The sequence below is a fragment of the Sphingobacterium litopenaei genome (genome assembly GCF_014692495.1).
GTDB lineage: Bacteria > Bacteroidota > Bacteroidia > Sphingobacteriales > Sphingobacteriaceae > Sphingobacterium > Sphingobacterium litopenaei.
This window is the reverse complement of record NZ_JACOIJ010000027.1, coordinates 1-46,080: the sequence shown is the minus strand read 5'-3', so window position 1 is coordinate 46,080 and position 46,080 is coordinate 1. Positions and strand designations below refer to the sequence as shown.

General features: G+C 35.6%; 46 protein-coding genes. 20 read left to right on the top strand and 26 right to left on the bottom strand.

Annotated features, from left to right (window positions below; all coding sequences use genetic code 11):
• Nucleotides 1-154: 154 nt before the first annotated feature.
• Nucleotides 155-1,861 (bottom strand): lysine--tRNA ligase, encoded by a 1,707-nt coding sequence (lysS, locus tag H8B04_RS12955; RefSeq protein WP_206366890.1) that lies wholly within the window; start codon nucleotides 1,859-1,861, stop codon nucleotides 155-157.
• A gap of 226 nt (nucleotides 1,862-2,087) precedes the next feature.
• On the opposite strand from lysS, the gene H8B04_RS12950 reads away from it, so the two are divergent.
• The 6 genes from H8B04_RS12950 (at nucleotide 2,088) to H8B04_RS12925 (ending at nucleotide 7,015) form a co-directional block, all read left to right on the top strand.
• Nucleotides 2,088-2,336 (top strand): type B 50S ribosomal protein L31, encoded by a 249-nt coding sequence (locus tag H8B04_RS12950; RefSeq protein WP_090973296.1) that lies wholly within the window; start codon nucleotides 2,088-2,090, stop codon nucleotides 2,334-2,336.
• 70 nt (nucleotides 2,337-2,406) lie between these two features.
• Nucleotides 2,407-3,594, top strand: a complete 1,188-nt coding sequence (locus tag H8B04_RS12945; protein ID WP_165291812.1) for a putative sugar nucleotidyl transferase — start codon at nucleotides 2,407-2,409, stop codon at nucleotides 3,592-3,594.
• A gap of 21 nt (nucleotides 3,595-3,615) precedes the next feature.
• The gene (gene tpiA / locus H8B04_RS12940; protein ID WP_165291811.1) at nucleotides 3,616-4,383 is read left to right on the top strand and encodes a triose-phosphate isomerase; all 768 of its coding nucleotides are present in this window, start codon (nucleotides 3,616-3,618) and stop codon (nucleotides 4,381-4,383) included.
• A gap of 8 nt (nucleotides 4,384-4,391) precedes the next feature.
• Nucleotides 4,392-5,231 carry a 50S ribosomal protein L11 methyltransferase gene (prmA, locus tag H8B04_RS12935; RefSeq protein ID WP_165291810.1) on the top strand — a complete coding sequence of 280 codons (840 nt, stop codon included), beginning with the start codon at nucleotides 4,392-4,394 and terminating at the stop codon, nucleotides 5,229-5,231.
• Nucleotides 5,232-5,237: 6 nt separating this feature from the next.
• Nucleotides 5,238-6,623 (top strand): Mur ligase domain-containing protein, encoded by a 1,386-nt coding sequence (locus tag H8B04_RS12930; protein ID WP_190302615.1) that lies wholly within the window; start codon nucleotides 5,238-5,240, stop codon nucleotides 6,621-6,623.
• A gap of 62 nt (nucleotides 6,624-6,685) precedes the next feature.
• Complete coding sequence (locus tag H8B04_RS12925) at nucleotides 6,686-7,015, top strand: helix-turn-helix domain-containing protein (protein ID WP_165291808.1); 330 nt, start codon at nucleotides 6,686-6,688, stop codon at nucleotides 7,013-7,015.
• Between the two features lie 74 nt (nucleotides 7,016-7,089).
• On the opposite strand, the gene H8B04_RS12920 is transcribed toward H8B04_RS12925, so the two are convergent.
• The 6 genes from H8B04_RS12920 to H8B04_RS12895 form a co-directional block, all read right to left on the bottom strand.
• Entirely contained in the window at nucleotides 7,090-7,251 is a 162-nt protein-coding gene (locus tag H8B04_RS12920) for a hypothetical protein (protein ID WP_165291781.1), read from the bottom strand.
• Nucleotides 7,252-7,384: 133 nt separating this feature from the next.
• Nucleotides 7,385-7,945, bottom strand: a complete 561-nt coding sequence (gene scpB / locus H8B04_RS12915; RefSeq protein WP_190302614.1) for an SMC-Scp complex subunit ScpB — start codon at nucleotides 7,943-7,945, stop codon at nucleotides 7,385-7,387.
• Entirely contained in the window at nucleotides 7,946-9,070 is a 1,125-nt protein-coding gene (mqnC, locus tag H8B04_RS12910) for a cyclic dehypoxanthinyl futalosine synthase (protein WP_165291806.1), read from the bottom strand.
• Nucleotides 9,071-9,400: 330 nt separating this feature from the next.
• Entirely contained in the window at nucleotides 9,401-10,600 is a 1,200-nt protein-coding gene (locus H8B04_RS12905) for a pyridoxal phosphate-dependent aminotransferase (RefSeq protein ID WP_165291805.1), read from the bottom strand.
• Nucleotides 10,601-10,696: 96 nt separating this feature from the next.
• A complete protein-coding gene (locus H8B04_RS12900; protein WP_165291804.1) occupies nucleotides 10,697-11,068 on the bottom strand; it encodes a DUF1573 domain-containing protein in 372 nt (123 codons plus the stop codon).
• Between the two features lie 139 nt (nucleotides 11,069-11,207).
• Entirely contained in the window at nucleotides 11,208-12,173 is a 966-nt protein-coding gene (locus H8B04_RS12895) for a KpsF/GutQ family sugar-phosphate isomerase (protein WP_165291803.1), read from the bottom strand.
• Nucleotides 12,174-12,269: 96 nt separating this feature from the next.
• On the opposite strand from H8B04_RS12895, the gene recQ reads away from it, so the two are divergent.
• From recQ to H8B04_RS12870, 5 genes are all read left to right on the top strand, one after another.
• Nucleotides 12,270-14,459: a DNA helicase RecQ gene (gene recQ / locus H8B04_RS12890; RefSeq protein ID WP_165291802.1), complete on the top strand. Its 2,190-nt coding sequence runs from the start codon at nucleotides 12,270-12,272 to the stop codon at nucleotides 14,457-14,459.
• 8 nt (nucleotides 14,460-14,467) lie between these two features.
• Nucleotides 14,468-15,283, top strand: a complete 816-nt coding sequence (kdsA, locus tag H8B04_RS12885) for a 3-deoxy-8-phosphooctulonate synthase (RefSeq protein ID WP_165291801.1) — start codon at nucleotides 14,468-14,470, stop codon at nucleotides 15,281-15,283.
• A gap of 194 nt (nucleotides 15,284-15,477) precedes the next feature.
• A complete protein-coding gene (locus tag H8B04_RS12880) occupies nucleotides 15,478-16,962 on the top strand; it encodes an alanine/glycine:cation symporter family protein (RefSeq protein ID WP_165291800.1) in 1,485 nt (494 codons plus the stop codon).
• Nucleotides 16,963-16,984: 22 nt separating this feature from the next.
• Nucleotides 16,985-18,307, top strand: a complete 1,323-nt coding sequence (locus H8B04_RS12875) for a Na+/H+ antiporter NhaC family protein (RefSeq protein ID WP_165291799.1) — start codon at nucleotides 16,985-16,987, stop codon at nucleotides 18,305-18,307.
• A 14-nt stretch (nucleotides 18,308-18,321) separates the two neighbouring features.
• Nucleotides 18,322-19,251 carry a ketopantoate reductase family protein gene (locus H8B04_RS12870; protein WP_165291798.1) on the top strand — a complete coding sequence of 310 codons (930 nt, stop codon included), beginning with the start codon at nucleotides 18,322-18,324 and terminating at the stop codon, nucleotides 19,249-19,251.
• Nucleotides 19,252-19,501: 250 nt separating this feature from the next.
• Here H8B04_RS12870 and H8B04_RS12865 read toward each other — a convergent pair whose 3' ends face one another.
• Both H8B04_RS12865 and H8B04_RS12860 read right to left on the bottom strand, forming a co-directional pair.
• Nucleotides 19,502-20,578 (bottom strand): Gfo/Idh/MocA family protein, encoded by a 1,077-nt coding sequence (locus H8B04_RS12865; RefSeq protein ID WP_223815420.1) that lies wholly within the window; start codon nucleotides 20,576-20,578, stop codon nucleotides 19,502-19,504.
• Between the two features lie 131 nt (nucleotides 20,579-20,709).
• The gene (locus tag H8B04_RS12860; RefSeq protein WP_165291796.1) at nucleotides 20,710-21,642 is read right to left on the bottom strand and encodes a DUF389 domain-containing protein; all 933 of its coding nucleotides are present in this window, start codon (nucleotides 21,640-21,642) and stop codon (nucleotides 20,710-20,712) included.
• Between the two features lie 90 nt (nucleotides 21,643-21,732).
• On the opposite strand from H8B04_RS12860, the gene H8B04_RS12855 reads away from it, so the two are divergent.
• A complete protein-coding gene (locus tag H8B04_RS12855) occupies nucleotides 21,733-21,972 on the top strand; it encodes a hypothetical protein (protein WP_165291795.1) in 240 nt (79 codons plus the stop codon).
• A gap of 244 nt (nucleotides 21,973-22,216) precedes the next feature.
• On the opposite strand, the gene H8B04_RS12850 is transcribed toward H8B04_RS12855, so the two are convergent.
• The 8 genes from H8B04_RS12850 to H8B04_RS12815 form a co-directional block, all read right to left on the bottom strand.
• Nucleotides 22,217-22,669, bottom strand: coding sequence for a carboxymuconolactone decarboxylase family protein (locus tag H8B04_RS12850; protein ID WP_165291794.1), 453 nt, complete (start codon nucleotides 22,667-22,669; stop codon nucleotides 22,217-22,219).
• Nucleotides 22,670-22,735: 66 nt separating this feature from the next.
• Nucleotides 22,736-23,311, bottom strand: a complete 576-nt coding sequence (locus H8B04_RS12845; protein ID WP_165291793.1) for a Crp/Fnr family transcriptional regulator — start codon at nucleotides 23,309-23,311, stop codon at nucleotides 22,736-22,738.
• 142 nt (nucleotides 23,312-23,453) lie between these two features.
• On the bottom strand, nucleotides 23,454-24,980 hold the full coding sequence (gene purH, locus H8B04_RS12840) for a bifunctional phosphoribosylaminoimidazolecarboxamide formyltransferase/IMP cyclohydrolase (RefSeq protein ID WP_190302612.1): 1,527 nt from the start codon (nucleotides 24,978-24,980) through the stop codon (nucleotides 23,454-23,456).
• 483 nt (nucleotides 24,981-25,463) lie between these two features.
• Nucleotides 25,464-26,039 (bottom strand): phosphoribosylglycinamide formyltransferase, encoded by a 576-nt coding sequence (purN, locus tag H8B04_RS12835; RefSeq protein WP_190302611.1) that lies wholly within the window; start codon nucleotides 26,037-26,039, stop codon nucleotides 25,464-25,466.
• 78 nt (nucleotides 26,040-26,117) lie between these two features.
• Entirely contained in the window at nucleotides 26,118-27,551 is a 1,434-nt protein-coding gene (locus H8B04_RS12830) for a serine hydrolase domain-containing protein (protein ID WP_190302610.1), read from the bottom strand.
• A 24-nt stretch (nucleotides 27,552-27,575) separates the two neighbouring features.
• Nucleotides 27,576-28,313 carry a LytR/AlgR family response regulator transcription factor gene (locus H8B04_RS12825; RefSeq protein WP_165291789.1) on the bottom strand — a complete coding sequence of 246 codons (738 nt, stop codon included), beginning with the start codon at nucleotides 28,311-28,313 and terminating at the stop codon, nucleotides 27,576-27,578.
• Nucleotides 28,306-28,968 (bottom strand): sensor histidine kinase, encoded by a 663-nt coding sequence (locus H8B04_RS17140; protein ID WP_223815419.1) that lies wholly within the window; start codon nucleotides 28,966-28,968, stop codon nucleotides 28,306-28,308. The genes H8B04_RS12825 and H8B04_RS17140 overlap by 8 nt, the downstream gene beginning before the upstream one ends.
• Nucleotides 28,969-29,354: 386 nt before the next feature.
• Nucleotides 29,355-30,218 carry a LiaF transmembrane domain-containing protein gene (locus H8B04_RS12815; RefSeq protein ID WP_165291787.1) on the bottom strand — a complete coding sequence of 288 codons (864 nt, stop codon included), beginning with the start codon at nucleotides 30,216-30,218 and terminating at the stop codon, nucleotides 29,355-29,357.
• 247 nt (nucleotides 30,219-30,465) lie between these two features.
• Here H8B04_RS12815 and H8B04_RS12810 point away from each other — a divergent pair, with 247 nt between their 5' ends.
• From H8B04_RS12810 to rseP, 6 genes are all read left to right on the top strand, one after another.
• On the top strand, nucleotides 30,466-30,804 hold the full coding sequence (locus tag H8B04_RS12810) for a DUF3276 family protein (protein WP_190302609.1): 339 nt from the start codon (nucleotides 30,466-30,468) through the stop codon (nucleotides 30,802-30,804).
• A 129-nt stretch (nucleotides 30,805-30,933) separates the two neighbouring features.
• Nucleotides 30,934-33,078, top strand: a complete 2,145-nt coding sequence (locus H8B04_RS12805; protein WP_190302608.1) for a S9 family peptidase — start codon at nucleotides 30,934-30,936, stop codon at nucleotides 33,076-33,078.
• Nucleotides 33,079-33,632: 554 nt separating this feature from the next.
• Nucleotides 33,633-34,940, top strand: coding sequence for a group II intron reverse transcriptase/maturase (gene ltrA, locus H8B04_RS12800; protein WP_223815418.1), 1,308 nt, complete (start codon nucleotides 33,633-33,635; stop codon nucleotides 34,938-34,940).
• 196 nt (nucleotides 34,941-35,136) lie between these two features.
• Nucleotides 35,137-35,928 carry a hypothetical protein gene (locus H8B04_RS12795; protein ID WP_190302607.1) on the top strand — a complete coding sequence of 264 codons (792 nt, stop codon included), beginning with the start codon at nucleotides 35,137-35,139 and terminating at the stop codon, nucleotides 35,926-35,928.
• A gap of 17 nt (nucleotides 35,929-35,945) precedes the next feature.
• The gene (locus H8B04_RS12790) at nucleotides 35,946-37,115 is read left to right on the top strand and encodes a 1-deoxy-D-xylulose-5-phosphate reductoisomerase (RefSeq protein WP_190302606.1); all 1,170 of its coding nucleotides are present in this window, start codon (nucleotides 35,946-35,948) and stop codon (nucleotides 37,113-37,115) included.
• Between the two features lie 10 nt (nucleotides 37,116-37,125).
• Entirely contained in the window at nucleotides 37,126-38,430 is a 1,305-nt protein-coding gene (rseP, locus tag H8B04_RS12785) for an RIP metalloprotease RseP (RefSeq protein ID WP_190302605.1), read from the top strand.
• A 67-nt stretch (nucleotides 38,431-38,497) separates the two neighbouring features.
• On the opposite strand, the gene H8B04_RS12780 is transcribed toward rseP, so the two are convergent.
• From H8B04_RS12780 to H8B04_RS12760, 5 genes are all read right to left on the bottom strand, one after another.
• Nucleotides 38,498-38,842 (bottom strand): DUF4180 domain-containing protein, encoded by a 345-nt coding sequence (locus H8B04_RS12780; RefSeq protein WP_190302604.1) that lies wholly within the window; start codon nucleotides 38,840-38,842, stop codon nucleotides 38,498-38,500.
• A 6-nt stretch (nucleotides 38,843-38,848) separates the two neighbouring features.
• Nucleotides 38,849-39,358 (bottom strand): SRPBCC family protein, encoded by a 510-nt coding sequence (locus H8B04_RS12775; RefSeq protein WP_190302603.1) that lies wholly within the window; start codon nucleotides 39,356-39,358, stop codon nucleotides 38,849-38,851.
• A gap of 73 nt (nucleotides 39,359-39,431) precedes the next feature.
• Nucleotides 39,432-39,980, bottom strand: coding sequence for a dihydrofolate reductase family protein (locus tag H8B04_RS12770; RefSeq protein ID WP_190302602.1), 549 nt, complete (start codon nucleotides 39,978-39,980; stop codon nucleotides 39,432-39,434).
• Nucleotides 39,956-40,333 carry an MmcQ/YjbR family DNA-binding protein gene (locus tag H8B04_RS12765; RefSeq protein WP_190302601.1) on the bottom strand — a complete coding sequence of 126 codons (378 nt, stop codon included), beginning with the start codon at nucleotides 40,331-40,333 and terminating at the stop codon, nucleotides 39,956-39,958. The genes H8B04_RS12770 and H8B04_RS12765 overlap by 25 nt, the downstream gene beginning before the upstream one ends.
• A 2-nt stretch (nucleotides 40,334-40,335) precedes the next feature.
• Nucleotides 40,336-40,731, bottom strand: a complete 396-nt coding sequence (locus tag H8B04_RS12760; RefSeq protein ID WP_190302600.1) for a DUF1801 domain-containing protein — start codon at nucleotides 40,729-40,731, stop codon at nucleotides 40,336-40,338.
• 199 nt (nucleotides 40,732-40,930) lie between these two features.
• On the opposite strand from H8B04_RS12760, the gene H8B04_RS12755 reads away from it, so the two are divergent.
• Both H8B04_RS12755 and H8B04_RS12750 read left to right on the top strand, forming a co-directional pair.
• Nucleotides 40,931-41,368, top strand: coding sequence for a MarR family winged helix-turn-helix transcriptional regulator (locus H8B04_RS12755; RefSeq protein WP_190302599.1), 438 nt, complete (start codon nucleotides 40,931-40,933; stop codon nucleotides 41,366-41,368).
• Between the two features lie 13 nt (nucleotides 41,369-41,381).
• Nucleotides 41,382-41,861, top strand: a complete 480-nt coding sequence (locus H8B04_RS12750; RefSeq protein ID WP_190302598.1) for a DUF2798 domain-containing protein — start codon at nucleotides 41,382-41,384, stop codon at nucleotides 41,859-41,861.
• Nucleotides 41,862-41,924: 63 nt separating this feature from the next.
• Here the strand turns inward: H8B04_RS12750 and H8B04_RS12745 are convergent, their stop codons facing one another.
• From H8B04_RS12745 to arr, 4 genes are all read right to left on the bottom strand, one after another.
• Nucleotides 41,925-42,797 (bottom strand): hypothetical protein, encoded by an 873-nt coding sequence (locus tag H8B04_RS12745; protein WP_190302597.1) that lies wholly within the window; start codon nucleotides 42,795-42,797, stop codon nucleotides 41,925-41,927.
• A 12-nt stretch (nucleotides 42,798-42,809) separates the two neighbouring features.
• Nucleotides 42,810-44,762 carry a caspase family protein gene (locus H8B04_RS12740; RefSeq protein WP_190302596.1) on the bottom strand — a complete coding sequence of 651 codons (1,953 nt, stop codon included), beginning with the start codon at nucleotides 44,760-44,762 and terminating at the stop codon, nucleotides 42,810-42,812.
• Nucleotides 44,763-44,979: 217 nt separating this feature from the next.
• Nucleotides 44,980-45,426, bottom strand: coding sequence for a DinB family protein (locus H8B04_RS12735; protein ID WP_190302595.1), 447 nt, complete (start codon nucleotides 45,424-45,426; stop codon nucleotides 44,980-44,982).
• A 24-nt stretch (nucleotides 45,427-45,450) separates the two neighbouring features.
• On the bottom strand, nucleotides 45,451-45,906 hold the full coding sequence (arr, locus tag H8B04_RS12730; protein ID WP_190302594.1) for an NAD(+)--rifampin ADP-ribosyltransferase: 456 nt from the start codon (nucleotides 45,904-45,906) through the stop codon (nucleotides 45,451-45,453).
• Nucleotides 45,907-46,080: the final 174 nt, after the last annotated feature.

Genomic DNA, 46,080 nt, shown 5'->3' with positions numbered 1-46,080 from the left:
AACTTACAATAAGGACAACTAATAAACAATCTTCCAGAAATCCCTAAAACAAAAATGACTGAGTAAGCTTAATACTATACTCAGTCATTTTTTTAAGTCTCTTAAAAAAATAGAAACTTTTTCAGTGTCCTCGTTTTAAACCAACCCTTTCTTTTTATTTAGTTGTGATGAATTTGTTGTCACCATCTACTGTTATATTTATCAAATCTTTCTGACGTAAGCCTTTTGTTGCTGTATCCCATTTTTTACCCGATAAACCTGATTTTTCTTTAGCCTCTGCTAAAGTTTGGTTTTCTTCTGACAAGATACTTAATACTGTTTTCTCATCTTCTGAAAGTTCAATTATTTGCTCATTTTTCTCAGGGCGCATTTGCGGGAAGAATAATACTTCTTGAATAGAGGCATTGTTCGTCAAGAACATAATTAATCTGTCCATACCAATACCTAAACCAGAAGTAGGAGGCATACCATATTCCAAAGCTCTCAAGAAATCTTGGTCAATGAACATTGCTTCGTCATCGCCCTTTTCCGAAAGTTTTAATTGGTCTTCGAAACGCTCACGTTGGTCAATAGGGTCGTTCAACTCCGAATAAGCATTTGCAATCTCCTTACCACATACCATTAATTCAAAACGCTCTGTCAATTCGGGATTGTCGCGGTGTTTTTTAGTCAATGGGGACATTTCAATAGGGTAATCTGTAATGAAAGTCGGTTGAATGAAGTTTCCTTCACATTTCTCCCCAAAGATTTCATCGATCAATTTACCTTTACCCATAGTATCGTTCACTTCGATACCCATTCCTTTAGCTGCTTCGCGAATTTCAGCTTCTGATTTTCCTGTGATATCAAAACCTGTGAATTGCTTGATTGCGTCAGCCATAGTAACACGAGGGTAAGGTGCTTTAAAGTCAATATCATGTTCACCAAAAGTAGCTTTCGTCGTACCGTTTACAGCAAGGGCACAATGTTCTAATAAGCGTTCAGTGAAGTCCATCATCCAGTTGTAGTCTTTATAAGCTACATAAATTTCCATTGCTGTAAATTCTGGATTATGTGTACGATCCATGCCTTCATTACGGAAGTTTTTCGAAAACTCATATACACCATCAAAACCACCTACGATAAGGCGTTTTAGATAAAGCTCATTTGCAATACGTAAGTACAACGGAATATCTAATGCGTTGTGGTGTGTGATGAAAGGACGTGCCGCTGCACCACCTGGAATGGCTTGCAATACTGGTGTTTCTACTTCCATATAGCCTGCATCATTGAAGAATTGACGCATTGCGTTGAACAATTTTGTACGCTTTACGAAAATATCTCTGTTTTGAGTATTCACGATTAAATCAACATAGCGCATTCTATATCTTTGCTCAGGATCCGTGAAGGCATCAAAAGTCTTTCCTTCAGCTTCTTTTACTACAGGAAGAGGACGTAAAGATTTAGTTAGAACAGTTAATTTTTGAGTATGAATTGAGATTTCACCAGTTTGTGTAGTGAAAACATACCCTTCAATCCCAATAATATCACCGATATCCAATAATTTTTTGAATACTGTATTGTAAAATGTTTTATCTTCTGTAGGACAAAGATCATCACGTTTTACATATGCCTGGATACGACCTGTAGAATCTTGAAGCTCAATAAAAGAAGCATTACCCATGATTCTGCGGCTCATAATGCGACCTGCAATACGGATATTCTTATAGTTGATTTTATCTCTTTCGTAATTTTCTAGTATATCTGCCGCAGTTACATTAACCTTGTACTCATCAGCAGGATAAGGATTTATGCCTAGGTCGATGATACCTTGTAGGTTTTGTCTACGTTGTAGTTCCTGTTCGGATAGTGAAATACTCATGTTTTTATCTTTTTTCAAATAATGAGCAAAAGTAAGAAAAAGTGAAGATAAATTAGATTTTAATATGTATTATATGCTAAAATAAAGTAACTTTGTCCATTATTTCATTTCGTGCTCTGACACGAAAAATAATGAGGAATGTTGATAAATATTATTTTGGAATTCATTTTAAAATAAGTTATCTTTGCACCTCAAATGTTAGCATATATAGTAATCATAAGATAAAATGAAAAAAGATTTACATCCATCAAACTACAGATTAGTTGTATTCAAAGATATGTCAAATGACTATGCTTTCTTAACTAAATCATGTGTAGATACAAAAGAAACAATTACTTGGGAAGATGGTAACGAATATCCATTAGTGAAATTAGAGATTTCTCACACTTCACACCCATTCTATACAGGTAAAATGAAATTGGTTGATACTGCAGGTCGTATCGATAAATTCCGTAGCCGTTACAACAAGAAGTAATTATAATTTAACGATTATATATTCCAAAAATCCCGATAAGTATTTATCGGGATTTTTGTATTTTTAGCGAATGAGTATTTCCCTTGTCTTATTCGATCGGTTTGAGGGCAGAAACCATTTGTTGCCATTGGTAGCCACTCGACCTATTGGAAATCTGCGTGTAGGTGCTTTTACATTAGATCAGAAATGGTCCCATATTTTCGAAACAGAGGATGTATCTTATTTGACAGAAGATTATCTTTCTTCGAAATTTCCCTTAAATAATTCTTCTGAATTTGTCCTTCTCATAAAAGCTTCTGTATTGCCCAATAGCGGGCTGGTGCGAGCTTTGAAAAATCTTAAAGCCAATGAGAAGTTGGTGGATGCGAATGGAGAATGGATTGCTTTATTGACACAAACTCGGTCAAAAGAAGAACTTTTATTGAACTTACATTCTTCGGGAAATAAAATTGTAAGTTATTTAGATTCTTATGATGCCTTACTATATGTAGAAGATATTTTTACCTATAATGCCTCTCAAATTGAGTATGATGCTCAATTTATTTTTCAAGAGAAAAATGGAAATACCCTAGAGAACCATTTATATATTGCCGATTCAGCGCAAGTAGCTCCCGATGTTGTATTGAATACCAGTAGAGGTCCCATTCTGATTTTGGATAATGCGGTCCTTGAGTCTCATAATGTCATCCATGGACCTACAATAATCGGAAAGAATGTTCGTGTTAAATCTGGTACTATTATCTATCCTAATGTAACTGTAGGAGATAATTCAACAGTATGTGGAGAGTTAAATAATGTGGTTATTTGGGGAAATTCGGCGAAAGGACATTACGGGTATTTAGGGTGCGCAGTGATAGGTGATGGATGTAATTTAGGTGCTGGAACGTTAAATTCGAATCTCAAAAATGATTGGAGTGAAATCAAAGTATATGACTATGTAGGCAATAATTTCCGGAATACGGGGTTATTAAAATGTGGTGTCTTTATTGGAGATCACAGTATGTTGGCTATTTCTTCCAAATTAAATACAGGAACTATAATTGGAGTAGGCGCACAGGTCGCAATGTCAAATTTTATTCCCAAATTTGTGCCTGATTTTTCATGGCTGACGGATGACAAGTCGGAAAGTTATATCTTTACACGATTTATGGATATGCTATCACGTAAAGCGGAGATTAAGAAAGAGGCTATTACAAACAAGGATAAGGAAATATTAGAGTATATTTACAAGCAAACAAAACAAATTAGAAATTATTAATCAACCTTAATATATAAAACTATGCGAAAAAAGATTGTTGCAGGAAACTGGAAAATGAATTTGAATTATGAAGAAGGGGTAAGCCTTTTTTCAGAAATTGTAAACATGGCAAAAGACGAAGTGGTGGGTAACCAAGAGGTTATCGTATGTACTCCGTTTATCCATTTGTCTACTGTAGCTAAATTATCAGAAAACGTTAAAAATGTAAATATCGGTTCTCAGAATATTCATCAAGCTGAATCCGGAGCTTATACGGGTGAGGTGTCTGCGTCTCAGGTGAAGTCTGTAGGTGTAGAATATGTTATTTTAGGTCACTCTGAACGCAGAGCTTATTTCGGAGAAACGGATGCATTATTAGCTGAAAAAACAAATGCTGCATTAAAACATGATTTGAAACCTATTTTCTGTATAGGTGAAACGAAAGAAGAGCGCGAATCAGGTAAATTCTTTGATATAATCAAAACTCAATTGGTAGATGGAGTGTTTCATTTGGGTAAAGAAGAGTTCGCAAAAGTTGTTTTAGCGTATGAGCCAGTTTGGGCTATCGGTACAGGTTTGACTGCAAGTCCTGAGCAAGCTCAAGAAGTACACGCTTTTATCCGTGAAACTATTGCTAATCAATATGATGCTGAAACGGCAGAAAATACTACTATTCTTTATGGTGGTAGCTGTAATCCTTCAAATGCACCAACTTTATTCTCTCAAAAGGATATTGATGGCGGTTTGATCGGTGGTGCTTCTTTGAAATCAAGAGATTTCTTGGAAATTGTAAAAGTATTTAATGCATAATTATAATAATGAAATATACTGCGGTTAACTTTGTGAGTACGGATATTCAAGATTGGCAGAAGGATTTGTTAATAGCTGAATTGGCCGATATTGGTTTTGATACATTTGAAGATACAGAAGAAGGGTTTGCGGGCTATGTTCCAAGTGCTAACTTTGATATTCAAGCTTTAGAAACATTACTTCTTTCTCAAGTAATAGATTATCATTTGGATTATCAAATCAATGATGTCAAAGAAGAAAATTGGAATGCGTTGTGGGAAAGTAATTTTAATGCTATTGTCGTTGACGAAACTTGTTATGTACGTGCAACCTTTCATGATAGTAAACCTTCGTATATATATGAAATAGTTATAGATCCTAAGATGTCGTTTGGTACGGGGCATCACCAGACGACATCTATGATGTTATCCTACATTTTGGAAAATAATTTTCAAGATAAAAAAGTGCTTGATATGGGCTGTGGGACAGGTATTTTGGCTATTTTAGCTTCTAAAAAAGGAGCAAAGTCAATCTTGGCCGTAGACTATGATAATATTTGTGTTGATAGTGTCAAAGAAAATTCCGATATTAATGGTATCACTAACATATTATCTTTATTAGGTTCTAAGGAGGTAATTACGGGGCAGAAGTTTGATACCATATTAGCCAATATAAATAGAAACATTTTACTGGATCAAATGTCCACTTACGCAAATAGTTTGAATGCAGACGGCGAACTGTATTTAAGTGGGTTTTACGAACAGGAAGACCTCCCCATTATAAGGAAATGTTGTGAAGATCTATCTCTAACTTATGTGAATCACAAAGTTACGGATAAGTGGTGTGCAGCAAAGTTTATCAAAAAGTAATACAATATGCGCATTCACTTTATAGCGATAGGAGGTAGCGTCATGCATAATCTTGCAATAAGTTTAGCAAGATTAGGCCATCAGGTATCTGGTTCTGATGATCAGATCGTGGAGCCTTCTAAATCTAATCTTCGTGAAGCAGGATTGTACCCAAGTAAAATTGGATGGAATCCAGATAATATTACAGAAGAGTTGGATGCAATAATACTAGGGAAACACGCTGAAGCGGATAATTCCGAGTTATTGAAAGCGCAAGAGTTAGGAATTAAGATTTATTCTTTTCCGGAATTTGTTTACGAGCAATCGAAAAATAAGATTCGTGTCGTAATAGCAGGCACTTTTGGCAAGACTACTATTGTAAGTATGATCATGCATGTGCTTAAACATCTAGGAAAAGAATTTGATTACGTAGTGGGGGCACAACTAGAAGGGTTTGAGTCTTTAATAAAGCTTACTTCTTCTGCTCCAATTGTGTTAATAGAAGGTGATGAATATTATGCCTCTTCGATTGATGAGCATTCAAAATTTCATTACTATCATCCCAATATCGCATTGATAAGTAATGTAGTATGGGATGAATATAAAACTGAAGTGTCTGAAGAGGTTTATTTTCAGCAATTCAAAGAGTTCATTGATACTATAGTTTCAAAAGGTACATTGGTATATAATAAAGAAGATGCTAATGTCGTAAAGATTGTAGGGGATACGAAAGATTGTAAAATTAATAGGCATGGTTACAAGATGCCAAATTATACTATTAATAAAGGAATTACTTATATAGAGGTAGGTGATGAGCAAATTCCCTTACAAATTATTGGTAAGCAAAATCTTTCTAATATTGCTGGCGCTTATACTGTATGTGAATGGTTAGGTATCAAAAGAGCTGAATTCTACGAGAGTATAAGTAGTTTCAAAAGTTCTATTAGGTATTTAGAGTTTGTAAAAAGTGATGGACAATCCGTTGTTTATCAGGATTTTGCGCATACTCCAACAAAGTTAAGGAGTAGTATACATGCTGTGAAGGAGCAATTTTCTAATGAGAAATTGTTAACGGTAATTGAGTTAAACCCTTATGATATATTGAAGGACGATAAATTACAATTATATCGTAACAGTATGAGCGAATCTGATCGCGCAATTGTATATGTAAATAAAAATAGTATAAAAGAAAAAAATATAGTATTAGATAATGTAATTAGTGAGATTTTTTCCACATTCAATCATAATAATATGACTATTATTACAAATATTGAAGAGTTGAATAATTTTTTGGAAAAATTTGAAAGTCAAGGGTTTAATCTCTTGTTTATGAGTTCGGATAATAATATTGGAGTAAATGTATTGAGTTTTTCGGATAAATTTTTGTCCAAAAAAGTCAAGAAATTTGAATAGATAGTTTTTAATTTAATAAATTATTTTTAACTTGCACGTTAAATAATAAAAACATTTACCAAATGAATACTTTAGGGAAAAAAATTAGATTATTAAGACACCAAAAAGGTTGGAGTCAAGAAGATGTAGCAAAACGATTGGATATTTCGATTCCTGCGTTTTCAAAAATTGAAACAGGTATCACTGATGTGAATCTATCAAGATTAAATCAGATTGCTAAACTTTTCAATTTGTCATTAGTTCAATTGTTATCTACTTCAGATGCAAATGAAGAGAAAGAAAAATTTGAAGAAATCAATGAATTGAACCAAAGATTGCAAGTACGTGAGGCTGAGGTTATCGACTTACAAAAGAAGGTAATCGACTTGTATGAGCAATTACACAAAAAATAATACCTTTATAAGGGCAATTTTTATTAATAAAATTGCCCTTATTTTTGGCTAGACTGTTATTCGGTTTCTAAATCCTAGAAATCTTCATCGTCGTCATCAAAGTCATCGTACCCTCCAATAGAATCGATGTCGATATTGAAATCATCATCATCGAAATCATCTTCTTCATCTTCCGGACCGTTGAAATTGATTAAATTCTCATCAATCTCCAACTTTTCGATAGTTTCGTTCATCATAGCAATACTTACTTTCAATTGATTATTATATCGTAAAATTATATAAGAAAACCTAAACTAAAAATTTTTTTTAAAAAATATATTACTGATAATCAGGTTGTTATTTTTTAAAAATATAATGAAATGTGAGAAATTATTCTATGATTTCACCTATGCTATTCTCTTCATTTATGATATCTTTTAGCTGAGGCAAGTCTTTTACCGAATTAATTCCGAAGTGATTCATGAAAGTCTCACTGGTAGCATATAATAATGGTTTTCCAATTGTCTCTGCTTTACCTACAATTTTAATTAGGTCTTTCTCTAATAGCCTTTGAATAGAATAGTCACAATTGACTCCTCTAATCTGTTCAACCTCTAATTTTGTAATAGGCTGTCTGTAGGCAATGATGGCCAACGTTTCTAATCCAGATTGACTTAGCTTTTTGCGATCACGATGCGCCTGCATTTGATTGATGACATCATGATAACTTTCTTTTGTCAAGAAAACATATTTGTTATTGAAAGTCTTTAATGAAAAAACTTGATCTTCACTGTCATATTTTGACTTAATCTGATCAATAAATTTTAGAACTTCGTCTTTATTAATGTTTATTAATAGCCCATCCTGCAAAATATGTTTAATATCATTTGCCGATAAACCGTCTTCTGACGCAAAAATTAAAGCTTCAATATTAAGTAATATATCTTTCACTTAGTAATTAATTACTTGTTCAACCATAGACTCTGGTAATTCTCTGAATTCGTATTTCTGGGTACGCAATTGAGGTTCAAAACCAGCTTCTCGAATAGCATCTTGAATAGATTTTGAAGTAAATCGGTGAGGTGCTCCAGCGGCGGATACTACATTTTCCTCAATCATAATAGAACCGAAATCATTCGCACCGCTGTGTAAACATAATTGGGCTACGGCTTTACCAACGGTCAACCAAGATGCTTGAATGTTTTTGATATTTGGCAACATGATGCGACTTAGAGCGATCATACGTATGTATTCATCACCTGTAACGTTATTGGAAATACCACGAAGACGTTTCAATAAGGTGCCGTCATCTTGGAATGGCCACGGTATAAACGCAATGAAACCGTGATGTCCTTCAGGTTTTTCAGATTGTACCTCACGAATCCATACCAAATGCTCAAACCGTTCTTCAATTGTCTCGATATGACCAAACATCATAGTAGCAGAAGTAGGAAGATTGATTTTGTGCGCAGCACGCATAACATCTAACCATTCCTGACCGCCACATTTTCCTTTTGATATCAAACGACGTACACGGTCATTCAATATTTCAGCACCTGCACCTGGAAGAGAGTCTAATCCTGCTTCTTTAAGTTTCGTTAATACCTCAATATGTGACATGCCTTCTAATTTTGCTACGTGCGCAATCTCAGGAGGCCCTAATGAATGTAATTTAAGGGTAGGATATAGCTCTTTTAGTTGACGGAATAATGTTGCGTAAAATTCTAATCCTAAATCCGGATGGTGTCCCCCTTGTAACAACAACTGATCACCGCCGTATTTGAAAGTCTCTTCTATCTTTTGTTTATAAGTCTCAATATCTGTGATATAGCTTTCTTCGTGACCAGGACGACGGAAGAAATTACAGAATTTGCAGTTCGCAATACACACGTTTGTTGTGTTGACATTTCGGTCTATTTGCCAAGTAACTTTTCCATGAGGAACTTGAATCTTTCTTAACTCATTAGCTACGTACGCTAAATCCGCTGTAGATGCATTGTGGTATAAAAAAATACCTTCTTCTTTGGTCAGAAACTCAAATCCTAATGCACGTTCTAGTAAATTTTCTACATTCATTACTAACAAAGATACTGATGATTTTTTAGTATGAGAAAGGAAAAAAGTATATAGAATTAAAACTTAGTTTATCTTTTTTTAGCATCTATATCTTTAGCAATTTGTATAAGGACAAATCCCGCTATGGCAACTAAGAACCAACTCATGAAACAATATTTAGTCAGCTCAGAAAGAAAGCTGGAAGAAATGCGAGTAGTAAAACCATATACTCCCGCAAAAAATAGGGGAATACTTAGTATTAGGAGGGAAATGCCAAATTTTCTCATAAATGCTAAAAGGGGCTGATACAACCCCTTTTAGATAAATATACAAAATTCTTTTGCTAAAATATTATAATTTTCTTCCGGGATAAACTTCTAAAGCTTTTTCCAAACACACTAAAGCTTTTTTCAAGTCGTCTTGGTTAAGAACATAGGCTAAACGTACTTCATTAGTTCCTGCCCCTTCAGTGCTGTAGAAACCTGTAGCTGGAGCCATCATGACTGTTTCGTTCTCGTAAGAGAAAGATTCTAGTATCCATTGACAGAATTTGTCAGCATTATCTATAGGAAGTTTGGCTACCACATAAAAAGCACCTCCTGGATTTGGACAGAAAACGCCTTCAATAGCGTTAAGGCCATTTACTAAAGTGTTACGTCTTGCTGTGTATTCTTTAGAAACTGCTTCAAAGTAGGAATCGGGGGTATCAACTGCTGCTTCGCCAGCGATTTGACCTTCTAAAGAAGGAGATAAGCGGGCTTGAGCAAATTTTAAAGCTGTTTGGTATAATTCTTTATTTTTGGTGATTAAACAACCAATACGAGCACCACACGCAGAATAACGCTTAGAAACGGTGTCAAATACTACGACATGATTTTCTAAACCTTTTAAGTGCATAGGAGAGATGAAATCTTTGCCATCATAGCAAAATTCACGGTAAGCTTCGTCAGAGAATAAGAATAAGTCGTATTTCAAACATAACTCTTTCAGAGCTTCCATTTCTTCACGAGAGTAAAGATAGCCCGTAGGGTTGTTTGGATTACATATTGCAATAGCTCTTGTTTTGTCTGTAATAACTTTCTCGAAATCTGCAATTGAAGGTAAAGCAAAACCATTTTCAATGTAAGACATGATAGGTTTTACCACGATGTCAGAAGAGCAAGCAAAACCATTGTAATTCGCATAGAAAGGTTCTGGAATAATAACTTCTTCTCCTGGATTAAGACAGGCTTGCATCGCGATGGTAATAGCTTCAGAACCGCCGTTAGTAACCAAGATATCAGTAGGCTCAATATTATAGTTTATTTTATTATAATATTCAGTCAGTTTTTTGCGGTAAGAAGCTGTTCCTTCTGAAGGAGTATATGCCCAAACTTTGAAGTCAATGTTTTTTAAAGCATTAAGCATGACTTCTGGAGTTTCAATATCAGGCTGACCTATATTCAAATGGTAAATCTTTTTACCTTCTTTTTTAGCTTGATCAGCGTAAGGTGTTAGTTTTCTAATAGGAGATGCAGGCATGTCGATGCCTTTTTGTGAAATTTTTGGCATATTATTGAGTTATTATTTCGGCTACAAATATAGCTAAAAACAAAGCCCTATCAAATGAATTTTGATAGGGCTTTGTTTTAATTGCAATGCTTATTACTATTCTACGTTACCTTTAATTGTAAGCGTTTTCACTGGTGTTTTAGTGTTTGATTTTACAATGAAAGATTTTGTAAAAGGACCTTTTGCAGCTGCGTTATAAGTAACTTTAATTTTGCCTGTATCGCCTGGCTTCACAGGAGTTTTGGAAAAATCAGCTACTGAACAACCGCATGATGGCGCTACTTCTGCTATAATAATAGGCGCTTTACCTGCATTTGTAAACGTGAATTCATAAGATGCGGGTTTGTTGTAAGGAATAGTTCCAAAATCATGAGATTCAGTTTCAAACTTGAATTCTCCTACTTGCATCATAGCTGTTAACGTAATAAATGCAATAACTGCAGTTGCTATACTTAATACCTTTTTCATTTTATTTCTGTCTTAACCTTTACTGTCTGTTTCTGTTTAATAATCAATTTTAATCAATTATTTTGCCAAATTAAAACTTTGCGCGTTTTAAAATTCATTAACCACAATAATTTTACACGAATCAAAAGGTGATTCTGTACTAAATAATGCCTTCTTTCAATAAATCTTGAATGTGAATAATGCCAGCGTATTTACCATCGGAAACGACCACCAGCTGAGAAATATTATTATCTTTCATTTTATGGAAAGCATTGATAGCCAATTCACCTTCTTCGATTTGTTTTGGATTCGCGCTCATAATATCTTTAGCTGTAAGTTTGGCTGTGTCTTCATGGTTTTCCAACATTCGACGAATATCCCCATCGGTAATGATACCAATGATTTGGTCGTCTTCCATAACTACAGTAGCTCCTAGTCTGAATTTAGTAATGGTGATAATAGTGGTACGGACATTATCTGTCGCTAATACTGTAGGTTTACCATTATTGGTTGATAAGTCGCTTACTTTTAAGTATAACTGTTTTCCTAAAGCACCGCCTGGATGATATTTAGCGAAATCTCTATCCGTAAATTGTCTCAATGTTTGTAAACAAACTGCCAAGGCATCGCCCATAGCCAGTTGAGCTGTAGTGCTCGTGGTAGGTGCTAAGTTGTTTGGACAAGCTTCTCGTTCGACAGTGGTGTCTAAGACGTAGTCAGCTTGTTGTGCCAGGAAAGAATTTAAATTTCCCACAATGGCAACAAGTTTATTTTTGGCTTGCTTTAAAAATGGAATAAGCACTTTAATTTCGGGTGTGTTACCACTTTTTGAAATAACGATGATTAAATCATCTTCCTGGATAATGCCTAAGTCTCCATGAATAGCGTCTGCCGCATGCATGAAAATTGAAGGTGTTCCCGTTGAATTGAGCGTGGCTACAATTTTTTGTGCAATAATAGCGCTTTTTCCAATACCCGATACAATAACACGTCCTTTTAAATTCAATATATTATTGACAACTTCTGCAAAGTCATCTGTAATTTTTTTCGTCAAGGCTTCTAGCGCTTTAGCTTCTAATTGCAGTACTTCTATAGCCTCTTTTTTTATTTCTGAATTGCTTTTCACGGAAAATCTCCTTATTTTTATTCTACAATTGACAAAAATAAAGTATTTAATTTTTAGATGGGTCAATAGTCTACTTATATTTTTGTAAAGGCGCTGATGGAAATAGAAAAATCATTGTACGATAATCTTCAGGAATTCTTTGGTTTTGATGCATTTAAGGGAGATCAAGAAGCGATAATCACTAACATACTTAATAAAAAAGATACTTTTGTTATTATGCCTACTGGAGGAGGAAAGTCGATATGTTATCAACTTCCTGCTTTGATGAGTGCTGGTACTGCTATCGTAATATCACCTTTGATAGCTTTGATGAAAAATCAGGTGGATCAATTACGTGCATTTGGCGGTCGAGATAGCATCGCGCATTTCCTTAACTCATCGTTGACCAAAGGAGAAATAACGCGTGTAAAAGCGGACGTTACTTCAGGACAAACCAAACTTCTGTATGTGGCACCCGAATCTTTGACCAAGGAAGATAATATTGCATTCTTGCAATCTATTAGCGTTTCTTTTGTTGCCGTAGATGAGGCGCACTGTATTTCCGAATGGGGCCATGACTTTCGTCCCGAGTACCGTAAGATCCGAACTATCCTCAATGAAATAGGGGATAATATTCCAATTATAGCACTTACGGCTACCGCTACCCCAAAAGTTCAATCTGATATTCGTAAGAATTTGCAGATGACGGATGCAACATTGTTCAAATCTTCGTTTAACCGTTCGAATCTTTACTATGAGGTAAGACCTAAAAAGAATGTTGTAAAGGAGATTGTGAAGTTTATTCGTAACAATGTGGGTAAGACAGGGATTATCTATTGCCTAAGTCGCAAAAAAGTAGAAGAAATAGCGGAGGTACTAAATATCAACGGCATCAAAGCATTACCTTATCATGCGGGATTAGATGCGAAGACTAGAGCAGAGACCCAAGATAAATTCTTGATGGAAGATGTTCAGGTTATTGTAGCAACTATTGCTTTCGGGATGGGAATTGATAAACCAGACGTGCGTTATGTCATCCACCACGATATTCCAAAATCGATGGAAGGGTACTACCAGGAAACTGGGCGTGCAGGTAGAGACGGCGGTGAAGGTCATTGTTTATCTTTCTATTCGAAGAAAGATGTTGATAAGCTAATTAAATTCATGAAAGACAAACCAGTTTCAGAACGAGAAATTGGTACGCAGATATTAAAAGAAGTAATAGATTATTCTGAATCTTCAGTATGCCGTCGAAAACAAATTTTGCACTATTTTGGTGAGAAATTTGACGAAACAGGTTGTAATAGCATGTGTGACAATTGTCGCTCGACAAAAACACATTTCGAAGCAGAAGAAGATTTAGTGAAGGTATTGAACTTTATTAAAGAAGAAGGGGATAAGTTCGATGACCAACATATTATCAATGTGTTCATAGGACAGAATAATCAACCTGTTTCGGCTTACAAGCATGATGAACATGCGCTTTTTGGTTATGGTAAAGACAAAGGTGTTAACTACTGGAATTCTTTAATTAGACAGGCTGAACTGTCTGATTTTGTGAAGAAAGACATAGATCACTATGGTTTGTTGGTGCTGACAGAAGAAGGTCGTAAATATTTGAGTAATCCTTATGCCCTTAAGTTCATTTTAAATAAGGAAATGGAAGCTGGTGATGAGGAGGATGGTGATGAAGCTGGGCAAGCGTCTGGTGCATTGGATACTGAATTGTTGAAAATGCTTAAAGACTTGCGTAAGAAAATTGCCAAGCAAAAATCTTTACCTCCTTTTGTAATCTTCCAAGATCCTTCGTTGGATGAAATGTGTACACATTATCCAGTGAGTATTGAGGAATTAAAACAAATCCATGGCGTAGGAGCAGGTAAGGCCTTGAAGTTTGGTGCACCTTTCGTACAATTAATCAAACAGTACGTAGAAGACAACAATATTGAAAGAGCCCAGGACTTAGTAGTAAAGAGTACAGCGAATAAGTCTGCTTTGAAAGTAAGTATAATCCAAAATATTGACCGTAAGATTGCGTTGGATGATATAGCAGGCTCAAAAGGAATAAGTTATGAGGATTTACTTAAAGAAGTAGAATCGATAGTTTATTCGGGCACAAAAATCAATATTGGGTATTTTGTAGATGAAATGATCGACCAAGACAGACAAGATGAGGTCTTTGATTATTTCAGATCGGCGGAAGAAGATTCTATCAAAACTGCATTAAAAGAGTTGGGTGAGGAAGATTACACCTACGAAGACATCCAATTGATGCGTATTAAATTTATCTCAGAATTAGGAAATTAAGATTAAAAATGATAAATAACTATTTACCTGGTATTAAGAACGGATCATCGAATCAATTCTTTTTGATGGCAGGACCTTGTGCGATTGAAGGTGAGGAAATCGCATTGCGTATAGCAGAAAAAATCGTAACCATTACTGATAAATTAAACATTCCATATATTTTCAAAGGTTCTTATCGTAAGGCTAACCGTTCTCGCGTAGATTCATTTACTGGAATTGGCGACGAGAAAGCATTAAAGATATTAGAAAAGGTTGGTAAAGAATTTGGAGTTCCTACAGTAACTGACATCCACGAAAGTCACGAAGCGGCGATGGCTGCAGCTTATGTGGATGTTTTGCAGATACCAGCTTTCTTGTGTAGACAAACTGAGCTTTTGGTTGCAGCAGCTAACACAGGTAAGGTAGTAAACATTAAAAAAGGACAGTTCCTTTCTGCAGAGTCGATGAAATTTGCGGTTGATAAAGTAAAAGATTCGGGTAATGATAAAGTTTTCTTGACTGACAGAGGTAATACTTTTGGCTACCAAGATTTAATTGTTGATTTCAGAGGTTTGCCGGTGATGCGTTCATTTGGTGTGCCTACTGTGATGGACTGTACACACTCTTTACAACAACCGAATCAAACTTCGGGTGTAACTGGAGGAAAGCCAGAATTGATTGAAACTATCGCTAAAGCTGCAATTGCGGTAGGCGCAGATGGATTATTTATCGAAACACACCCTGATCCTGCAAATGCAAAATCTGATGGCGCAAATATGCTTCACTTAGATTTGTTGGAAGATTTGTTGACAAAACTGACGCGTGTACGTCAGTCTATATTATAATAGCCTAAAAGGATAAGGGAGTTGCAATTAAGAATTGCAGCTCCTTTGTTTTTTTATTCGCTGTAGAGAGAAATACAGTTTGTGTTTTTTAGGACTTGAATATTTTTAGAAGCGTATTTTTTGAAATTATACTTCACATTTCTCAAAAAAATCTGTTATTTAGAACCATTAATTAAATTATTAACACCTTTTGGATGGAAAATATAATATCAACAATATCTGGATATGTCTGGAGTGAAATTTTTATCTATTTATGTTTAGGAACAGGTCTATATTTTTCAATTAGAACTGGTTTTCTTCAAATAAGATATCTAAAAGACATGATTAGATTGCTTTTTGCTAAGAATCAATCTGATCATGGAATTTCATCATTTCAGGCTTTTGCCTTAGCGATTTCGGGTCGTGTAGGTACAGGAAATATTGTTGGTGTAGCAACGGCTATTTATATGGGTGGTCCAGGTGCTATTTTCTGGATGTGGGTGATTGCATTTTTAGGTTCTGCGTCTGCGTTTATTGAATCATCGCTGGCACAAGTCTATAAGCAAAAAGAAGGTGATATCTTTAGAGGTGGCCCAGCTTATTATATTGAAAAAGGTTTAGGTGTAAAATGGTACGCTTTTCTTTTCGCTATAATTACAATTTTGAGTACGGGATTTTTACTACCAGGTGTCCAAAGTAATGCAATCAATGGAACTATAACTAATGCTTTTAGCTATTCTAATGAGATAATCCATTTTGCGGGGACAGACTGGACAGTAAGTTATGTAGGTTTAGTTGTAGTAGCATTATTAGCTGTTATAATAATTGGTGGAGTAAAACGTTTAGGTCAAGTTTCAGAATTTGTTGTTCCATTTATGGCTGGAGCCTATATTTTGATGGCAATAATTATAATTGCTTTGAATTTTACCCAACTTCCAACTGTATTTTCGATGATATTTTCATCCGCATTTAGTCTTGATGCCACCTTTGGTGGAATAGTAGGAACAGCGATTGCTTGGGGGGTAAAAAGAGGAATTTATTCAAACGAAGCAGGTCAAGGTACTGGTCCTCACGCTGCAGCGGCGGCACACGTGAACCATCCTGCTCAACAGGGACTTGTACAAGCATTCTCGGTTTATGTGGATACCTTATTTGTGTGTACAGCAACGGCATTAATGATTTTGTTCACGAATCAATTTAATGTGGTTGGTGAATTTAATGCGAAAGGTGAAGCTGTAAGTTTCCTAGCACATTATGTACCTGATATGGGCGTAGAAGGGTTTACACAGGCAGCAGTAGCACATCATTTTCCTGCTATCGGTAATCAATTTGTCGCTATAGCCTTATTCTTTTTTGCGTTCACTACGATTATGGCTTATTACTATTTTGCAGAAACTAATATTGCTTATATTTTCAAGGGAAAAAAGAATAATTTTGTTATTTGGATTTTGCGTGTGGTGTTTTTATTTTCCGTTTATTATGGAACTATTAAGACGGCAAAACAAGCTTGGGATTTGGGTGATATCGGTGTAGGTTTAATGGCTTGGGTAAATATTATTGCAATTTTACTCTTGAGTAAAGTGGGCATGAAAGTATGGAAGGATTACGTTGCTCAACGTAAGCAAGGTATTGAAGATCCAACATTTGATCCTAAGAAATTGGGAATTAAGAATGCAGATTTTTGGGGAGAGAATAAATAAAAGTTTTTAGAAGATATATTATATGAGCCAGGAAAATAGAGCAGGTAACTTTTGGGCATTATTGCCGTTAATCATTTTTATCATTATTTATTTTTCTGGCTCTCTTTATATAGGTGATTTTTATGCACTGCCTGTTTTGGTGGTATTTATTATTTCACTTTTCGTTGCTTTCTTTCAATACCCAAAGAAAAGCTTTGAAGAGAAATTAAAAAGCTTTGCTAAAGGTTCAGGCGATGAGAATATTCTCATCATGATCTTGATTTTCTTATTAGCTGGAGCATTTAGCGAATTATCTAAGTCCATTGGTTCACTCTCTTCGACCGTGAATTTAGCCATGACTTACGTATCTCCTCAGTTTATTATAGCTGGAATCTTCTTAATTTCCTGCTTTATATCCGTTTCATTGGGAACGTCGGTAGGAACTATTGTTGCTTTAGCACCTTTAGCAGTAGGTTTCGAAACGTATATCTCCGGTATTTCCGCCATAGCGCTCGCTGCGGTGGTGGGAGGAGCTATGTTTGGCGATAACCTTTCCTTTATTTCCGATACGACTATAGCTGCAACAAGGACTCAAAATGTAGCTATGCATGAAAAATTCAAGGCTAATTTTAGGATTGTATTACCTGTAGCCATTCTTGTATTTATTATTTATTATTTTCAAGGTGCTTCTTTTGCAGAAAATGTAAAAGATTTGGAAGTGAAGGAATACGAGTTATTAAAAGTTGTCCCTTATATTTTGGTTTTTGTTTTGGCATTGGTTGGTGTTCAGGTAATTTGGACCTTGGGAATTGGTATTGTGGCAACGCTGATTATTGGCCTTCTGACAAATTCCATTAGTTTATTAGACTCTATCAAAAGTATCAATACAGGGTTTGCAGGTATGTTTGAATTAAGTTTGCTTTGTTTGATTATTGGTGGGGTGGTAGGAATCATCCGTTATAATGGCGGTATTGATTTTTTGCTTAATTCGGTCTTAAAGAAGATTAAAACCAAAAGAGGTGCAGAATTAGGCATTGCTTCGTTGACGGCTTTGGTCAATTTCGCGCTGGCAAATAACACGATTACAATTGTTATCGTAGGTCCTTTGGCCAAAGAAATATCGGATAAATTTGGTTTAGCGCCAAAACGTGTTGCTAGTATTTTGGATACGGTATCTTGTTTTGTCCAAGGTATATTGCCTTATGGGGCTCAAATATTAGCAGCTTTAGCTGCATCTTCCATTGTATTGGCAGGTACTACGCAGCCACCTACCGTTTCGCCAATCGAATTAATATCCTATTTATATTATCCATTTTTAACAGGAGTAGCGACTCTTGCTTTTATACTTTTCAGTAAGAATAAATAAGCATTATATCTGCCATGTCCAAAAATATCAAACACGTCTACGTATTTGGATTGGGTGCTATTGGAGCAAAATATGCATCCATGATTTATGATGTGAATCCCGAATCCGTGCATGTCATCGTAGATGAAACCCGTAAAGCTAAATATTCTAAAAATGGTGTGTATGTGAATGGTAAAAAGTATGATTTTGATTATGTCACTGTTCCTCCTAAAGATCACGATGTCGATTTATTGATTTTGGGTGTGAAGTCTTTGGATTTGGCAGAAGCTATTGATGGAATTCGTGATTTCGTACAGGAAAATACGGTTATTTTATCCTTGTTGAATGGTATTGGTACGACCAAAATCTTGAATACTCAATTGCCAAATAATCCTGCTATTTACAGTATTGTGTATATGGATGCTGTCAAGTCTGGCAATCATGTAACCTATGGTCATCGCGGTAAAGTCGTTTTTGGAGAAGCGAATAATGAAACAAAATCGAGTAGGATTTTGGCTTTAAGCACATTCTTTGAGACCATGGATATTGACCACGAAATTCCTGAAGATATGATTTTAGCTTTGTGGCGTAAGTTTTTGATTAATGTGGTAGGAAATCAGTTGACCTATATTATCAACGCTGGGTATGAAGCTTTGCAAGATAATCCGTATATCCTAAATTTGGTGCAAGCTGTAGGTGAGGAGGTCATAGCTATTGCCAATGCCCAAGGTATTGCTTTGGCACAATCGGATATAGATGCGATGATTACTACCATGCGCAAAATTGATCCTAAAGCTAAAACCTCGATGGTACAAGACCGCGAACAGCTTAGAGCATCCGAAGTCGAAATATTTGCTGGCGAAATCATTGAGCTTGGTCAGCAATTACAAATCCCAACACCTTATAACTTTATGCTCTATAACTTGATAAAAGGGTATGAATTTGAGCAATTCGAAAGGGAATAATAATTGCTATTCAACGAGAGTGGAGGATACGATAAAAACTTAAATACAACTATAAGGTTGATAGTCAAATATATGTAACAACTTTTGTTAAGCGAATAATGTCGCCTTAGTGAGTTGCCAATTGCAGGAATGTCGAGGCATTGTGGCAACTCGGTACAGCGACGAGCTTTTTTTGGTGACTTTTTGCGGGAAAAAGTCACTGCCTGCCCGGGATGAGGGCTTTAACATATATTATTAACTAGATTTGACGTTATTCAAGTTTTACTGTTTTCCCAGACCTAGCACTTCGAATTGCAGCATCTAATATTTCCATGACGACCATATTATTCTCTAATGATGAAAGGTAGTAAGGTTGTAATTTGACTTCGTTTTTGATTATTGCTGCGAAGTAATAGAACGGATTATGATAAGGCTTTTCGAATGTTTTTAATTCCATTTTTTCTTCTTTGAATCCATCATAGCCTTTGGACATCCTAATGCGTAAGTGATGACCATTATCTGCGTAGATGACCCCGTCATATCCGTATACTTCTACATCTTTGCGACCTATAGTCCAGTTCCAAGAGGGTTGAAGTACTGCATTGCAATTATTGTAAGATAAGACTATAGTCGCATCGTCATCAACCTTTGGGTTGTTTTCTTTTTGCAATTGTTGGGTTACAGCGGTGACCGAAATCGGCTTTTTACCTTGCATAAACCAAGTCATTAGATTAGCACCATAACAGCCAAAATCCGTAATTGCACCTCCACCATTTTGTACAGGATCGGTAAGCCAATCGAAAAATTCAGGGTCTAAATTTATTCGCGCAGGACCTTTGTGTCCGTCACGGATGATGACTTTTCTAATCTCTCCAATAGCATTGCTTTGCAATAAATCATACGTCTTTTGCATGGTCGGATACCAGGTAGTTTCGTAGTTGGTTAGCAAATGAATATTATGCTTTTTGGCCCATTGTTCCATTTTCTTTGCATGAGCCAAACTTACCGCTAAGGGCTTTTCCACCATGACATGAATTCCTTTGGGAGCACATTTTTCGACCACTTCCAAATGTTCGTACACCGTTCCAAAAGCCAATACAGCCTGCGGTTGATTTTGGACAAATAATTCATCCATGGACGAATAAACCAATTCCATCGGAAACTTATATTGCTTTGCAAATCTTTCGGCTAAGGCTTTATTGGGTTCTACTATTCCTACCACTTCATAAGCTTCGGTTTTTAAATTTCCCAATATCCAATGCACATGGGAGTGCGTTAATCCTACTATGCCATATTTGACTGGATTTTGTTGTGCTTTCAACGAAGTAAAAGTATATATGATAAACATAAGGATTACAGATAGCCTAAGCATGGGTATAAAAAGTTTATAATGTAATTTATTATTGTCTGAACCTAAAATAACAAAAGAATTTTACACTTCTTGCATACGATAATAGATGGTTCGACAATACCTATTTGCTAAATCTTCATATTTCGGTTCATCACGGTGTGTTTTTTAATAAGAAAAACCATAGCAGAGATACCAGCAATGATAAAAAATTCTAAGAACCACCTGCCGATAGCTTGAAGTCCCATGGCATAATTGCCTTGTACAAATGCCATCGTTGCGATACTTGCGGAAGTGATCAAAGCCAAGAGTACCATGACCCCGGCAGTAAGTAAAGTTCGGTTGGTAAGGATAAGAATAGTACCAATAATGGCAGCTAATACAGAAACCAATACACTTTCGGCGGTGATAGTCGTGAAGTAATCTACCAATTTATCTTGCGGAAGATATGATGATGAACCAATTAACACATTCGTGCCTGTAATCTTTAGACCGATAGCGGTAATTGTAGCTCCTATTAGCAAAGCGGCATAACCTGCAAATACATCTTTAAGCCCTTGTTTCCAAGTGGTATGTTTGTTTACTAAGCCTAATGAAATGCGAACAACGGCACCAAAACCGGGGGCGAGTAGGGAAGCACCGATGACGACATGAATGGCATTGGTCGCTAATCCCAATACAGCAATCATTCCCGACAGCACCATGGTCAACAAATTGTTGTATGTCATCTGACTTTGTTCATTTATCGTGGTCAAGGTTTCTTCCCAAATAGTTTGGCTACCGTCGGTGGTAATCGCCTCAGAATGTGTGTTGCTGAGCATACTCGATGACGTGGATGTAGACAATGAGTACTGCGGATTATTGAGTATACCCTCATCTTCTAGTACGACCATTATATTTCGGATTTCGTTGCTCAAGACATCCACAGATATAACATCACCTGCTGGAGTAAGGGATATACCTCTTTGTAGGCGGATACTTAAAATACCTTTTTCGGAAGCTATTTTTCCTATTATTCTTTCTGAGGTGTGGGATGGTGCGGTTATTTGGATAGTTCTCGGCATAAATATTTTTTATAGAGTAAAACAATTTTGCAATCTTTTCCGTTTAAAATATTTGACATTAGTAATGTATTAAAAAATTTTTATCACCACATGAATCATAATTTAAGAAGAGAATTTACCAAAGAAATTAATGGAAAAGAAGTATTATTTGAAGTGCAGTACGATCCAATGACACATAACTTCACCGTTACCGAAAATACCTTAGTTCAATACAAATTACTTTTTGATCCGACTACTCGGGTATGGACGACAACGGACGGACCTGAGCCCTCCATTCCTGTAGAGGAATTGGCTGCGGCAGTGCAACAAAGTTTTGGGGTGACGGTGTAGGAATAGTGCTTAAAGAAGTGCACTAACTTTTTAAGTTACTGTTCTTTTTACCAAATCTTGGGGAAAAGTAATTAATAAAGTTCCATTATTTTAAACTCTAATATAACTCACATACTAGTTTATTTTTGTGACTTTTAGAACTGAAAACTTATCTAGTGTGTAAATCTAAAATGTAAAAGTATTAGAATTATCCATTTTAAAAAGAATACACAGGCGATGACACCTGGGTGTTCTTTATTAATCTTTATACAAGACTTTGTCCTATTTGTAGGTGTGTGCTTAGCACAACCCTATTCCAAAGATTGATAGTAATTACAGCTGTTATAATATCTGCAATTTGAGATTCACTAAAAAACTGTATAGCCTTTGAATAGGTTTTATCCGATAATCCGTTTTGATGAATTAATGTAATCTCTTCAGTTATTGCCAATACTGCTTTTTCTTCTTCTGTAAAGATATTCTCCGCTTCTCTCCAGGCACTTAAAAGAAAAATACGCTGATTAGTTTCTCCATTTTTAATGGCGTCTTGAGTGTGAATATTGATACAATAGGCACAACCGTTAAGTTGTGAAGCTCGAATTTTAATTAGCTCTTTGATTGTATTGGATATAGAAGCCTTTGCAAGGTAAATTTCCAAACCAACCATAGCTTTTAGTGCACTTGGTGCAACTTCTTTAATGTTAAATCGTTTTTGCATTGTGTTATTCTTTTAATATGTTAGTACAAAATTGGAGAATAAGTAAATGAAAAAACTTAAACTAGTTTAAGAAAGAAGCTTCTTGCGTATTTCGCTTAGATATTCGGGAGTAAATCCTAAATAAGAAGCAATTAAGTATTGAGGAACACGTTGCACAAATTCAGGATGATTTCTTACGGCTTGTAAATAAAATTCTTCTTTTGAAAAAGAAAACAGAAATTTAATTCGTTTTTGAGCCGCTGCAAAAGCTCGTTGGTAAATAAACCGGAAATATCGTTCCATTACTGGATATTTGCTCAACAGCTCTTCTTGTTTTTCTTGAGTGATGTAAAGTACAGTTGACTTTTCTACTGCTTGAATATAAAATTCAGTAGAAACATGTTTTTCGTATGCAAAGTTATCAGTTATCCACCAGGTTTCTATAGCAAATTCCGTTGTTTGTTCCGTACCTTTCTCATTTATGTAAAACTTTCTTAGCAAGCCAGTCAAAACAAAATAATGATGTTTACAGATCTGTCCTTCCTTTAATAGAATTTCTTTTTTAGAAACATCTTTAGTATAAAAATAATTTTTAATTTCTTCAAACTCACTGTCAGAGACTTGCGCGAATTTGTTTATATGCTTTTTGAAGATTTCGAACATCTTTGTTTTTAGGATTTGATGTTAGAGAATACGCAACATCTGGTTTTTATAAATCCAATATACAAAATATCTCGCTATTCCATAAAAACAAAAAAAGCCCAATCTTACGATTGAGCTTTTCTGTATCCTAATAAAACTTAGCTTAGTGTTTGAAGTGACGCACGCCTGTCGTAACCATTGCAAGACCTTTTTCGTCAGCCATTTCGATAGATAATTTGTCTTTGATTGAACCACCTGGTTGCAATACTGCAGCGATTCCATTATCACCAGCGATTTCTACACAGTCAGGGAAAGGGAAGAACGCATCTGATGCCATAGAAGAACCTACTAAGTCAAAACCAAAAGCTTTTGCTTTTTCGATACCTTGTTTCAATGCATCTACACGTGAAGTTTGACCCACACCTGAAGCGATTAATGTACCGTTTTTCGCAAATACGATTGTATTAGATTTCGTATGTTTAACGATTTTGTTAGCGAAGTACAAGTCTTCTAATTGTGCAGCAGTAGGCGCAACTTTCGTTACGGTAGTCATTTGTTCAGGACCTTCTACTGTGTTGTCTTTATCTTGTAAGATTACACCGTTCAATAAAGTTTTGAACTGCTCAGTTGGCAATTTCACTTCTTTACGACGTAAGATGATTCTGTTTTTCTTTTCTGTCAAGATAGCGATAGCTTCTTCAGAATAGGAAGGTGCGATTAATACCTCGAAGAATAATTTGTTGATTTCAGCAGCAGTTTCTCTATCTACTTCACGGTTTGTAATCAATACACCACCGAAAGCAGAAACTGGGTCACATGCTAAAGCGTCGATCCAAGCTTGTTTTACAGTTTCGCGTGAAGCGACACCACAAGCGTTTGTATGTTTTAAGATAGCAAAAGTAGGCTCTTGGAACTCGTCGATAATAGCTACAGCCGCATCTACGTCTACCAAGTTGTTGTATGATAATTCTTTACCATTCAATTTGTCAAACATTGCGTCCAAATCACCGAAGAAAACACCTTTTTGGTGTGGGTTTTCACCGTAACGCAATACTTGTGCTTTTTGCTCTGATTGTTTGAATACTTCGATTGGTTCTTCTTGGTTGAAGTAATTGAAAATAGCTGTATCGTAGTGTGAAGATGTATTGAAAGCACGTTTCGCGAATGACTTACGTTGCTCTAATGTAGTAGCTCCTTCTTGCGCTGCTAAAATTTCTTCTAATTCTGTATAATCATTTTTCGAAGAAATAATCACTACATCGTTGAAGTTTTTAGCTGCTGCACGAATCAAAGAGATACCACCGATGTCTATTTTCTCAATAATGTCCTGCTCTGAAGCACCAGAAGCAACAGTTTCTTCGAATGGATATAAATCCACGATTACTAAGTCGATTTCTGGAATGTTATATTCGTCGATTTGTTTTTTGTCTTCTGCCAAAGGACGGCGAGAAAGGATACCACCAAATACATTTGGGTGTAATGTTTTTACACGACCACCTAAGATAGATGGGTAGCCAGTCAAATCTTCAACTCGCTCTACACCAATACCTAAGTCACGGATAAAAGCTTCCGTACCGCCTGTAGAGTAGAAAGTAACTCCGTACTTGTTTAATAGTTGAATAAGTGGGGCTAGATTGTCTTTGTAGTAGACAGAAACTAATGCGTTTTTAATCTTAACAGGATGATTCATTGTTTTTTATTTGGAGCAGCAAAGGTAAAAATTTATGTGTGGATTTCATAGGAATAAAGGCTATTTATTTGCTGAATTAAATAAGTTCAATTTTTTATAACTAGACATATTGTGCGTCATCGTAAGTTTGTAGGAATATATTTGGATAATATTAAACAGAATATAATTTTGTTCAGTTTAAAAAGATCCAGCAGAGAGAAGGAGCAAGATTTTAGTCCGTCATTAGTCAATAAAGACTCTTCGAAATGTTAGTCCCCTTCTCTCATTCTTATTGCAACTTGGGCAGTTCATTAGGCGAAATAGCAAGAAGGAAGAGACATTGTTGCGAAAGATTCTAGCGACGAGTTTTAGCTTCGCTGAGCTCGGCTTTCAGCTTTCGGTTTTGCATTCTTTTTTGAGGGAAAAAAGAATGAGCCCCTCGCGGCTTGAGCGAGACTATAGAAGTTAATAAACATAAAAATCGCACCGTTTAGGTGCGATTTCTTAATGATATTTCTTTAATAAGTTCTCTACGACTTTTGGGTAGTGTAGGTGCTCTAATTGTTGTCCTTTGAATTTGATGGTTTCTAAGGTGTCGTCTTTTTCTACTTTGAAACGACCTTGGTAAATTACTTCGCCTTCGTCGAAGTTTTCATTCACAAAGTGAATGGTAATACCGTGTTCTTCGTCACCAGCAGCCAAGACAGCTTTGTGTACGCGATCACCATACATGCCTTTACCGCCGTGTTTTGGTAACAGGGCAGGGTGGATGTTGATGATTTTATTTGGATAAGCTTTTAACAAGTTCTCTGGAACCAACCATAAGAACCCTGCCAATACGATTAGGTCAATATCCAAACGTTTTAATATATCTACGATATTATCGGTTTGATAGAATTCGTTTCTATCAAAAACGTGTGAAGGTATTTCAAAATTATCAGCCCTTTGTAGTACGTAAGCATCAGGGTTGTTACTTAGTACTAATGATACTTCGGCTTCATCAGAATATTTAAAATGCTCCATGATTTTTTGAGCGTTTGATCCTGACCCCGAAGCAAAAATAGCAATGCGTTTTTTCACGTTGTTATTAGTTATAATATTTTCTCAAATATAATCATTTCTGCCTTTTTATTGGCATACAGACTTATCAATTGTCAATTATTTAGAGCTGGCAATTTTGCTCAAAATCATTCCGCTAATTTCATCTACGGAAATAGCAGAATTGGAAAGAACAACGATAGCTGATTTTTTGTCGGGCACCAAACCAATGAATGATGAACTGCCTCCTGTGCCGCCATTGTGCCAATATTGGATGACATCATCGACCATATTCATATGCCATGCTAAACCGATATCTGTATTTGGCGGAAGATAAAAAGTGAATTGACGAGTTAACGCCATTGCATTTTCCAAAGTAGTCTCTGGTAATTTGAATTGGTACTGCGCAAAACGTAATAAATCATGCACGGATGATTTCAGCGCACCTGTACCTGCGAAAGCTTGCCATTCCCAAATTGGGGTTTCCTGACCTTGCTCGTTATATACTTTTACGATTTTCTGTGTTTTCAAATTGGCTTTATCTACCGTATTTGGAAGTTTTAAAGAATCCGAAATTATTTCTTTAATATTCTGTACGTAGGTTTTATTCGTAATAATCGAAATTAGCTCACCTAATAAACCATATCCTAAATTGCTGTATTCAAAATTGTCACCTGGTTCATTTTCACTGCTTACATTTTTCAAATAGTGAAATAAATCTTTACGGCTATAGGTTGCATATGGATTTTTAGGGTTGAATTTTGCTGCTTTTTCTAAATTATCAGGTAATCTAGGCAATCCAGAAGTATGATTCGCTAAATGCTTGAACGTTATTTTTTGAAGAAATGGGTTCTGCGCTAATGAATCGGGCAAAAACTTAACGATGCTATCATCTAATGCGATCGTTCCTTGTTCCACTAAATCAGCAAGTAGGGTAGCCGTAAATACTTTTGTTACAGAACCAATTTCATACAGCGTATTTCCGTCAGGCAGGGAGGCTTTGAATGCTGCATCAGTCTGACCGTAGAAAAATGTATTTATTTTTCCTTTATTAATAACGCCAATCGCTAATGATTTGGTGTTAGGATTTGCCAAATACGCATTCGCTACAGAATCTATGTAATGATCCAATGCATTTTGTTTATTTACGTTTGATGCTACAGCTTCCATACGTTTGGTCGGAATATGACCTTGCTGCAAAAGGAAATAATTGAATTTATAATTGGAATCTACACCTAAATACAAGGAACTTTTTATAGCTCCAAGCATAAAATTATATCCAGCAATGTTATTGGAAAAAGACGCTGGTTCTGTATTCGAAATCTTTCCGTAGTTGGCCAGATCTCTAATCATACTAACAAAACCTTGCTGGTCAACTTGTCTTTTGAAGTCATCCGAAGCTAAAGTGTATACAGAGTCTGGTTGTTTGGAATTGATGAAATATTCTATTCGGTTATATACCGTTCTATTTCTGCGCTCGACAGGAGATTGAGCAAAGACAAATGAACTTAATAGTATAAGGTTGCAGACTAATAGTAGTGCTTTTCGTTTCATGCTGCAAAATTAACAAACAATCGGCTATAAGCCAATTGTTTGTTTTAATCTTGCATATCCTGATTTACTGATATTTACTTTGTCACCACTGATTAAAATACCTTTGTAGCTTTCTTTTTCCATCGGTTCTATCTTAGCCAACTGATCTACTTTGATGATAAAAGAACGGTGTACGCGTACAAATTGTTTTGGATCAAGTTGTTTTTCGAAAGAAGACATTGTTTTGTTTTTCAAGAACATACCATCTTTTGTGTGAATCTTTACATAATCATCATAAGCTTCTAAAAAGATGATTTGTTGTACGGGAATCAACTTGATTTGTGTACCATTTTTCACCACGATTCGCTCTAATGTTTCTTCATCCAAATCCTCTTTTAAAGCTTTTACACCTTGTTGTTTTTGTTTCGTAGCATGCAGTGATTTAAATTTCGCTATGGCTTGTTCGAAACGATCTTCCGATATGGGTTTAAGCAAATAATCCACAGCATTCTTCTCAAATGCCTTCAACGCATATTCTTCAAAAGCTGTAGTGAAAATAATATGAGGCAATTCGTCTAAAATTTCCAACATTTCGAAACCTGTCAATTTTGGCATTTGTATATCCAAAAAGACGATATCTGGTTTAAACTGTTGAATCGCTTTGGCACCTTGAAAACCGTCACCGCATTCGGCTACGATTTCAAAATCATTTTCCTTTTGAAGATATTCATGTATAATCATCCGAGCCAAAGGCTCATCGTCTATAATTATTGCTTTAATCATGTTGAGGTATTTTTATGATTGCTGTGAATTGATTTTCTGTTTTTCGGATCTGTAATAAATCTGTACGGCTATAAATTAAAAACAATCTTCGCTGAATACTTGAAAGCCCAAATCCTGTACCTTTTTTGTTATAGAACTGATCTGTATCGTATGGATTTGTAATTTCAATCGTCAGCATATTGTGTTCCATGCTGATGTGCGTATTGATATCCACGTCGCCAATAATATTGTATAACCCGTGTTTTATAGCGTTTTCCATAAGCGGTTGGATAATCATACACGGAACTTTTGCGTGCAAAAGTTCGTTATCGTATTCAAAGTGCGTCTTTAAACGATGACCAAATCTAACTTTTTCAATCTCTAAATACAATTCTAAATGTTTGATTTCATCCGCCAGCGGAATCAATTGTTTATCATCCTTACGCATCGTCCCTCTTAAAAAGTCAGAGAGTTGGAATGTCATTTTCTTAGCCAAATCAGGTTTTACACCTATCAGCGCTATAATGGAATTTAAGCTATTGAAGAGAAAGTGGGGTTGAAGTTGTTGTCTAAGGTTGTATAATTCTGCATCACGTACCAAGCGCTCGGATTCTAATTTTCTTCTATCGTTTTCTAAAGCTTCTTCTTGCACATTCCAAAAAATATTGATAATCATGATACAAGACAAGACCAAAAAATTGATAATAAACTTGTAGGGTAATTTGTGATAGTAATGGACTAAAGATGGGCTATCAAAGAACTGGTAGATACAAAAGATAGAAATTACCAAGCTCATAATGGTCAATGCAAAGCAGAACCCGATAATTTTGAGGTACTGCTTTTTGCTTGGGTTATAGAATTTCATCGAACTAAATATCAAATAACAACACAAAGCCATTGCTATTGCACTGATAAGTGGTTCTATATACGATACCTTTATTGGTTTAAATTCCCACCACAATAGAAAATAAGAAACGGCAAAGTATAAAACAAAAATAATCCATACACTGAAATGGACTAAAGCTGTTTTAGAGTTTATTTTGAAGAGCGAAAACATTTTCCTTAGCTATTTTTTATTGTTACGGTACCAAATAAAGATGTTCCGGTCAAGTATAATTTCTTCGAATCATCGTATGGATGATTAATCATTATGCGGCGATCATCTACATCTCCGAAGATAGAAGAAACAGAAGGAGTCACCACCCAATGAGGAGGTACAATGATTTTTATGCTACCAAATAATTGAAATGAATCAATGACTACAGGCTGAGTAATGTCCGCTTGTAAAAGATTGATCACCGATGAGCCAAATATATTTGTGATAGTACCACCTAAAAAGTTTTTAGACAAAATGATTTTTTTCGAGTTACCAAAGATAGCATCGATTTTCAAATAATTTTCAGCATACTGGAACTGCTCTTGCGTTCCAGTATACCCAGCATTTGCATGCGACGAATTTCTATTGTTTTCTTCTGTGCCATCTGTCAAATCCACGACTCTGCGATCCCAGTCAAATTCGTCTGTTGGGTGCGGAGGATTGGTGTTTTCTGGTGGAGTAGGGATAGTAGGTACTTTTCTATTTCTATTGATTATATATATACCAATCACAATGGCAATAGCTGGAAAAAGCACTTGAAATGGATTGAAATCATGAAAAATCTTGCGAAGTAAAAATATACCACCAATAGTCAGTAATACCAGTGCTGATTTTTTCTCAAATTTTGAATTAATACCGATGACAAGGCCGATTATAATCAAAATCATTGGAAAGCTAAATAACCAATCAGGAAATAAGAATCCTAAATCCAAGTTATTTAGAAGCAAGAATACACCGAAAAGTATTATAATAGCACCTACAGTAGTAGAAGACTTATTATTGCTCGGTGGCATTTGCGGGTTTTGATTTGTATGCGTTGACTTTTCCATTACTCTTTATTTTATAGCTCAAAAGTAAACACCTAATGTCATTGAACGTACTAGAATTAGGTATTTATGGTAGCTTCATCGGTAAAGTATCTGATTTCATCGGTAAAAATACATTCTAAAAAATGATTTCAAATCTTTATTAATAAAAAATAATTATTTTTTGCAAAAAATTTGGTTCTTTCATAAGATATATTATATATTTATGACATTAAAATATAGGATTTAAACTTAAATACTTACTAGACTAATGGGAGATTTTGAAAACAAAGAACGTGAAGAAGTATTTTCAAAAAAGGTGAGAGCTGGAAAACGTACTTATTTTTTTGATGTAAAAGCAACACGATCGAATGATTATTATGTGACTATTACAGAGAGCAAAAAGCGTTTTGAAGATGGTCAGTTTATCAAACATAAAATTTTCTTATACAAAGAAGATTTTGAAAAGTTCGCAGAGGGATTGACAGAAGTGGTGGAATACATCAAATCAAACCAAGAAGTCGTAGAAAAAAGATACGAACAAAGTCAAGAGGATTCTGCTTATGAAAATAGCGGTGAGTTTGTAGCAAAAGATAATTTTTCTTTCTAATACAAAAACCTAATCAAGATATTCGAGCCACTTCATGAAGTGGCTTTTTTGATTTTAAAGTTGTTACAATAATTGTGTGCCAATTATACACTTAACCTTTATTTTCGTGGCTACTATAGATGATATTATATGACAAAACGTTGGACTAATTTAGCAGTCATTGGACTGTTGTTTATCGGATCGCAGTCAATTGCTCAGCAGAGATTAAGCTTTGATGAAGCTTGGGGTAGAGTAAATACTGTTACTAAGCCTATTAATGGTTATCCAGGGTGGGCTGATAATGACCATTTTTTAGAATACAATAGAGAAGAAAATCGTACTTACAAAGTACATGTGAAGACTGGAAATAGAGAAATTTATGTTCCCACCGAGATTAAAAGTACCAAAGTTTTTTCTCGTGATAATGATGTATACATCCAATTTGCGAATGGTCAAGAGAAGAAACTGACAAATTCTCCAGAGGTACCAGAGCAAAATCCAACCTTGTCTCCTGATGGAAAATATGTGGCTTTCACGCGTCAGAGTAATTTATTCAGTGTGGCAGTAGAGAATGGGAAGGAGACACAATACACTACGGACGGTACGGATGTTATATACAACGGTTGGTCTTCATGGGTATATTATGAAGAAATCTTAGGACGACCAACCAATTATAGAGCTTTTTGGTGGTCTCCTGACAGTAAGCAAATTGCTTTTATGCGTTTTGACGACACGAAAGTTCCGATGTTTCCAATTTATGGTTCAAAAGGACAAAATGGTTATTTAGAGCAAACGCGCTATCCAAAAGCAGGACAGAGTAATCCGGAAGTGAAGGTGGGTTTTGTGAAGGTAGAAGATAATAATATTGTTTGGGCTGATTTCAATGAGAAGGATGACCAATATTTTGGAGAGCCGTATTGGAGTTATGATAGCAAAACTATCATGGTGCAATGGATGAATCGCGACCAGACTAATTTGAAATTTTACAACATCAATCCTTTGTCTGGTGCAAAAAAGGAGATTTACAACGAAGAACAGCCTTCATGGATTAATCTTGATCATGATGAGCGAATTACGTACTTAGCAGATAACAAGCATTACATTCTGAAATCTGACAAGACAGGTTGGGCGCATTATTACTTGTACACGTTGGATGGAAAATTAGTGAACCCATTAACTTCTGGCGAGTGGCAAGTGACAAAACTGCAATTGGTAGATGAAAAATCTAAAGTAGTTTATTTCACTGCGCGCAAGGAAAATTCGGCTACCTCGGATTTATACCGTGTAGATTATTCTGGTAAGAATTTGAAAAGATTGACATTTGGTGATTATACCCACCAAGTTTCTGTCTCGCCGAATGGTAATTACTTTATAACGACCTATTCTAATGTAAGCACACCTTCAAAAGTTGCTCTAGTAGATAATAAAGGTAAAGTTTTGAAAGAATTGGCGGATGCTAAGTCTGTTGATTTTGAGAAATATAAAATAGGTAAAACAGAATATTTTACGATTAAATCGGATGATGGAAAATTTGATCTTCCTGTTATTATTACTTATCCTGTAGATTTTGATGAAAGTAAATCTTACCCTGTTATTATGAGTATTTATGGTGGGCCAGATGCAGGAACGGTAAGAAATACATGGAAAAATACTTCATCAGGTGCTTATGGAGGCATGTCGCAGCACTGGGCGAATGAAGGGATAATTCAAATTGAATGTGACCATCGAGCTTCAGGGCATTTTGGAAAACAAGGTGTAGCGTGGATGCATCGTAATTTGGGTAATTGGGAATTGGTAGATTACATTACAGTAGCAAAATGGTTAAAAGCTAAGTCTTGGGTTAAAAAAGATAAATTGTTGATTACAGGACATAGTTATGGTGGTTATATGACTTGTTTGGCATTGACCAAAGGTTCTGATTATTTCGATTATGGAATTGCTGGTGCTCCCGTGACAAGCTGGGATTTGTATGATACCCATTATACAGAACGTTGGATGGATACGCCACAAGATAACCCTGATGGTTATAAAAATGGTTCCATACTAACCTATGTAGATAAATATAAAGGTGGCTTGCGTATTTTACATGGCGATATGGATGATAATGTGCACATGCAAAATACTATTCAATTGGTAGACGCGTTGACAGATCGTGATAAGCCTTTCGAATTGATGATTTATCCAGGAAGTAGACATGGATGGAACCGTTCAAAATTAAAGTATGACTTTAAAGAACGCGTTCGTTTCTATTATCAAAATTTATTAGAACGTCTTGTTCCCAAAGAGTTTAACTAAGGTTTGTAATAGAAAGGCTTCGTGATTACGAAGCCTTTCTGTTGTGCGCCCGGCATGGGCGATAACTCTAGGGTGCAAGTCCCGAACACGCCATTACAGTTGGAAGTGTTAGCCGAGGGCAAGGGTGTCCACCGTGAGGTGGAATCTGAAGGAAGTCTCAGGCAAACTCTCGGTCTGACGGACAGAAACTACATATAAGGCCTAAGTTGCTGGATGAGGTTGCAACACAAACTAAAGTCCGATACTGTACAGAAGCATCAAGGTATAGCAGACACATGAGAGGAAAGTTATCGTTCTTACCCGGGGAGATCTCACAGGCTTGTGGAATTTTTTTTTTCAGAAGCAAGGAGTAAAGCTAGCTGTGAGAAGTCAGCTGATTTCGTAGTACTTGCTTACGGCAAAGCAAGGAAGGAATGAACCTTAAGTTAGTGAGCAATACACGAGAATTACCTAATGAAGGATAGAATGCAGAAAATTGATAACGTTTATCAACCTGATCACAAAAGAATAGGGCGGAACCCGAATGCTATGTGGGAGGGCAGACTTTTGTTGGGATGATTGAAAAGAACCTCACCTATACAAACACAAAAGTAGATGGACTTTTAGAACAACTCCTTGACCGTCAGAACTTGAATACAGCCTACCTACAAGTGGTCGGTAATCGTGGTGCTGGCGGTATCGATAAGATGGGCGTCGAATCCTTAGGGGATTATCTTAGAGAGCACAAAGAGCAACTTTTAGTATCCATCAAGCAAGGGGATTATTCCCCAGCTCCAGTAAGACGTGTCGAAATTCCCAAAGATAACGGGTCAAAACGAATGTTAGGGATCCCAACGGTAGTTGACCGTCTCATCCAACAAGGCATCAGTCAAATCCTCACGCCAATTTACGAACCTGAATTCAGTGACCACAGTTATGGTTTTCGTCCGGGTCGCAACGCGCACCAAGCGCTTATCAAATGCAGAGAATATATTGAAAAGGGATACAAGTATGCTGTAGACATAGACTTAGAGAAGTTCTTCGATACAGTTAACCACAGTAAACTGATTGAATTATTATCGCGCAAGATTAAAGACGGAAGATTAATCTCGCTGATCCACCGTTACTTGAGAGCAGGTGTAGAAATAAAGGGATGGATTACAGTCACTACAGAAGGTGTACCTCAAGGAGGGCCACTAAGTCCACTTTTGAGCAATATTATGCTTGATGAACTGGACAAAGAACTGGAATCTCGAGGACACAAATTTGTACGTTACGCTGATGACCTTGTGATACTTTGTCGTAGTAAACGGAGCTCCTCACGAGTGATGGAATCGATCACAAAATTTGTTGAAGGTAAGCTGAAGCTTAAAGTCAACAAAGAGAAAAGTGTGGTTAGCCATGTATCCAAGATTAAATTTCTAGGCTACAGTTTCTACAATTACAGAGGGGAATCACGTTTAGGCATTCACCCTAAAAGTCTAGGGAAGATGAAAGCGAAGATTAAAGTATTAACCTGCCGTAGTGGGGGTTGGAGCGATGAACAGCGAATTCTCTACCTTAAGGAATACCTCACAGGCTGGATGCATTACTTTAAACTAGCGGACATGGGGACGAAACTCGGGAATCTGGACATGTGGTACCGTGGTCGTCTACGTATGATCAAATGGAAACAATGGAAACGCCCCAGGACTAAAATCACGAACCTAGTACAACTAGGCGCGAATAAGTATAAGGCGTATGAATGGGCTAACACAAGGAAAAGTTACTGGCACATAGCTAACAGCTGGATACTGTCAACAACCCTTTCCAACGATTATCTTAAACAGCTGGGATACCCATCTTTACTGGCAGAATACAAGCGAGTTCGTGTTACAACTTAGGGAAGCGCCGTATACCGAACGGTACGTACGGTGCTGTGGAAGGTCGGAACGGGAATTAATCCCGTTCCTCCTATCCGATTTCTTCAATAATAATGTTGGCAATTAATAGAATTGTGGATAATAAACTCTACAATCTAAAAGATTTTCGTTGATGTAATGCGAAAATTATATCATCTTTGCAGTATTATTAATCAACATGTTAGAATTTTTAAAAGAAAGTACTTTTCGTGCTAATGATGTGTTTTTTCGCGCGTTGAATATTTTGAAGAAACACTATATATCGATTGCGGGGTTGTGTTTTTTGTTGTTTGTCACTAACAATTTATCTACTTATTTGGCACTCTATCTGAGCGATTTGACAGGTAGTGGCATTAGGTTCGTATTGTTGTTGGTCTTTGTGACATTGTTTTTTGGTCTTCAACTTGTTTTAATAAAAAGAGCCATCCTCTTGGCTAATAATATCGAGAAGACTGCATTGAGAAATTACATTCCTTCGACTAAGCAGTTTATCCATTTTATTTTAGGGTTGTTAAGTTATTCCTTCATCACTGGAGTGGTGTACTTATTGTGCTCGATTGTATGTATGCCTTTGTTGTATATGGGAATCGATATGGATACGATATCTTACGAGATAAATCCTTTATTGACAGCGATAATCATGATGTTTGTGCTTATTCGTATTTCATTTTTCCCGTTTTTTATTTTAGAAAATAATTTCAGTTTTGTCCGTTCAATCAAATTAAGTATAGCTTTTACGCGTGGAAATACTACCAATTTACTTATCTTGATGGCTTTATTAGCATCTACATACCTTGGACAGATGTTTTTCGAATATATGGACTATAGTATTTTTGCTAAAATAATGAGTGCTGTCAATACATTCGTTATTATTCCATCAGTGAGTCTAGTGTTGGCTGTAGCGTATGTAGGCATGATAAAAGAATATAAAGGAAGTTACGATCCGGAATTATTGAAAAATATAATATAAAAGAATAAGGGGAAGTTTTGGAGAAGAATAATATAGCCATATTAGGTTCGACAGGAAGTATTGGTACGCAGGCTTTAGATGTTGCGAGAGAATTCCCTGATAAATTTGAAATATCTGTACTTACAGCAAGCAATAATGCAGATACATTGATTCAACAAGCCTTGGAATTTAATCCTAAACTTGTTGTTATCGTTTCGGAAGTCGCTTATACAAAAGTAAAAGATGCGCTAGCGCATACCTCGATCAAAGTGCTATCTGGAGAAGAGGCATTGGTTGAAGCGGTACAGCTAGAAGAGATTGATGTGGTTTTAAATGCTATTGTAGGTTCCGCGGGTTTGCGCCCTACTGTGAAAGCCATTACTTGTGGAAAAGATATTGCGTTAGCTAATAAAGAAACATTGGTTGTGAGTGGTGAGCTCATTATGAGGCTAGTGAAGCAACACAATGTTAAGATGTTGCCTGTAGATTCAGAGCATTCAGCTATTTTCCAATGTCTAGTAGGAGAGCCTAGTCCTATTGAAAAGATTTATCTTACAGCATCTGGAGGCCCTTTTAGAGGTTGGTCTAGAGAACAATTAGCGAATGTTGGAAAAGCTCAAGCTTTAAAACATCCAAATTGGTCGATGGGTGCCAAAATCACAATTGATTCGGCTTCATTGATGAATAAAGGACTTGAGGTAATTGAGGCTAAATGGTTGTTTGAATTGGATATAAACCAAATTGATGTGATTGTGCATCCACAATCTATTGTGCATTCTATCGTACAGTTTGAAGATGGATCGATGAAAGCGCAGATGGGACTGCCAGATATGAAACTTCCTATTCAATATGCTTTGACTTACCCGCAACGCTATAAAAATACGTTCAAACGTTTTGATTTCATGGATTATGGCAATCTTACTTTTGAAAAGCCAGATTTAAATACATTTAGAAATCTTCAGTTGGCCTTTGATGCATTAGCGGAGGGAGGAAACCGTTGCTGTGTGCTGAATGCCGCTAATGAAATAGCAGTAGCAGCATTTCTAGAAGATAAAGTGTCATTTTTGGGAATGTCCAACATTCTAGAGGAGACATTATGTCATATAAAAAATACAAACAACTTAAGTTTGGATGATTATATTGCGTATGACAAGGAAAGTAGGATAGTGGCACGAGATTTAATCAATAAAATAAAACAAATAAATTAGAAAGAGTTAAATGGGAACATTGGTAATGGTAGGTCAGGTTATTCTGGCTTTATCTATTTTGATTATATTACATGAATTAGGACACTTCTTAGCCGCGAGAGCTTTTGGAATCAAGGTCGAGAAGTTTTATTTATTTTTTGATGCTTGGGGCGTAAAATTATTCAAATTCAAATATAAAGATTGCGAATACGGTATTGGTTGGTTGCCATTGGGCGGTTATGTTAAAATCGCGGGTATGGTGGACGAATCGATGGATACGGAGCAATTAAAAGAAGAACCGAAACCTTGGGAATTTCGTTCGAAACCAGCTTGGCAGCGTCTTATCGTGATGTTGGGTGGTATTATCGTGAACGTGATTGTAGGTATTTTAGTATTCTGGATGTTGGTGTTCAAATATGGTGATTCAGACTTTGATAATACCAAACTTTGGGGTGTTAAACCTGGGATTATTGGTGAAAAGATTGGCTTAAAAGAAGGAGATAAAATTCTTTCTGTGAATGGTAATCCTGCCAATTTATTTATGAAGGATTTAATGACTTCTGAAGTGTTGATGGGAGATGCGGTATTAGAAGTGGAGCGTCAAGGTCAAACTGTAGATATTACATTGCCTTCAACGATGTTGAATGATGTAGCTGATCATAAGAAAAATGAGTTTGTAACACCGATTTTCAAAATGTTGCCTGTTGACACGGTTGCGGAAGATACACGTGCTGAGAAAATGGGGCTTAAGAAAGGGGATAGTATCATAGCCATTAATGGTGTGATGGTAGAACGTCTGGATGAATTTCAAAATGAGGTTGCTAAAAATAAAGGAAAAGAAATCAAATTGGATATTATTAGAGGAACGGATTCATTACAGTTGGTGGCTGCAGCTGATACCTCTAGCAAATTAGGTTTCTCGAACTTACCTGTTGTTATGCGCGAGTATTCTTTCTCTGAGTCATTACCATTGGGTGTTTCAAAGGCATTTTCAGTAATCACAGATAATATCAAAGGTTTTGGAAAGATATTCAAAGGAGAAGTAAGAGCGGATAAAGCACTTTCGGGACCAGTAGGTATTGCAAAAATGTTTGGTGATGAAGTGGATTGGACACGTTTTTGGAACCTTGTAGGTGTGCTTTCTATGGCATTAGCCTTTATGAACTTGTTGCCAATTCCTGCATTAGACGGTGGACATGTGGTGTTCTTATTGGTAGAAATGATTCAAGGAAAACCTTTAAGCGATAAGTTTTTGGAAACGGCTCAAATGATTGGATTCTTTATCCTAATCGCATTAATGCTATTTACTTTCGGAAATGATATCATTAAATGGTAATATCCATTATAATATAAAAACCAGAAAGCCGAAACTAATGTTTCGGCTTTCTGGTTTATAAAAGTTCTTATAAGATTTCATTAATGTTTGCCACAAAATTGATTTGTTTGCCTTTATTACTTTCATAAATAAAGTCTCTCAGGCTATTGCTATTATATTTTTCAAAATCTCCTACAATAACTAGAGGCATTTGATATTGTGCAAACTTTTGTAATATTTCGCCAGCTAATTTGGTTTTTAGATTAAAAAAATCAGCTGTTATATTATTTTCAGTTATGATTATCTTTTCATATCCCTCATAATAAAGATTTCCTATTAGCTCTAAGGCATCGTCAATCGAATTAATAACAACTTCTTCAGCAATTATTTCGGCTATTTTCTGCTTGTTATGTTCATGTGTTTTTATTTGCATAAGGTCTTAAGTATTTAGAGAAGTTCGTTCAAAAAGTTCATCCAATTGTTTCAAACACATGGATATTCCTTCTTGAAAACCCATTTCTAATACTCCTTCAATTGCTTCCTTGCTGTCACACGTAATAATGCAATCCACCACCGTGTGCTTGTCAGCCGAGGTAAAAGTGACGTTCCAAGTGCTTTGTGGCATATCTTGATTAATAATTCCATCTTCATCACAGAATCCATCTTTATGACTAAAAGATTGACCTTCATTTATTTCAATATATTGTGATAATGCCCAATGTTTTTCACCCTCTGGCCCAACCATAGCGTAAAGCCAAATGCCATTAGGAATGAAATCCAACGTTTTCGTTTCGACGTGCCAAGGTTTTGGTCCCCACCATTGATCTAACCAATCCGAACTGGTCCATGCTTGCCAAACCAAACTTGGGTCTGCGGCAAATTCTTTCTTAATTTTTATGGTTTTGGTTGGTATCTCAATCAAAAAATCATAAGCTAAGTCTCTTTTCATAATAGAATGTTTAGTGTATTTAGCAGTTTGTTATTACCCTTCAACAATTGAAAATAAGGGTTGTTTTGATAATTTAATAAATTGGAAGTAACGAGAGGACAATATGTCCACCCGGCAGCGTTTTGATTAGTTTTTGTTTGAAAACAATCTGATTTTCCAGACCTTCAAATAATAATCTTCCAGTAGGACTAACCATAGGATGGATACAAAGTTGTATTTCATCTATTAATTTTAGCGCTAACAACTGTAGCATTAGGCTTCGACTACCGATATACACTAATGCATCTTTTTCTTCTTTTAGATTTTTTATGGTTTCAATGAGTGTGCTATCGGCCAATTGAGCTGTCGACCAATTAGTACTTTGTAAAGTGTTTGAAAATATAATTTTTCGGATAGCATGTATCGTTTTTGCAAACGCATAACTTTCGAAATCGGAGTTTTTGTTCTTCAGTACATCTTTCCAATACAACATGAGTTCATAGGTTTTGCGACCGTACAATATTGTAGTTCCTTTTTTCAGCAAGTTGGCATAGTACGCATGAACATGTTCATCGGGTAACGATTGGATATGATCAAAATTACCATCAATCGTCATATTTATTGCGCAAATAATATTTCCCATATCACATGATATTTTTTTGATAAATATGTGTTGACGAGTTTTGGTGGAGCGACTTGACAATACGCACTTCGTACAATAGCTGTAATTATCTCTTCTTTAATTGTATTGAGTTCTACTATTGTCCAACCTTGCCTCCCCCAAGCATTTGGAACCGGATAAATTATATTTTTATCGATTAATGCATATAGATCTTGATCAGATAGAGAAAGTTTGACAGAAGCCTGGTTGTTTTTAGGATTATACGTTGCGAAGATCTTCTTTTTGACACGAAATGATATTTTATCGAAATGTGTATCTTCCATTGCTTCTGGATACGCTAATGCAATTTTTCGAAACGTTTCTAAATTGACCATATTTATTTTAATCTTACTAATTCACCTTTTCGTTTAACTATATTTTTGTAGTCCCATTGAATTTGTTCTGCTTTATGAAGCCAGCGTGTGAGATCTTCCTCATGGATTTCTTCAGTGGTATTAAAGAAAATGGAGGTATCTTTAAACTTTTGACCATGAACATTCAATGCTTCTTCATTGAAATCCTTTCCGCTCCAAAACATTAATCGTATACCTTTTTTCTCTTTGCTAAAGCCAACAATAGGATTGCCCTCAATAAACCAAACAGGGTGACCATGCCATAGTTTACTTTCTGTGGAAGATAAATTCCTATTGATGTATTGAGAAAGGTTTTTGCAAATCGCTTTTTCTTCTTCGGAAAAATTTTGAGCATAACTTTCTATTTCATTGATGGTCATAATCTTGTTTATTATAGGAGAAATTAAGTTATGACTAATTTACAATAGATTAAAGGAATTATAATTGTCTTATGCTAAGTAAATAATTCCTCCAATGAAGAAAAGGTATTCTAAATAAGTTAACATAATCTGCAATGAAAAGTTTAATAAAGATTAATAATGGTTATATTTGTAACCATTATTAATATAACGAATGTAGATGACTAAAAAAATAGCAATAGCATTAAATAGTGTTGAACTTTTAAAACATGCACTCTTTAAGGGCTATACATTTCCTAAGGAAGCATCCTTATTAAATCTCACTCAGGAGCGTATATTAATGACTGTAAAAAATTCGGATGAATTACCAATGGTAACTATTGCGCGAGCGATAGGATTAGAAAAAGGCCCATTTTCACAAACAGTAGATAAGCTAGAAAAATTAAATTATATCGAACGCGTACGATCAAAGGAAGATAAACGATTAGTTTATTTAAAGTTGACAGCAGAAGGAGAGACGATCACGAAAATTATAGAAGATAGCATGGAAGAGCATTTTAAAGTGCGCATGACTATGCTTTCGTCTTCAGAGTTGCATTCCTTTTTTCAAGCACTTGAAGTCTTAAAAAATACAGCAAACATCTTAATATCAAAATAACAAAATGAGTTTAATGCCCGTAAACAAAAAAGAAAGTCTAGTTTACACTATTCTAATGGTAATCGTAATGGCAGGAGTGATGACAACTTACAATATCGCTTTACATAATGGGTTATCTTTACAAACCCTTAAGAAAGCGTGGTTAGTACTGCCGATTTCAGGAACGATAGCTTTCCTTGTAGAATGGTTTTTCGTGAGTAAAACGGCTTTTGCTTTGGTAAGCAAATTTGTGAAAAACGAAGATCCTTTGCCTAAGAAAATATTAATAAGTGCATTGTGTTTTGTGACGCAAATGGTATTAATTATGTCTATAATTGGTTCTCTACTCTTTAATGAAATATCTGAAAATTGGTTTTCCGAATTGCTAATTACTATTCCAAGAAATTTTATAATGGCTTACCCTTTGCAGGTTCTAGTAGCGGGACCACTAGTTGGTTTTGTATTTAGAAAGTTATTTCCACTGGGTACAATTGTGGTACCGGAAAGTAAATAAGCATAGTACCTTATTTAAACATAAAATCCATCTTAATTTTCTAAGATGGATTTTTATTTAAAATCATTTTTCAGTTAATGCCTTGTATATTTCTAACGCGATATCCTTGTCATTGAGATATCCCTCAATACCGTGTTGATTATCGGTTTGGTTTTTGACATTATTATTGTTTACAATAGAAGGGTTGATGTTGAAATACTTTTTATCTAAAGCTTTTAAAGCAACTACATCTCCCTCGTCATAAGCATTGTACCAGCCATTAGCTACACATTCAGGCATTTTGATGGGTGCTTTTAAATATTTTTTGATAGCGCTGATACCAAGAGGTGAGCCTACTGTTATAAATTTCCGAACATTTAAGTCATCTTTATCTCGTAATATATTGTAGCTAACCACGGATCCTAAAGAATGTCCCAAGACGACGCAAGGTTCATTATCCAATGTTGAAATTACCTCCTTATTTATTTTTTCTTTAATCGCATCGACTGTGAGGTAAAGAAATACATCATAGGTGAATTTTTTTAAAGTATATTCGCTCCAACTTGTTTTTTTATCAATTGCTTTCATAATGGAATGTACCCATTCCCAATTCATAATTCCGCGCTCGATTACTGGTGCATCATTTTCTACTGCAATTTCTTGATCTGAGATATTTGCATTCTCAGCAACTTCTAATAAGAAATCTTGAAAAAATTTTGCATCCTTATTTTCTCCTTCCACTCCTCTTTGGATGATATTTTCAACAGGAGAGTCGTATTCGGTAACTAATTGATCTAACAATTTGCCATAATACGGAAAGATAATATCATCTTCACTAATAGGAAGAGATAAATTGGATTTATCAAGACCAAGTTTTAAAGTTTTAATCCATTTTTGTTTTAAATCAACAGGTTCGAAGGCAGCTTGTGCTCTTCCGTGTATTAGGATTAGTTTCATAATTAGGATTGTTTAAGTAAATAGTTTTTTGATTAATTGTGTTCCTCTTGGAGTGAAAGTGGTCCATAAGCTTGGTACTAAATAATTAGAGGCTTCTATTATTATAGGATCCAAAAGACTTTCAAATTGATGTCGATATGCCCAACCTAGGGATAGCATAGGGCAAAATGGAGCTAATCTGTTTTTTTCATCTGTTAAGGCACTAGCGAGCATAGCTATATCAAAAAGAATATTGTTCTTTTGAATCGCCATAAATCTGTAAACAGATTTGATGTCTTTGATTTTACCTTCTTGTCTGAAGGCATAAACTGCATATAAGCCTAATGAAGGATCGATATCTTTATCTTGTCTAAGATAGCTTCCAGCATTTGAAAAATTTATTTGACCATCTTTATTAAAATCATCTTTGAATGTTTTGATATAATCGAATCCGTCATTTGCGGCACTTGCAACATAAGATCTAGCTATTCCTATTCCTTTCTCGTTCTTTAAGTAAGAATGGTATTTATAACTGTTTTGGCTCGGTGTGTAATTAATTGTTAGAAGTGTTTCTTTTTCGAAGACGAGCGTACCGATATATCCATCGAGTATTGCTATTGGAATACTATTTCCATTCTGGAGTATGATAAGGGCAGTTTTCGATTGATCTTGGGGATGAATCCGAATATGAGTGGTATTCTCATAGTCTTTAAATATTTCTAATGGACTATTGGATAAGGATGTTTGTATCTCTGTGCCAATGATTGTAAAGCCTGTTTGTGTCTCGAAACTATCACGTCCTTTGGATTTATAAATAGTCTCTAACCTCCGTAAAAATTTAGTGTCAAATTTAGCTTGAGGGTCGGGCAAATCTTTATTGCCAATAGGTTTTATGTCCGAAAAATCGGGTCGGTCTATATTTTCATACAGATCATCAGTAGGTACATGTCTTTCGTATAATGTTTCGTCTATGATATATTCGCTAGGAACTTCTAGTTTATTTATAATATCTTTAAAAGAATCATTTCTAAGCGAATCTCGCGTAAGCTTTCCTCTAAGATTTCCCAGTATTTTATTTGCTAACTCGGCTTGTGCAGGTGCGACATTTTCGGTATTAGTTTGCGAATAGGTTAGGAGTATATTTTTGGCTGTATTATCATCAAATTCCGCTATACTAGGTTTTGGATTTTGGTATTCCAAACGTATTTCGGGATTTTGTTTTAGCGTTATTTTAATGTCACTGGCTTTTTTAGCCACAAGTGACTTGATATGCGCTTCGCTTGAAAAAGAATCAATACTCCATTTACCTTTAGGTAATTTTTTATACTCCTTATTTGTTGTAAGTTCTTGTACGTTGTAATAGTTGACTAAGCTTTCGTTGGTTTGTTTAGATTTTATTAGTTCTGGATAATTACCATTTAGCACTTCCAGAAGAGCCTGTGTAAAAAGACCAAATCGCTCTGAATTTGATTGCCCTGTTTGTTCTAAAGCGGGATTCCCAGGTCGAGTAGCATAAAGAATGTCAATGGCACAATCTTGATTTGTGTCGTCCAAAATAGGAAAAATCACAGATCCATTGCCTGTAAATTGCATTTCATTGGGCAAAACACGACAGGCGTCCGATATAAAAACTATATACGGGATTCCACTTGTCCGAGCAATATCAATGGAACCAGTTAGGTTTATAGATTCATTTGGATTCAATTGCGCATTCGAAAGAAGCCATATTTCTTGACTTGGGCTTTTTAAAATACCATGTCCTGCAAAAAAAATAATCAATTGTTCGCAGGTCCTTTCTTCTATGATTTCATTGATTCTGTCAAATATCGCTGTTTGGGAAACTCTTTGTAGAGCATCTATAAATAAATCTACTGTATAGCCCTGAGAGTTTCCCCATGCTGCAAATTGTTCAGCTCCCGATACAGCTGATTGCAATGGAGGAAGACCTTTCGCATTATTTATTCCGATGCTAATAATATTTTTCATTACTCGTAATTTTAGTTCATGATTATTCAAGAGGGAAACCGAAGTTTAGGTTTTATACTATACAGAAAATTTGGTTAGTCGTTAGTAATACCAGATATATGGATTTAAGCTAAAATATGTATAGTAATTATAATTTAATTTAATAAATTTTAAGGAAATATAAACTATAATTTAAATATTATTTTGGGCAAGACTTAAGTTTTGATAGAAAAGCTATTTATGAATTTCTCTTAAACATAATATAATCAGATATCAATGGTTCAATGCCATTACTACGACATTCTGTGGCTATCTGTGCGCGATGGTAAGTAGAGTGGTTGATGACATGAAAAAGTATATCTTCCAGCTTATTTTCGAATTGATCACCTTTGGAATTATGGTAAATTACGGTACGATTTAAATCGTCGTTTTTTAGAATCTTCAATGTATTTTGGTAATTGTTTTCATTTATTGATCGTACAAAATTCCAATCATTTAATTGCCATACCGCAAATTCTTTTTCTTTTTGAATTCGAGCGTTCCATATTTGGTGAGCATTCAGCGTATGAGAAAGTAGAAGTAAAGCTTTTTCTGATATCTTGTTGTAGTTAAGCGTAAGAAGATCAATTACCTTAATATTCATAGCTTGGTTATATTCAAATAACGCTGTAAATTTTTCCTTCATCTTAATCTAAATATATTAAATATACTAGGTTAGCTCATCATTCAAAGAATCAATTCCTTGATCTTTTAGTTTTTGTAAAGCATCTTTCATCGCCTTGACTTGTTCTGGGGCGTGCCCCTGCCATTTGGATAATTCACCAACGACACGTAGAGGAGAAGTAGTACGATAAGATAGCGTTGGGTTACCAGGGAATTTCTTATCTGTTAGATCAGGATCATCCTCAAGAGAACCAGTAGGTTCTACCAAATAGATACGTTCTGTACTTTCGCCCAAAGCTAACTCAGCTCCCCAAATAGCCGCGTCCAATGTGGAGGAAAGGAAAATATACTTCGCCTGCAATTGTTTACCGTAATTGGAGGTATGTCCCGGAACAATGAAATCTCCTAATTGAAGATCCGCTTTAGTACCATGAAAATAAATCTGTGCAAAGACACTTGGAGCTTTTGAATTCGTGGTAAGGTCTGATTGTTGATTAGACATAATATTAATTGGGAATAATATTCAGTGAAGTAAAATTATATAATAATTCACAAGTGTCCTAAATAAAAATTTTAGACATATAATATACCTCCTTATCTAGCTTCTAGATAAGTTTTCTGTTTTAAAGTCAAATTATACCCTCTATATTACTTTTAGAATAGTTTAAATTGCCCA

What these genes read in the sequence shown, in the direction of transcription:
- arr (WP_190302594.1), bottom strand. Translation starts at nt 45,906, where the DNA reads ATGTCTAATCAACAATCAGACCTTACCACGAATTCAAAAGCTCCAAGT.
- H8B04_RS12775 (WP_190302603.1), bottom strand. Translation starts at nt 39,358, where the DNA reads ATGAAAAGAGACTTAGCTTATGATTTTTTGATTGAGATACCAACCAAA.
- purH (WP_190302612.1), bottom strand. Translation starts at nt 24,980, where the DNA reads ATGAATCATCCTGTTAAGATTAAAAACGCATTAGTTTCTGTCTACTAC.
- H8B04_RS12925 (WP_165291808.1), top strand. Translation starts at nt 6,686, where the DNA reads ATGAATACTTTAGGGAAAAAAATTAGATTATTAAGACACCAAAAAGGT.
- H8B04_RS12815 (WP_165291787.1), bottom strand. Translation starts at nt 30,218, where the DNA reads ATGGAAAAGTCAACGCATACAAATCAAAACCCGCAAATGCCACCGAGC.
- H8B04_RS17140 (WP_223815419.1), bottom strand. Translation starts at nt 28,968, where the DNA reads ATGATTATCAATATTTTTTGGAATGTGCAAGAAGAAGCTTTAGAAAAC.
- H8B04_RS12850 (WP_165291794.1), bottom strand. Translation starts at nt 22,669, where the DNA reads ATGCAAAAACGATTTAACATTAAAGAAGTTGCACCAAGTGCACTAAAA.
- H8B04_RS12930 (WP_190302615.1), top strand. Translation starts at nt 5,238, where the DNA reads ATGCGCATTCACTTTATAGCGATAGGAGGTAGCGTCATGCATAATCTT.
- tpiA (WP_165291811.1), top strand. Translation starts at nt 3,616, where the DNA reads ATGCGAAAAAAGATTGTTGCAGGAAACTGGAAAATGAATTTGAATTAT.
- H8B04_RS12865 (WP_223815420.1), bottom strand. Translation starts at nt 20,578, where the DNA reads ATGTTTATCATATATACTTTTACTTCGTTGAAAGCACAACAAAATCCA.
- H8B04_RS12760 (WP_190302600.1), bottom strand. Translation starts at nt 40,731, where the DNA reads ATGACCATCAATGAAATAGAAAGTTATGCTCAAAATTTTTCCGAAGAA.
- H8B04_RS12875 (WP_165291799.1), top strand. Translation starts at nt 16,985, where the DNA reads ATGAGCCAGGAAAATAGAGCAGGTAACTTTTGGGCATTATTGCCGTTA.
- H8B04_RS12805 (WP_190302608.1), top strand. Translation starts at nt 30,934, where the DNA reads ATGACAAAACGTTGGACTAATTTAGCAGTCATTGGACTGTTGTTTATC.
- H8B04_RS12880 (WP_165291800.1), top strand. Translation starts at nt 15,478, where the DNA reads ATGGAAAATATAATATCAACAATATCTGGATATGTCTGGAGTGAAATT.
- H8B04_RS12795 (WP_190302607.1), top strand. Translation starts at nt 35,137, where the DNA reads ATGTTAGAATTTTTAAAAGAAAGTACTTTTCGTGCTAATGATGTGTTT.
- H8B04_RS12810 (WP_190302609.1), top strand. Translation starts at nt 30,466, where the DNA reads ATGGGAGATTTTGAAAACAAAGAACGTGAAGAAGTATTTTCAAAAAAG.
- H8B04_RS12755 (WP_190302599.1), top strand. Translation starts at nt 40,931, where the DNA reads ATGACTAAAAAAATAGCAATAGCATTAAATAGTGTTGAACTTTTAAAA.
- mqnC (WP_165291806.1), bottom strand. Translation starts at nt 9,070, where the DNA reads ATGAATGTAGAAAATTTACTAGAACGTGCATTAGGATTTGAGTTTCTG.
- H8B04_RS12750 (WP_190302598.1), top strand. Translation starts at nt 41,382, where the DNA reads ATGCCCGTAAACAAAAAAGAAAGTCTAGTTTACACTATTCTAATGGTA.
- ltrA (WP_223815418.1), top strand. Translation starts at nt 33,633, where the DNA reads ATGATTGAAAAGAACCTCACCTATACAAACACAAAAGTAGATGGACTT.
- H8B04_RS12860 (WP_165291796.1), bottom strand. Translation starts at nt 21,642, where the DNA reads ATGCCGAGAACTATCCAAATAACCGCACCATCCCACACCTCAGAAAGA.
- prmA (WP_165291810.1), top strand. Translation starts at nt 4,392, where the DNA reads ATGAAATATACTGCGGTTAACTTTGTGAGTACGGATATTCAAGATTGG.
- H8B04_RS12855 (WP_165291795.1), top strand. Translation starts at nt 21,733, where the DNA reads ATGAATCATAATTTAAGAAGAGAATTTACCAAAGAAATTAATGGAAAA.
- H8B04_RS12825 (WP_165291789.1), bottom strand. Translation starts at nt 28,313, where the DNA reads ATGATTAAAGCAATAATTATAGACGATGAGCCTTTGGCTCGGATGATT.
- H8B04_RS12830 (WP_190302610.1), bottom strand. Translation starts at nt 27,551, where the DNA reads ATGAAACGAAAAGCACTACTATTAGTCTGCAACCTTATACTATTAAGT.
- H8B04_RS12780 (WP_190302604.1), bottom strand. Translation starts at nt 38,842, where the DNA reads ATGCAAATAAAAACACATGAACATAACAAGCAGAAAATAGCCGAAATA.
- H8B04_RS12945 (WP_165291812.1), top strand. Translation starts at nt 2,407, where the DNA reads ATGAGTATTTCCCTTGTCTTATTCGATCGGTTTGAGGGCAGAAACCAT.
- H8B04_RS12735 (WP_190302595.1), bottom strand. Translation starts at nt 45,426, where the DNA reads ATGAAGGAAAAATTTACAGCGTTATTTGAATATAACCAAGCTATGAAT.
- H8B04_RS12845 (WP_165291793.1), bottom strand. Translation starts at nt 23,311, where the DNA reads ATGTTCGAAATCTTCAAAAAGCATATAAACAAATTCGCGCAAGTCTCT.
- recQ (WP_165291802.1), top strand. Translation starts at nt 12,270, where the DNA reads ATGGAAATAGAAAAATCATTGTACGATAATCTTCAGGAATTCTTTGGT.
- rseP (WP_190302605.1), top strand. Translation starts at nt 37,126, where the DNA reads ATGGGAACATTGGTAATGGTAGGTCAGGTTATTCTGGCTTTATCTATT.
- H8B04_RS12740 (WP_190302596.1), bottom strand. Translation starts at nt 44,762, where the DNA reads ATGAAAAATATTATTAGCATCGGAATAAATAATGCGAAAGGTCTTCCT.
- H8B04_RS12920 (WP_165291781.1), bottom strand. Translation starts at nt 7,251, where the DNA reads ATGATGAACGAAACTATCGAAAAGTTGGAGATTGATGAGAATTTAATC.
- H8B04_RS12770 (WP_190302602.1), bottom strand. Translation starts at nt 39,980, where the DNA reads ATGGGAAATATTATTTGCGCAATAAATATGACGATTGATGGTAATTTT.
- H8B04_RS12745 (WP_190302597.1), bottom strand. Translation starts at nt 42,797, where the DNA reads ATGAAACTAATCCTAATACACGGAAGAGCACAAGCTGCCTTCGAACCT.
- H8B04_RS12900 (WP_165291804.1), bottom strand. Translation starts at nt 11,068, where the DNA reads ATGAAAAAGGTATTAAGTATAGCAACTGCAGTTATTGCATTTATTACG.
- lysS (WP_206366890.1), bottom strand. Translation starts at nt 1,861, where the DNA reads ATGAGTATTTCACTATCCGAACAGGAACTACAACGTAGACAAAACCTA.
- H8B04_RS12870 (WP_165291798.1), top strand. Translation starts at nt 18,322, where the DNA reads ATGTCCAAAAATATCAAACACGTCTACGTATTTGGATTGGGTGCTATT.
- H8B04_RS12765 (WP_190302601.1), bottom strand. Translation starts at nt 40,333, where the DNA reads ATGGTCAATTTAGAAACGTTTCGAAAAATTGCATTAGCGTATCCAGAA.
- kdsA (WP_165291801.1), top strand. Translation starts at nt 14,468, where the DNA reads ATGATAAATAACTATTTACCTGGTATTAAGAACGGATCATCGAATCAA.
- H8B04_RS12950 (WP_090973296.1), top strand. Translation starts at nt 2,088, where the DNA reads ATGAAAAAAGATTTACATCCATCAAACTACAGATTAGTTGTATTCAAA.
- H8B04_RS12905 (WP_165291805.1), bottom strand. Translation starts at nt 10,600, where the DNA reads ATGCCAAAAATTTCACAAAAAGGCATCGACATGCCTGCATCTCCTATT.